The organism is Nocardia sp. NPDC056952 (assembly GCF_042674185.1).
Lineage (GTDB): Bacteria > Actinomycetota > Actinomycetes > Mycobacteriales > Mycobacteriaceae > Nocardia.
The window spans coordinates 59979-115944 of sequence record NZ_JBHURA010000014.1 but is presented as its reverse complement, the minus strand read 5'-3'; the positions used below and the strand labels follow the sequence as shown (position 1 = coordinate 115944).

The following is a 55966-nucleotide window of genomic DNA, read 5'->3' as shown; positions in this document are numbered from 1 at the left end:
GGGCGCCCGCTCTCACCACGACGTGGGGCCCGTTCGGTCGAAGAATCCGCCGGTCGGGCCGTCCCGGTCGGCCGTCGCCACGGCGACGACGGCGTCGGTGCCCTCGGTGACGGTCTGGAAACCACTGTGCCCGTTGAGGTCGGTGGCGGTGTAGCCGGGATCGATCGCGTTGACCTTCATCTCGCCGAGTTCGCTCGCGTACATGACGGTGAGCATGTTCAGCGCCGCCTTGGTGCTCGGGTAGCCGAAGGCGGGCGGCAGCAGGCCCTGCCACTTCGGGTCGGTGACCGTCGCGATCGAGCCGACACCGCTGGAGACCATCACGATGCGGGGATGGTCGGACAACCGCAGCAGCCCCACGAACGCGTTCGTCACCCGGACCGGTCCGAAGACGTTGGTCTCGAACACTGCTCGCAGATCGTCGGGCCCGGTCTCGGAGGGTGCGCTGCGCGGACCTCCGATGCCCGCGTTGTTGATGAGCACGTCGAGGCGGCCCGCGGTGGCCTTCACGATGTCGGCGGCCGCGGCGACGGACTCGTCGGAGGTCACATCGAGCGGGACGAATCGAACGTCGAAACCGGCCGCGGTGAAGTCGGCGGCGGCGGCCTCGCCGAGTGCGGTGTCGCGGGCGGCGAGGAACACCTGCCAGCCGGCTGCGGCCAGCCGGCGCACCGTTTCCCGGCCGAGTCCCTTGTTGGCCCCGGTGACCAGGGCGATCGTTGTCGTCATGGCTCCAGAGTCACGCCGATGCGGCCCGGTCTCCAGTGCTGCCTCGGCATAGGACCGGCGGTACCACCCCTGATCCGCTGTCCTGCGGCACCATGGGAGGGGTGGACAGAGCGGAATTGGCGACGGTATTGCGCACCGCGCGTTCCCGGCTGACCCCCGCCGACGCGGGCCTGCCGGGCGGGTCACGCAGGCAGGTCCCCGGATTGCGGCGCGAGGAAGTGGCGAGCCTGGCCGGGGTGAGCGTCGACTACATCGTGCGGTTGGAGCAGGGTCGCGGACCGAAACCGTCGGAACAGGTGCTCGGCGCGCTGACCAGGGCGCTGCGGCTCACCGATGTCGACCGCGATCTCGTCTTCCGGCTCGCCGGGTCGGAACCGCCGCAGGCCGGGCGGATTCCGATGGTGATCCGCCCCAGCGTGCTGCGGCTGCTGGATCGCCTGGCCGATCTGCCGGTGCTCGTGCTCTCGGCAAAATCCGATGTTCTTGCCTGGAATCCCTTGTCGGCGGCGCTGCTCGGTGATTTCTCCGCGATCCCGGTGGCCCAGCGCAACATCATGTGGCAGCGCTTCCTCGGCACCGGCATGGGCCGGGTCGTAATGACACCCGAGGAGGCCGACAGCAACGCGGCCGCCTGCGTGGGCTGCCTGCGCGCGGTCAAAGCGACCTACCCCGACGACCCCGGCCTGACCCGCCTGCTCACCGAACTACGCACCGGCAGCCCAGAATTCGAGTCACTCTGGCAGGCGGGCCGTTCCAGCGCCATGCACAGCCTCACCAAAACCATCGCCCACCCCCACCTCGGCGCCCTCACTCTCGACTGCGACGCCATGCACGTCCCCGACACCGACCAAACCATCATCATCTACTCCGCCACCCCCCACACCCACACCGCGACCGCCCTCGACCTCCTCCGCGTAACCGGCCTCGAATCCTTCGCGACACCGCTCACCGAATAACCGATGGCCACCACAGGGCTGCTCGGATACGGTGCGTTACTCGCGAAGGAGTAACGATGACCACCGCACCACGCACCATCATCCTCTGGCGGCCGACCGGCCCCGAGGAGCTGGCGCTTGTCGCCGATTCCGGTTGGCGCACCTGGCCACCACGCCTTCCCGACCAGCCGATCTTCTACCCGGTCCTCAACGAGGCCTACGCGGTGCTGATCGCCCGCGATTGGAATGTGCCAGCCTCCGGCGCGGGATACGTCACCCGCTTCGCAGTCCGAACCGACTACCTCGACAACTACGACGTGCAACAGGCCGGCGGCCGCGACATCCTCGAATACTGGATCCCCGCAGCGGATCTCGACGAATTCAACCGCAACATCGTCGGCAGGATCGAGGTCGTGCGCCGCTTCCCGGAAGACGCTCCCCTTCCCGAAACGGCGTGACCGGGGCATCGAGGGTCAGACGGCTCGGTCAGGGCCGTCACCCGTAGGTCGGACACCGCGGTGCTGTGGACATCCCGGCGGTTCACCTGCTCATTGCGTGGCTGACGGGGCAAATCGTCGCCCGGAGACCCCGAATCGGCAGCCGCAACCCCGGTTTTCCGGGCTACCGGTCGGTCGGTTCAGAGGGCAGCATCCATGTCGTCAACTGTGACAACACTTGTCGAAATGGGGAGTTAGCGTGTCGATCGGGAAATTCGTGATGGCGGGCGCGGCGATGGTGGCACTCGGTGCGGTGGTGCCCGCTACCGCGGCGGCCGCGCCGACGGTGCCGGTCGCCGAGGCGGGCACCGGCAGTGCCGACGCGACCAGCGGGAGTGCCACGTTGGTGATGCTCATCGAGGAGCTGTTCAAGCCGTGCCCGTTCAGCAGCACCGTGTGCCCGGCCACCGATAACTGAGCCGACAGCGAAGGACCCCGTCATCACCTCAGACGGGGTCCTTCGTGTCGTAGCGAGGATCGATCGGGCCTACACGGACGCAGATTCGACGCTATCCGGCTCGGTGTGCCGCCACCGCGGCCGCGGTTTCGGCCATCACGAGTTCCGCGTTGATCTGCGCACCGGCCATGGCCCCGGCTGCCGCGGCAGCGCCAACCTGGGCGGACGGATCGGTGGCATTGCCCGCGATCCAGACGCCGGGCACCGAGGTGCGGCCGACGGGATCGGCGGGGATGTGGTCGCCCATGCCGGAGGGGTGCGGTTCGGGAATCAGGCCGAGGTCGGTGAGGAACGTGGCGCGGGTGTTCATCCGAGGTGCCACGACCAGCGCATCACGTTCGATGACGGTGCCGTCGGCGAGCTGGACGCCTGTCAGCCGGTCGGCGCCGAGCACCTCGACCACCTTGCCGTCGACGATCCGGATACCGCGTGCCACCAGCTTTTCCGCATCGTCGGCGCTCACCGGGTCGGCCGTGTGCGACAGAAAGACGATGTCGTCGCTGAGCTGGCTGAACAGCAGCGCCTGGTGCACCGACATCGGGCTGCTCGCCAGGACCGCGATGCGCTGATCGCGCACTTCCCAACCATGGCAGTACGGGCAGTGCAGGACATCGTGGCCCCAGTGTTCGCGCAGCCCGGGAACATCGGGGAGCTCGTCGGCGAGTCCGGTGGCGACGAGAACGCGCCGGGCCGACACGGTGCGCTCGTCGGCGAGGGTCACCAGGAATTCCGAGCCGTCGACGTCTGCCGCACGCCGCACCGAGACAACCCGGCCCGACACGACGTGGCCGCCGTACCCGCGCACCTCGGCTCGCCCGAGCTCGAGCAGCTCCAGCGGCGACATCCCCTCACGCCCGAGCAGTCCGTGGACCCCCTGAGCAGGCGCGTTGCGCGGCGCCCCCGCGTCGATCACGGCCACCGAGCGCCGCGAACGCGCCAGCATCAGCGCCGCGTTCAGTCCGGCGGCTCCACCGCCGAGCACCACCACGTCGTACGAATCGTCCAGTTGTGTCATCTCGACCTCCTTCGAGCATCCACCGTGCATCCCAGCGACAAATACTGGCAACCTTATTTGCCGATATGGCAAAGTGGGGAGCATGGAGGACCTCGATCAAACCCTCGACTCGGTCGGCCCTCGGCTGCGCACCCTGCGCAAACAGCGCCAGACCACCCTCGCCGACCTGGCCCAGGAGACCGGCATCTCGGTGAGCACCCTGTCGCGTCTGGAATCCGGCGACCGCAAACCCACCCTGGAGCTGCTGCTCCCCCTGGCCAAGGCACACGGCGTCACCCTCGACGAGCTCGTCGACGCTCCACCCACCGGCGACCCGCGCATCCACCTGCGCCCGGTCACCCGCCACGGCATGACCATGCTCCCGCTCACCAAGCGCGCGGGCGGCATCCAGGCGTTCAAGATGATCATCGCCCCCGGCGCCCGCAATCGCCCCCAGACACCGCAGGTGCACGAGGGCTACGAGTGGCTGTATGTGCTCAACGGTCGCCTGCGCCTGATCCTCGGCGACAACGATCTGATTCTCACTCCCGGCGAAGCCGCGGAGTTCGACACCCATATCCCGCACTGGTTCGGCGCGGCCGACGAGCAATCCGTCGAATTCATCAGCCTGTTCGGCAAGCAGGGCGAGCGCGCGCATCTGCGCGCCCGCCCCAAATCCGACTAGGCAGGCACGACGGGGGGCGAGCACACTCACCTGTGCGCTCGCCCCGGCGGAAACAGCGAGAATCAGCCGAGCGTGAAGCTCGCGCGTCCCGCGATGTGCTCCAATTCCTGGTGCTGGGGCAGGGATTCGTCGGTGGTCACGATCCAGGCCTCCACCCGGCCCTTGCCGGGCGCGGTCCCGAACCCGACGATCACATTGCCCGGCGCGTGCAGGATCTGACCGTTCTCCACGGGGTGCGACTGGCCGTCGCTGTAGCCGGTATCGAGATTGCGGAAGCGCACGGCCACCTGATAGCGCTGACAGAAGTCTCCGGTCTGGGTGATCGCCACCCGTACACCGAAGGTGCCCGATTGCGGCTGCGGCACGGTCTGGGCGTTGATGATCGCCGCGCAGTTGGCGCCGGGAGTCCGGCTGAGCGTCGGCGTGAACACCGCGATCGGATCCGACGGCAGCGCGCCGGCGGGCGCACCGAGCCCGACGAGGACGGCGCCCGCGGAAACAACCACGGCCGAGAATTTGCGAATTGTGCTGTTCGTGAGAGTCATACCCACTTCGTCGTGCCGAACAGCCCCACCGTTAGCCAGTGCAATGGTCTCGATTCGGCAACCAAATGTGTTGTGCCACAACACATTCAGGGAAGCCCATACTGCGGGCACGCAGCGGCGAAGGGCAGTGCAAACCCATCAGTTGTTCGCGACATTCCCGTCGGGGCGTTAACAGCGACCCGGAGAAATTCAGCCCTGGAGCGCGGCGATCAACGCCGGACTCAGCGCCAGCGCGGGCAGCGACTCCACCAGCAGATCGACCAGCGACTCGCGACTGATCGGCTTGTCGATCATCCAGGTGAGGATGGTCTCCTCGACGAAGGCGATCCAGCCGCGAATGGCCAGGGTGAGCCGGGCCAGATCGGGATCCTCGGGCGGCAGCGGCAGTTCGCTCACGATGAGATCGGCGATGGCGCCGCGGGTTTCGTTGACGTAGTCGGCCATGTCGGGAGTGACGCTGGCGGGCCCGCGCAGCACCGAGCGATACGACGCGGAGTGCTCGGTGGCGTAGTCGACGAATCGTTCGATCGAGTCGCGCAGCATGTCGAACAGCGACAACTCGCGGTTGGGCATGATCGCGACGAAGAACTCGGTACTCACGTGCCGGGCGATCGCCTCGTGGAATTCCTGCTTCGAGGCGAAGTAGTGGAACAGCAAGCCCCGCGAGATACCCGCTTGCTTGGCGATGTCGTCGACCGAGATGTCCTCGAGCGACCGGTCGACCAGCATTTCGGCGCCGAGGGTGATCAGCTGCAGCCGACGCTCCTCGGGGCTGAGCCGCACACGCTTCGTCTCTCCCACACTCCTGGTACTCACACCAGCCATCCTAGCCACTACTGAACCCGGCTCAATAGCTGTTGACTCCGGCTCAATAAGACCGTATTCTGCAATACATGAGTCGTAAGGTTACAGACAACGTTGTCGAGCCCCGGGTCGCTGAAACCCGCCATGTGAAGACGATCATCGTCGGCAGCGGGTTCGCCGGCCTCGGCCTGGCCATCCGCCTGCGCCAGGAGGGTCGCGACGATTTCCTCGTGCTCGAGCGCGGCAGCGAAGTCGGCGGCACCTGGCGCGACAACACCTACCCGGGTGCTGCCTGCGACGTGCCTTCGCACCTGTACTCGTACTCGTTCGCCCCGAACCCGAACTGGACCCGCTCGTTCTCCAAGCAGGGCGAGATCCAGGCTTACATCAAGAGCGTCGCCGAGCGCTACAACGTGCTCGACCGCCATGTCTTCGACTGCGATGTGCAGAGCATCCGCTGGAACGAAGCGGCCGCGCAGTGGGAGATCAGCTCCACCCAGGGCGAGTTCACCGCCGACACCGTGGTCTCCGCGGTCGGCGCGCTGTGTGAGCCGTCGCTGCCGGACATCAAGGGCATCAACAGCTTCGAGGGCGAGATCTTCCACTCCGCCCGCTGGAACCACGACGCCGACCTCACCGGCAAGCGCGTCGCGGTGATCGGCACCGGCGCGTCCTCGATCCAGATCGTGCCCGCCATCGCGAGCGAGGTCGCCACGCTCGACGTCTACCAGCGCACCGCGCCGTGGCTGCTGCCGCGGATGGACCGCCCGTATCTGCTGCCCGAGCGGCTGGCGTTCAAGCACATCCCCGCCGTGCAGCGTCTCTCGCGCGCGGCCATCTACGCCGCGCGTGAGACCCAGGTCGTCGGCCTGACCCGCTTCCCCGTGCTGATGAAGGCCTTCGAGGCCCTCTCGCGCGCCAAGCTGCAGATCGAGATCCGCGATCCCGAACTGCGCAAGAAGGTCACCCCGAACTACCGGATCGGCTGCAAGCGCATGCTGATCTCCAACGACTACTACCCCGCGCTGGATCGCGACAATGTCGACGTGATCACCGACGGCATCGCCGAGGTGAAGCCGGGCTCGATCGTCACCAAGGACGGCACCGAGCGCGAGATCGATGCGCTCATCGTGGCCACCGGCTTCCACGTCACCGACTCCCCGACCTACAACTCGATGGTCGGACGCGACGGGCGCACGCTGGCCGAGGTGTTCGACGAGATCGGCCAGCAGGCCTACAAGGGCTCGGCCATCGCGAACTTCCCCAATATGTTCTTCCTGGTCGGCCCGAATGTCGGCCTCGGCCACACCTCGATGGTGTTCATGATCGAATCGCAGATCAACTACGTCAGCGACGCGCTGGCGACGATCGACTCCCAGGGTCTGCGCACGGTCGAGGTTCGCGAAGACGTGCAGCAGGCCTACAACGCCGACCTGCAGGAAAAGTTGGGCAAGACTGTCTGGAACACTGGCGGGTGCGCCAGCTGGTACCTGGACAAGCACGGCAACAACACCACGTTGTGGCCGGACTTCACGTTCGAATTCCGTAGGCTCACACGGCATTTCGATGCCGCCGCCTACACTACGACAATCGCAGACGCCGACAGGGAAGTGGTGGCAGCACAGTGAGCAAAGATGCTTACTTCACGAACAAGGTATGCGTGATCACCGGAGCGGGCTCCGGCATCGGTCGCGCGCTGGCCGAGAACCTGGCCGCGCGTGGCGCCAAACTCGCGCTGTCCGACATCGACGCCGAGGGCCTGGCCCAGACCGTCGCGTCCTGCGAGAAGCTGGGCGCGCAGGTGAAGTCCGACCGGCTCAACGTGGCCGAGCGCGAGGCGTTCCTGCTCTACGCCGATCAGGTGAAGGCGCACTTCGGCGTCGTGCACCAGATCTACAACAACGCGGGCATCGCCTACCACGGCGACGTGATCAAGACCGAGTTCAAAGACATCGAACGCATCATGGATGTGGACTTCTGGGGCGTCGTCAACGGCACCAAGGCGTTCCTGCCGATGCTGATCGAGTCCGGCGACGGCCACGTGATCAACGTGTCCAGCCTCTTCGGCCTGGTCGCCGTGCCCGGCCAGGCGGCCTACAACTCGGCCAAGTTCGCGGTGCGCGGCTTCACCGAGGCGCTGTTCCAGGAGATGAAGGTCGCCAAGGCGCCGGTCAAGGTCACCTGCGTGCATCCCGGTGGCATCAAGACCGCGGTCGCCCGCAACGCCACCTACGCCGAGGGCATGGACGGCGCCAACGCCGCCACTCTGTTCGACAAGTACCTGGCGATTCACAGCCCGGAGATGGCCGCGCAGACCATCACCGAGGGCGTGCGCAAGGGGCAGGCCCGCGTGCTGATCGGCTGGGAGGCCAAGGTGCTCGACGTGAGCGTGCGCTTCCTCGCCTCCGGCTACAGCCGGATCTCGGCCGTGGTCAACGGCCGCTTCATGCCACACTGACGCTCCGCTAGATCCGAGGAAACTCCATGCGCGAGTTCAAGATTCCGCTGCCGATCGCCCGTGCGTTGCTCGACCCGGTGTTCCGGGTGACCCTCAACGCGCGGCTACCGGTCGCGGTGCAGCGCGTTCTGCTCGACGCGGTCTCCCGGCTGCAGTTGGTGCCCGACGGTTCGGTCGTGCAGCACCTGCAGCTGGGTGGGCGCCCCGCCGAACGCGTGATCGCCGAAACCGCCATTCCGGGTTCGCGTACCCGGGCGGTACCGCCCGAACGTGCCGCGGGCGCGATCTTGTACCTGCACGGCGGCGGCTACGTGGTCGGTTCCATCGCCACACACCGTTCGCTGGTGGCCGGGCTCGCCCGCGAGACAGCGTGCGCGGTGTACTCGCTGGACTACCGACTGGCGCCGGAGCACCCGTTCCCGGCCGGACTCGACGACGCCGAGGCCGCGTTCCTCGACCTGGTCGGCAACGTCGGCTACCGACCCGAACAGATCTGTGTGGCCGGCGACTCGGCAGGCGGCGGCCTGGCGATGGCACTGGCCCAGCGGCTGATCGAAAAGCATCAGATGACCCCCGCCGCACTCGGCCTCATCGCGCCATGGGTGGACCCCACCGAGGTACCGAGCAAGGATCGCGACCTGGTGATCAACCGAACGTGGTCGCGAGCGTGCGCCGCCCACTATCTCGGCGACGCCGCCGCGACCGAAGCGGGATACGCCCCGCTGTCGGGCAACCTGATCGGCCTGCCGCCCACCTACGTGCAGGTCGATGTGAGCGAACTCCTGCACAACCAGTGTCGCAAGCTCGTCTCAGCCCTGCGTGGAGCGGGCGTGCACGTCCGCTTCACCGAAACCCGCGGCCTCTGGCACGTCGCGCAACTGCAAGCCGCGCTGGTCACCGAGGCAGCGCTGGCTCTCAGCGAACTCGCGGAATTCCTGCGAGAAGCAATTCAGCCGGTATCGATAGACGATTTACGATAAAGCCTGGTGACGGGCAATTCGGGCGGCGATATCGCGACCCGCCCCAACGTGTCGTAGATTACTGGCGAGTAGAACCCACTGGAAGGGCACAGATGCGAGAGTTCGAAGTTCCGGCTTCCTACACCATCCCGGACGATGCGAACAATTCCGACAACGTCTTCCGCTTCGCGCAGGAGACGCCGAACACGGTTTTGTTCAACGTCCCGAACGGCAGCGGCGGCTGGAATGACGTCACGGCGGCACAGTTCGAGAAGGCCGTCCTCGGCGTGGCCAAGGGCCTGATCGCCGCCGGCATCGAGCTGGGCGACCGCGTCGCGATCATGGCGGCCACCCGCTACGAGTGGACGCTGCTGGACTTCGCGATCTGGGCCGCCGGTGGCGTGACCGTCGCGATCTACGACAGCTCGGCCGCCGAGCAGGCCAAGTGGATCCTGCAGGATTCCGAGACCAAGCTGCTGGTCGTCGAGAACGACAAGCACCGCGCCACGATCGACGAGATCGAAGCCGGTTCGCTGCCCGCGCTGGCCGAGACCCTGCAGATCGACAAGGGCGCCATCGACACGCTCACCGAGCGCGGTGCCGAGCTGGACGACTCCGTCGTGCACGAGCGTCGCAAGCAGGTCGGCGCGGCCTCCCCCGCGACCCTGATCTACACCTCGGGCACCACCGGCCGCCCCAAGGGCGTCCAGCTGACCCACGCGAACCTGTGGGCGGAATCGCGTTCGGGCGGCATCGAGCTCAGCGCGTTCGTCTCCGAGGGCCAGAAGACCCTGCTGTTCCTGCCGCTGGCGCACGTGTTCGCCCGCGCCGTCGCGCTGATCGCCTTCGATTCCAAGGTGACCATCCGCCACAGCTCGGACTGGACCACCCTGGTCGAGCAGTTCGGCGACTTCAAGCCGGACTTCATCCTCTCGGTGCCGCGCGTGTTCGAGAAGGTCTTCAACTCCGCCAAGCAGAAGGCGCACGACGGCGGCAAGGGCAAGATCTTCGACGCCGCCGCGGAGACCGCCATCGCCTACAGCACGGCGCTCGAGACCAAGGGCGGCCCCGACCTGCTGCTCAAGCTCAAGCACTTCGTCTTCGACAAGCTGGTCTACAGCAAGCTGCGCGCGGCCCTCGGTGGCCAGTGCCTGGCCGCTGTCTCCGGTGGCGGCCCGCTGGGCGCGCGCCTCGGCCACTTCTTCCGCGGCGCCGGCGTGACGATCTACGAGGGCTACGGCCTGACCGAGACCACCGCCGCGTTCACCGTGAACACGCCCGCGTTCATCCGGGTCGGCTCGGTCGGTCGCCCGATCCAGGGCCACGCGGCCAAGATCGCCGAGGACGGCGAGCTGCTGCTCAAGGGCTCGGTCGTGTTCGACGGTTATTGGGGCAACGCCGAGGCCACCGAGGAGGCGTTCGAGGACGGCTGGTTCAAGACCGGCGACCTGGGCGCCATCGACGCCGACGGCTTCGTCACCATCACCGGCCGCAAGAAGGAAATCCTGGTCACCGCGGGCGGCAAGAACGTCTCCCCCGCGATCCTCGAGGACTCCCTGCGCGCGCACCCGCTGATCAGCCAGGTCATGGTCGTCGGTGACGGCCAGCCCTTCATCGGCGCGCTGATCACGCTCGACCCGGAGGCCCTGCCGGGCTGGAAGGATCGCAACGGCGTCGCCGCCGACACCGCGATCGAGACCCTGATCGAGAACCCGGCGCTGGTCGCCGAGGTGCAGGCCGCGATCGACGAGACCAACAAGAAGGTCTCCAAGGCCGAGGCGATCAAGAAGATCCGTATCCTCCCGGTCGACTGGACCCAGGAGGGTGGCGAGCTCACCCCGAAGATGTCGCTCAAGCGCGCCGTCGTCATGAAGCAGTACGCGGGCGAAGTAGACAAGATCTACTCCTGATCCCACGCGCACGAAAGGCCGGTTGCGTTCGCGCAACCGGCCTTTCGGCTGTTCAGAACCGTTGCGCCGCGAATTGTGCCGCGTGACGGTCATTCCGTTGATGCCGTAGAGGGTGTGCGAGACGTTGGGCTGGGCGAGCGGGGAACCGTCGCAGATGTTGTCCGAGGGGATACACAGCTCGATGGTCTTGTTCTTGTAGAGCGCGCCGACCGAGACCGCCGGTGCGTCCGCGTCGGCCATGAACCGATCCGACGGTTTGCCGAACAGCGCGACCGCCGCGACGTGCTCTGCCACCTCGGGCGCCATCGGCTCCGGCAGATACATCTCGTACTCCGGCAGCACCCCCTCCGGCACACCGACACCGGTCGCGAAACCGGCCAGCGCCGCGCCTTGGGAGTATCCGCCGAGGACGATGCGAGCGCCCGGGCAGTTCGCCGCGAGGTATTCGACCCGTCGCTGAGCATCACCGATGCCCTGCACGACGGTGCGCGCGAAGGCCAGCCGGTCGGCGAAGTCGCTGCTGGCCGGGTAGTCGACGCCGTAGGAGCCGACCGAGCGTCCGCCCGCGTTCGCGCGCAGCGCTTCGACGAAGGAAATACCGGTCAGGCCGAGTTCGCCACCCTGCTCGGCGGTCCCGCGAGCGAACACCACCTCGACATCGGAACAGGGCTCGGCGGTAGCGGAATGGGTGGGCGATACCAGGGGAATCGCGGCTGCCAAGAAGACTGCAGACACGAATCGCGAAAAGGAACGTGCTGTCATTCCGCGCAGACTACCGACCGCGACCGTTCACCATCGCCTCGACTCGGCCGGATTCGCCGCCGGGTGAGCGACGGCCCCGACGTTCAGGCCACACTCAACTCCCTGGACCGCAGCACCCGCAGACCCGCGATGCCGATCGCCAGATCGGCCGAAATCTCGAATAGTGCGGCGAACCAGGAGAATCCGGTGACGCCGGAGGCGGCAGGCGCGTTGATGAAGCTGTCACTGAGCGGACCGAACCAGTCCGGGAGCAGGTGCACGATCGTGAAACCGATCGCGCTCGCGAAGCCGATGAACACCGCGGCGCGTGGGGCTGCCGGGTGCCTGCGGAACACCAGGAACACCGTGAAGAGGGCGAAGAGGATCTGCAGGGTGCCGAGGGCGTTCACCAGCGATGAGGTGGCGTCCATGCCGCGGCGTAAGTGGTCGGCGCCGTGGACCAGGAGGGCGACGGCGAAGACCGCCGTCGTGGCGCGCAGTGTCGAGTCCGGTGCTGTCTCGGTCATCATGTCTCCTGCCGAGCGGGATCGTTTCTACTACACAGTGTAGTTTTGATGGCCGATCCGCGGGAGGTGTTCGGCCGTCACAAATCGGTCACCGGGGCGATCCGGCCGCGACGTACGCTCTGTGCATGGCGTTCTTGCGGGCGATAGCCGGGATCGTGGCCGCGGCACTGGTACTCGGTGTGGCGGAGTTGGTCGCGGTGTTCACCGGGTCCGGGAGCGCACCCGCGTACGCACTCGGCGCGACGGTGGTCGACCACACCCCCGACAGGGTCAGGGAATGGGCGATCTCGACGTTCGGAACCAGCGACAAGGCCGTGCTGTTCGCGTGCATGGGCGTTGTCGCGGTGGCGGTCGCGGCGATCGCCGGATATCTCGAGCGAGCGGCTCGACCGATCGGATCGGTAGTGTTCGCGATTTTCGGCGTGGTCGCCGCCGTCGTCGGCGCCGGGAGAGTCGGCGGGTTCGCCGGTGCGCTGCCCGCGCTGATCGGTACCGCCGCTGGAATTCTCGCGTTGCGAAAACTGACCCGGCGGATCGATGACGCATCCGATTCGCTGCGACCGGCGACGGAACCCGCTGCGCCACCACTCGGCGAGGCCACCGCGGCGCCGGACGTAGGCGGCGAGGAAAGCCTGATCCGCACCGGCGCGTCGATCGCAGGAGCCGGGCGGCGGCGCGTGCTCGGTGGCATCGCGGCGACCGGGGTGCTCGCTCTCGGAGCCGGCCTGGCGGGCCGGCTGCTCGGCGGCGCTCGCCACGATGTGACGGCCGAGCGCGAGACGGTCGAATTGCCCAGGGCGACAGCACCGTTGCCCGATCTTCCACCGGATGCCGATCTCCGGATGCCCGGACTCACCTCGTACATCACCCCGAACAGCGACTTCTACCGGATCGACACCGCGCTGATCGTTCCCCAGGTGTCCACAGACTCCTGGTCCCTGCGCATCCACGGGATGGTCGACCAGGAAATCACTCTCACCTGGGACGACCTCCTTCGCCGCACCCCGGTGGAGCGCCTGGTCACCCTGGCGTGCGTCTCCAACCCGATCAACGGCGACCTGATCGGCAACGCCCGCTGGCTCGGCTATCGCCTCGACGAACTCCTCGCCGAAGCACGACCGCACCCCGACGCCGACATGGTGCTGTCGCACAGCAAGGACGGCTGGACCGCGGGTTCACCCCTCTCGGTCCTCATGGACGGCCGCGACGCCCTCCTCGCCATCGGCATGAACGGCGAACCCCTCCCGGTCCAGCACGGCTACCCCGCTCGCCTCGTCGTCCCGGGCCTTTACGGGTACGTCTCCGCCACCAAGTGGGTCACCGAACTCGAGGTCACCCGCTTCGACCGGGCGACCGCCTACTGGACCCGGCGCGGCTGGTCGGCGCAGGGCCCGATCAAAACCGGCACCCGCATCGACACCCCACGCGGGCGCGGCCGAATCCCGCAGGGCCGCACCGTGATCGCCGGTGTCGCGTGGGCCCAGCATCGCGGTGTCACCGGCGTCGAGGTGCAGGTCGACAACGGTGACTGGCGCCCCGCCCGCCTGTCCACCGAGGTCACCGTCGACACCTGGCGTCAGTGGACCTACGACTGGGAAGCCACCCCCGGCCAGCACACCCTGCGCGCCCGCACTACCGACACCACAGGTCAGCCACAGACCGCCGTCGAACAAGACGTCGTCCCCGATGGCGCCACCGGCTACCCCGCCCTCACCATCCAGGTGCAGTAAAGCGGGAACGTGCAAGAAGATGCGGCGAGTTGCTGGCAAGATGGTGCGTATTCGTGCACAAATCAGCACAACCTAGGAGCGCACGTGTCCGCCATCTTCGACTGGGCGACCAGCGATAACTTGCAGCCGGAGCCGGTGACCCTGGAGATCTGGCGCAAGCTACCGGAGGACTACTGCCGCCAGGTCGAGGTGGTCAACGGTGACATCGTGCGTGCTGAATCACCGAACCGTGCGCACCAGAAGGCCGCGCGGCGGCTGGCCGATCTCGTGGAAGCGGCGGCGCTCGCCCACGTCAACCAGTACGGCGGCTGTTTGGACGTCGATACGGACTTCGACGTGGTGCTGTGGGAATTTCCGCGCGCCACTATCCGGCGCCCCGATGTCGCGCTGTTCGACTGCGCTCCGAACGAGCTGCGGCCCCTCCCCGCATCGCTGCTGAAGATTGCGATCGAAGTGATCTCGCCGGGCACCGAAATGGTCGACATCGCCGACAAGAAGACCGAGTACGCGCTGGCGGGAATTCCGTGGTATTGGCTGGTATGGGTCGCCGACAACAGTGTCAGCATGATCAAGATCTTCGTCCTCGATCACGTACTCGGTCAGTACATCCCGCATCTCGAGCTGCGACCGTCGGATGGCGAATCAACCGTCGAGGCGCCGCTCCGCTGCCAGATCGACTGGAAGCAGTTGAGCAACTTGGTGCTGTGAGCCCGCTGCCCGTCGCCTATGGCTCGCGACGAGCAGGCTCACTCCGCGATCAGGCCGCAGCGTCGGCTTTCTCCCGATCGGGCGCCTTTCCGGCGGACTTGCCGTGGCCCACGAACAGCGCCGAGGCGACGACGCCGATCAGCAGGATGGCGGCGGGCAGGATCATCGACTGGGCCAGCGCGGTGCTGAATTCGTCGATGATCTGCGGCGGGAGGGGGCCGGTGGCCGCGCCCTCGCCGACCGGGCCGCCACTGCCGAGGCCGTTGGCGGTCAGACGGGCGGCGATCAGGGCGCTGATCGCCGCGCTACCGAGCACCGAGCCGACCTGGCGAGTGGTGTTGTAGATGCCGGCGCCCGCACCCGCCTGGGTGACCGGCAGGTTGTGGGTGGCGGTCGTGGCGAGCGGAGCCCAGATGCAGGCGTTGGCCAAGCCAGCGACGGCCGCGGCGAGCAGGAACCAGACGAGCGACGAATCCGGGCTCATGAGCGCGCCGAACGACGCCACCGAACCGGCGAACAGCACGAATCCGATCGTCGGCAGCAGCCGGGGCGGCAGCTTGTCCGACACCTTGCCGATGAACGGCGCGGTGACACCGGTGATGATCGCCATCGGCGCGAAGACCAGCGCCGACATGGTCGGCGACATCTCGCGCACCGCCTGCAGGTAGAAGTACGAGGGCACCATCATCGAGGTGATCGCGGCGCCCATCGCGGCGATCGCCAGGTTCGACAGCGCGAAATTGCGGTCCCGGAACAGGCTCAGCGGCACCAGCGGTTCGCCCTTGTTGCGCGCCTGGTTGATCACGAACACCACCAGCATCACCACGCCGAAGCCGATCAGCAGCCAGATCCGCAGCGACCAGTCCTGCGAATTGCCCTCCTGGATACCGAAAACCAGGGCGAGCATGCCGACTCCGCTGAGAATCACACCGACGATGTCGAACTTGTGGTCGCTGGTCGGCAGCGCGGGCACCAGCCACACGGCCAGGCCGAACGCGATGATGCCGACCGGCACGTTGACGAAGAAGATCCATTCCCAGCCGAGGTTGTCGACCAGCACGCCACCGAGGATGGGGCCGATCAGCGTCGCCAGCCCCGCGACGCCACCCCACAGGCCCATCGCGGCGCCGCGCTTGTCCGGCGCGAAGGTGCGGGTGATCACGGCCATCGTCTGCGGCGTCATCAGCGCGGCACCGATGCCTTGGGCGGCGCGGGCGGCGATCAGCATGCCGATGCTGCCGGACAGGCCGCACCACAGCGAGGCGCCGGTGAAGATCGCGAGGCCGATCAGGTAGATGTTCTTCGGCCCGAACTTGTCACCGAGCCGACCGGTGACCAGCAGCGGCACCGCGTAGGTGAGCAGGTAGGCGCTGGTGACCCAGATGACGTTGGAGATGTCGGTGCTGAGGTCGGTCATGATTGCCGGATTGGCGACCGCGACGATCGTCATGTCCAGCAGGATCATGAAGAACCCGACCACCAGCGCGAAGAGCGCTAGCCACGGATTGCGTTGGGTGGTCATCGAATTCGTTCCAATCGAGGAGAGGGATTCAGCTTCGGGCGGCCCAGCGGGGCCGGGGCGCGGCGTCGGGGGAATCCCCACTCGGCCATTCGTGGATGTGATCGTCGGTGATCCGTTCGCCGGTGCCGGGGTCGTACTGCTCCCACGGCACGGCACCGCTGCCGAGTTCGGCGGCGAAATCTTCGATCCACACGAGCTCGGCGTGGATGGTGGCGCGAATGTATTCCAGGACAACGAAATAGCGGCGCGGGATGGCACGGCTGCGCGTCCAGTCGAGCAGCACGTCCATGTCGGCCCGCGACTGGGTCAGGTACTCCACGCGCTCGTCGAGCAAGGCGACGACCTGTTCTGGCGGAAGGGTGTGTGCTTCGGCCAACGCCACCCGGAAGATCGGGTATTCCTGCACCGGTGTCCGCAGCAGGTCAGCGATCCGCCCCCGCAGCGCGGTCCGCCCGGAATCGGTGATCCGATAGGTGGTCCGCTCGGGCCGGTTCCCGGCCCGGCCGATCCCCTCCGCCGCCACCATCTCGTCGTCGGCCAGCCGGGCCACCACGTGATACAGCGACCCGGGCCGCACCTTGACCAGCAGATCCTCCCGCCGAGCGATCAGCAGTTGATACATCTCGTACGGATGCATCGGCCGCTCGTCGAGCAACCCGAGCACCGCGATAGCCAACGGCGTCATCACATTCCGCCCGGGCTGCCCCACCCCGCCACCTCCACTCAGCACTATAGTCCACACCAAATATTCCAGTAGGAATATACGGAGCGGAACATAGCCTGGCAAGGGCGCGACAGAGCCGCCGACACTGCCTGCCGTGATGACAGAGTTCGGAAGGTTGTTGGGGGTGCCTGACGATAAGGCGCAGTGGCGCTAGAGGCTGTGGGCGTCGAGCCAGGAGCGGGCGGCGTCGGCGGGGCGGGTGCCGGTTTCGATGTCGTGGATCAGATCGACCAGCTCATCGGTGGTCAGTTCGCCTGCCACGTAGTTGAGCTTCTTCAGCTGTTGGCGGTCGAAGATGCCGCTGCGGTAGAGGGCGACGACGCTCTGGGTGCGGGCGGCGCCCTCGGGCGCTCCGCTCTGCGCGCGGGGACGCAGGTCGGTGCCGTCCGCGGCGTCGGAGACCGAAATACCCTGGGGCAGAGCCGAGTTGACTGCGGCGACCACCTCGTCGGGCGTGCGGGCGGGCGAGGCCGGGTTCCAGAGATCCACGAGGGCACCGTTGCGGGCGGGGAGGACGGCGATGCGGCCCGCGTCGAGATCGGCGAGGGGGGTGCTCGATCCGGTCATGACGGTGGAATCGGCGCCCGCGCGGTCCAGTGCTTGGGAATAGATCTCGGCGAGCAGAACCGATTCCGTCGTCGAATTCCCACCCACCACAACCACCGGGGCGGCGTCGTCGGAGGCGCAGGAAATCGTGGTGAAAGCGCAGGCTGCGGCCAGGATCGCGGCGGCGGTTCGACGCACAGCGACCGAGTACATCCGGCGACACCAACTTTCCGTATTTGCCGTCAACCCGCGCAATTCGGCCCGACGGCGGGCAGTATGAACTACCAGAATGTACCTGTGGCCCCCGGGTCGCACGCACAGCGCACTGCCCGCCTTTGCCGGAAGGACACCAGTGAAAACCGACTTCGCCTCCTCATCGCCAGGACAACGTCGACCGGCACGCCGCCTCGCGATGCGAGCGGGCCGGGTACTGGTTGCCGCGGTGGCGCTGGCCGCCGCCATGATCGCCTCCGCCTGCGGCAACAACGATCCCCTTGCCGCCAAGGGTGATTGCACCAGCGACGCGTTGATCATCGGGTCGGCCAACTTCCCCGAGTCCGAGACCGTCGCCAACATCTACACCGAGGTGCTGCGGATCAACGGCTTCAAGGTCGACACCAAGTTCGACATCGGCTCGCGCGAGGCCTACATCCCCGCGCTGCGCCAGTGCGCGATCTCGCTCATCCCCGAATACACCGGCAACCTGCTGCAATACCTCGACAAAGACGCCACGGCCACCGCCGCGCCCGAGGTGAACGCCGCGCTCACCACCGCACTCGGCGACGACCTCGCCATCGCGACACCGGCCCCCGGCGAGGACTCCGACGCGGTGGTCGTCACCCGCGCCACGGCCGACAAGTGGAACTTGAAGTCCATCGCCGACCTCGCGCCGCACTCGGCCGAGGTGAAGTTCGGCGGGATGGCCGAATTCGCCCAGCGCCCGGGCGGACTGCCGGGCTTGAAGAAGAACTACGGCCTCGACATCACCGACGCCAATTTCGTGCCGATCGCCGACGGCGGCGGCCCCGCGACGGTGCGCGCACTGGTCGACGGCCAGGTCACCGCGGCCGACATCTTCACCACGTCGCCGGCGATCGCGCAGAACGACCTGGTCGTGCTGGCCGATCCGAAGCACAATTTCGCCGCGCAGAACGTGGTCCCGCTGTTCAACGCCGCGAAGAAGTCCGACAAGGCCGTCGCCGTGCTCGACGCGGTCTCGGCCAAGCTCACCACCACCGAACTGATCTCGCTGAACACGGCCGTCTCCGGCGACAGCAAGATCGAACCGAAGGCCGCCGCGCTCGCCTGGATCACCGCCCAGGGGCTGAACTCCCCCATCGGCTAGGCGACCCCGCGCCTCGAGGAGAATCTCATTGTCCGACATCGAATTCCGCGGTATCGACAAGACCTATCCGAACGGCACACACGCGGTCCGCGATCTGAACCTGCACATCGACTCGGGATCGTTCACCGTGTTCGTCGGGCCGTCCGGCTGCGGCAAGACCACCTCGATGCGCATGATCAATCGCATGGTCGACCCCAGCGCGGGCACCATCACCGTCGACGGACGCGACATCGCGACAGTCGACCCGGTGAAACTGCGCCTCGGTATCGGCTATGTGATCCAGAGCGGCGGGCTGCTGCCCAACCGCAGGGTGATCGACAACGTGGCGACCGTGCCGATGCTGCTCGGGCAGTCACGCAAGGCCGCCCGCGCGGCCGCACTGGAGGTGATGGACCGGGTCGGGCTGGATCGCGATCTGGCCGAACGGTATCCGGCGCAACTGTCCGGCGGCCAGCAGCAGCGAGTCGGGGTGGCGCGAGCGCTGGCCGCCGACCCGCCGGTGCTGTTGATGGACGAGCCGTTCAGTGCGGTCGACCCGGTGGTGCGCGCGGAACTGCAATCGGAGATGCGGCGGCTGCAGTCCGAATTGCACAAAACGATCGTGTTCGTCACCCACGACATCGACGAGGCGATCACGCTCGGCGACAAGATCGCGGTGTTCGGGCTCGGCGGGGTGCTCCAGCAGTACGACACGCCGGAACGTGTCTTGGCCCAGCCCGCGACGGATTTCGTCGCCGGGTTCGTCGGCAGGGATCGCGGGTATCGCGGACTGTCGTTCCGCAGCGCCGAAGCTGTTGCGCTGGCGCCGATTCGGATGATCGAGCCGGACGGCATCGCCGGATTGCGGCTCACCCAGGGCGAATGGGCACTCGTCGTCGACGAGCTCGGCAAGCCGGGCGGCTGGATCGACGTCACCGGCGTAGAACGGGTACGGGCCGGAAAACCGTTGGACTCCAGTGTTTCCGCGGGCGGTTCCCTGTTCACCCCGACCGGCGACCTCCGGCAAGCCCTGGACGCGGCGATCTCCTCGCCTTCGGGAATCGGCGTCGCCGTCGACGAGTCGGGCACCGTGCGCGGCGGGCTGCTCGCCACCGATGTGCTGACCCAACTCGCCGAACAGCGGGTAGCCGAAGACTCCGAACGTAATCAGGAGTTCTTCACCCAGGGCACCTCGTGAGATACCTGATCGACAACTTCGCCGACATCATGGCGATCACCCGCACCCACCTGGTGCTGGCACTTGTCCCCCTGCTGCTCGGTCTGGTGATCGCGGTCCCGGTCGGCGCGCTGGTGCACGGAAGCCGCTGGGCCCGGCGGATCACCACCACGACGTCGAGCCTGGCCTACACCATCCCGTCGCTCGCGCTGTTCGTGATCATTCCGCCACTGGTCGGCATCTCGATGATCGACCCGCTCAACGTGATCATCGCGCTCACCGTGTATTCGACCGCGCTGCTGCTGATCGCGGTGCCGATGGCACTGGATACGGTGCCCGACAGCGTGATCGATGCCGCCGACGCGATCGGGTTCGGCCGGCTGCGGCGCACCGTCACCGTCGACATGCCGTTGGCACTACCGGTTTTCACCGCTTCTCTGCGCGTCGTCGTGGTCACCAATATCGCGATGGTGTCGGTCGGCGCGCTGATCGGAGTCGGCGGGCTCGGGAAGCTGTTCACCCAGGGCTACCAGCGCGATTACCCCGACCAGATCGTCGCGGGCATCATCGTGACCCTGGTGCTCGCGCTGATCTTCGATCGGCTGGTGTTCCTGCTCGGCACCCTCGCAACCCCGTGGACCAGGGCGGACGCGCGCGTGACAGGGGCACGCTCGTGAACCTCTTCGTCGAAGCCTGGAACTATCTGAGCGACAGCGCCAACTGGGGCGGACCCACCGGCATCGAACATCGCCTGCTGCAACACCTGTGGTACAGCTTCCTCGCGGTGGCGCTGTCGGCGGTGATCGCGGTGCCGCTCGGGTCGATCATCGGGCACACGCGCCGCGGCAGTGCCGTGATGGTCGGCTTCGCCAATGCCATGCGGGCGCTGCCGACACTGGGACTGCTCACCTTTCTGGTGCTCGGACTCGGGCTCGGGCTGATCCCGCCGCTGCTGGCGCTGATCACCGTCGGCATCCCACCGCTGCTGGCGGGGGCCTACGCGGGAATCGCGAATGTGCCCGCCGACGTGGTCGACGCCTCGCGGGCGATGGGGATGACCGAGCGCCAGATCCTGTTCCGGGTCGAGGTGCCCAACGCGATGCCGGTGCTGCTCGGCGGGTTGCGCGGCGCCACTCTGCAAGTCGTCGCCACCGCGACCATCGCGGCCTATGTCAACCTGGGCGGGCTCGGCCGCTACATCTTCGACGGCATCGGGCTCTACCGATACGACCTCGTACTGGTGGGCGCGCTGCTGGTCGCGGTGCTGGCACTGGTGCTCGACGGACTGCTCGCGGTGGCGGTGTGGGCGAGCACCCCGGGCACCGGCAGGCTCACCCGCGCGGGGGCCGACCCCCGGATCTCAGTCGTCGCCGAGTAGCGCCCGCAGGTGCGGGTCGTCGGCCAGTACCTGCTGCATCCTGGCACGTTCCCGGGCGCGCTGAGCGTTGGCGTGAATCCACTCCTGCGCTGCCTGCACCATCGCCACATTCACCGAGACGCCCGCGGCCGCCGCGGCCTCCGCGAGCTGTTCGGCGACCTCGTCGGGAAGCTGCACGGTGATGGTGGTCATCGTTCGATGATCCCAGACAACGCGACAGCGCCCCCGTTCCGGTGGGAACGGGGGCGCTGTCCGGGAGAAACTAGGCGACGCCCTCGGCGCGCGCTGCTTCGGCGACGGCCTCGGCCACTGCCGGAGCCACGCGCGGATCGAGCGGGCTCGGGATGATCTTGTCGACGGCGAGCTCGTCGGCGACGACGCCGAAGATAGCGTTCGCGGCGGCGACCTTCATGCCCTCGGTGATCCGGCGGGCACCGGCGTCGAGCGCACCCTTGAACACCCCGGGGAAGGCGAGCACATTGTTGATCTGGTTCGGGAAGTCGCTGCGGCCCGTCGCCACGATCGCCACGTACTTGGCGGCCACGTCGGGGTGGATCTCCGGGTCCGGGTTGGACATGGCGAACACGATCGCCTCCGGCGCCATCGAGGCGATGAGCTCTTCGGGGATGGTGCCCGCGGACAGGCCGAGGAACACATCGGCGCCGGCGAGCGCGTCGGCCGGGCCGCCGGTCAGGCCGCGCGGGTTGGAGCGGGCGGCCAGGTCGGCCTTCACACCGTTGAGGCCGTCGCGACCGGTGCTGACGATGCCCTTCGAGTCGAGCACGACCACATCGGGGACGCCGGCGGCGATCAGGATGTTCGCGCATGCCACACCGGCCGCACCGGCGCCGGAGACGACAACCTTCAGCCCGGACATGTCACGGCCCTGCACCGCGGCCGCACCCTTGAGGGCGGCCAGCACCACGATGGCGGTGCCGTGCTGGTCGTCGTGCATGACCGGGCAGTCCAGCGCCTCGATGACGCGACGCTCGATCTCGAAGCAGCGCGGAGCGGAGATGTCTTCCAGGTTCACCGCGCCGAAGCTCGGACGCAGGTGGATCAGCGTCTGGACGATCTCGTCGGGATCGGTGGTGTCGAGCACCAGCGGGATCGAGTTCAGGCCGGCGAACTTCTTGAACAGCGCGGCCTTGCCCTCCATCACGGGCAGCGAGGCGCGCGGGCCGATGTCGCCGAGGCCGAGCACGGCGGTGCCGTCGCTGACCACGACCACGAGCCGGTCGGTCCAGGTGTAGGTCTTGGTGAGCGCGGGGTCCTCGGCGATAGCGCGGCTGACCTGGGCGACACCGGGGGTGTAGGCGATGGACAGGTCGCGCTGGGTCTCGAGGGGGGCGCTGAGCTCGACAGACAGCTTTCCACCGAGGTGACCCGCGAAGATCTCCTCCTGGGTGATCGCAGCGAGGCTCGCTGCGTCATCGGCCTTGGGCGCCGCGGTGGCATTCGGTGCGTCAGTCACAGGTGACACGATTTCACTCCTGCTCGAGTCGGGCTCAACCGGGGGACGGTTACCGCCGGGTATATCGGAACTACTAATTTCTGGGACGCCGGATCGCTACGACGCTGGATCGCTTACACGCTCATCGGGTGCGCGTCCGCACGCGTTTCGCGGTGGCAACCGGTACACGTGGCGCGGCACTGATCCGCCGAGCGGAACCGGACGGGTGTGTCCGGGCGAGCAAAACGGGTCGACCAACGCTGCGACGGTGCGTCGCACGGCGGAAGGTCACCATGTTTCCCCGAACCCGGCGGTGGCAAGGGAAGGGAATCCGCAACATTCTGCCAGCACGATGCGTTGATTGCCAAACCGCGTCATGTGTCGAGCGTAGCCGTGTCGAATTGCCGTGGCGTAAGCGAAAACTCGCAGCGCAGCGGGAACATCCGGTGAACTTTCACACCGTGGCGGGGGTGGCCGCGGTGAGCTCGCCACCGAGCGGCTCCGGCCATTCCTCCCGGCGCACCCACACGTCGTCGAGCCCACCGCAGCGCAGCCGGACCAGCCAGTCCGAGTGCGCGGCGGGGTGGTCGATGCGACGGTGGATACCACGACTCTCGGTACGCACGAGCGCGCTGTAGCCCGCCCACCGGGCGACGGCGAGCAGCGCGGCCGCCTGGCGTGCCCGCAGCTGCCCCACCCCGAGGCCGCCCAATTCGAACTGGGCGCCGGGCCACATCGCGTCCAGTTCGGCGATGCTGTCGCCGAGGCTGCCCGCGCTGCGCCGGTAGCTGCGGCGCAGCGGCAGCGTGTGCTCCTGCACCAGGCCGATCACCGACCGTGGGTCGATGTGGGCGTGCGGCCCGAGGCCGGCGCCCGGCACCGGACGCGCACTGCTCGCCCTTTCGTTGGCGACCGCGAACGCGGCGGCGCCCTGCCCCGCCCAGGTGCCCGAGGCCAGCGCCCAGGCGCCGTTGAGGCCGCCGCGGGCGCTCGCCGCCCCGGTGACGATCTGCCGGCCGGTCACATCGCCGGCACCGAACAGGCCACGGATCGTCGTCGAGCAATCGGTATCGGCGAGGGCCAGCCCGCCCGCGCCACGGATGGTTCCCGCCAGTACCGCTCGCACGGGTACCCGGCCCGCGCCGTCGACCGCGCCGTGCCTGCTCAGCCAGTGCCGGACGGTGTCGGGCACCTCGCTCAGCGCCGCGAACACCCGCCGGCCGTCCGCGATGGCGGTGAGCGCCGCCGGGTACTGATCGGGCAGTTCGACGCCCGCTTCGTCGTAGAGGGCCGCGAAATGCACCGACAGCCCGGGCGCGACCGCCGGATGCGGATGTACTCGCGACAGCACCGGCGCCAGTCCGTAGGCACTGGAGAACTCCATCCCGCACAGTTCGGCGCCTGCCTCTGCCGCCATCAGCAGGCCCTCGCCGGTACTCACCTCGGTGCCCGCACCGCCGGACAGGAACGCGCAACCACCGGTGGCGACCACGACCGCACCTGCCCGGATGGCCCACGGCCGAAACTTGTTGTGACGCTGGACCCCCGCCGCACCGACCACGGTGCCCGCCGGATCGACCAGCAATTGCAGCGCCGGATGATGATCGAGGATGCGCACGCCCGCCTCGAGCGCGCCGCGCCGCAGCCGGCGCAAGTAGCTCGCGCCGTCGAAGTGCACGTGGGCCGGGTCGCCGTTCGGATCGGGCACGCGATGGCGGGTCCCCGACCAGGTCTGCAATCGCCGGTGGGTCTCGTCGACCACGCGGTGCAGCCAGGCCCGATCACCGAGCCCGCCGCCGGAAACGAACATCTTCTCGACCGCCTCGGCGCGGCCAGGACCGGGCGGGATATCCCAGAGCACGGTCGTGCCGTACACGGTGGGACCGCTGGAACCGCAGCGGCTCTTGTCGACCAGCACCACCCGCGCGCCCGTCGCCGCGGCCGAGACGGCAGCCCAGAGCCCCGCGGGTCCACCGCCGAGGATCAAGACATCCGTTTCGATGCTGGTCACAAAGAGAAATATTCGGGCACAGTTCACCCGTCCGCAACCATTACGCGGCCGTCAACCCCACCATTGTGTCCAAAGCAATACACCGGCCGTGACCAAGACCGCCGCGGACCCGAACAGGGTGGACATGCCGCGGCGCCGGTCGGCGAAGACCTGCGCGACGACCACCACGACCGCGGCCACGAAATGCCACGCCAGCGATTCCGCGCCCGGCCCGGGAAAGTCGCGGCGCGAGCCGATCACCGCCGCGCCGACGACCACGCACAAGAGCACGACAACCCCACCCGCGACAACGCCGCTGACCGCACGAAGCAGCGTCACGGGGCGATCACCGGCGTCCCGCTCGCCTTGTCGATGAGTGCTTCGTACTGATCGGGATCGGTGCCACACGCGCCGATCTCGATGGTCTTGTTGCTGCCGTGATAGTCCGACGAGCCGGTGCGCACCAGACCCAGTTCTCGCGAAAGCCCGGTCAGCACAAGGCGATCGGCTTCGCTGTGATCCGGGTGGTCGATCTCGAGCCCGCCGAGGCCGAGCCCGGCCAGCTCCCTGATGTCGTCGAGCGCCAGCAGCCTGCCCCGCTTCCGTGCGCGAGCATGGGCGATCACGCTGACCCCGCCCGCGGCCGCGATCAGCCGCACGGCCCTCGGCAGCGGGGTGTCGGCCTTCTCGGCGTAGTAGGGCCCGTGCGGAGCGAGTAGATCGACGAACGCGGCATTCACGCTCTCGACCACGCCCGCCGCGACCAGTGCCTGCGCCAGATGCGGCCTGCCCACCGCCGGACCCGCGGTCGCCATCACATCGACGGGATCGATCGGCAGTCCGTCGGCCGCCATCTTCTCGGCCATCGCCCGCACTCTGGCCACCCGCTCACCGCGCAACCGCTCGCGCTCCTCGGCGAAACCGCGGTCGGTGGGGTCGAACAGATACGCCAGCAGGTGCACCGGCACCGGGTAGCCGTCCTCCCCCATGCCCGTGCACGACATCTCCATGCCACGCACCAGGGTGAGTCCCGAGGGGCGGGCAGCCTCGGCCTCCGCCCAGCCACCGGTGGTGTCGTGGTCGGTGATCGCGACGACGTCGAGGCCGGCCGCCGCGGCATGCCGCACCAGTTCGGCGGGGGTGTCGGTGCCGTCGGAGGCGGTGGAATGGGTATGCAGGTCGATGCGCACACCTCAGTCTTACAGTGCGGTGTCGGGTCCCGCGCGTTCCCGGGTACGCGAGAACCGTGCCCGTAGGATCCACTCGGTGCCCTCATTTCCGCCGATGCCGTCGTTCCACGGGCCGAATCGCGCGACGAAAACACCGCGACCTCAGGTCCCCGTCCCGACGGCGCGAGCGATCGTCGACTGCGGGGTCTACGTCGACGGCGAGCGGCAGCCGGGACATTTCACACCGCAACAGGCGCTGACAGCGGCGGAGCGGACCGATGCGGGATTCGTCTGGATCGGCCTGCACGACCCGGACGAGCGGCAGATGAACGACATCGCCTCGATCTTCGACCTGCACCCGCTGGCGGTGGAGGACGCGGTGCAGGGCAGGCAACGCCCCAAGCTCGAGCGCTACGCCGACACCCTGTTCCTGGTGATGAGCACGGTCTGCTACGTCGAACACGACATCGACTCCACCAGCGAGATCGTGGAGACCGGCGACATCATGGTCTTCACCGGGCCGCGCTTCGCCGTCACAGTGCGCCACGGCGAACACACCCACCTGTCCACGGTGCGCCACGAGCTCGAAAAGCAGCCCGAGCAGCTGAAATACGGGCCGACCGCGGTGTTGCACGCCGTCGCCGACCACATCGTGGACACCTACGTCGATGTCACCGAGTCCGTCGGCGTCGACATCGACGAAATGGAGGAGGCGGTGTTCACGCCCGCCTCGAAGATCGGCATCGGCTCGATCTACCAGCTCAAACGCGAAGTGGTGGAATTGCGAAGGGCGGTCGCGCCGCTGGCGGTTCCGCTGGAGCGGCTGGTGAACAACACCGACTTACCGGTGCCGACCGAGATCCGTCGCTATCTGCGCGACGTGGCCGATCACCAGGCCAGCGTCTCCGATCACATCAGTTATTTCGACGAAGCGCTCAGCGGGTTGGTCAATGCCGCGCTGGCCAAGATCAGCGTTCAGCAGAACACCGACATGCGCAAGATCTCGGCCTATGCCGCGATGGCGGCGGTGCCGACGATGATCGCCGGCGTGTACGGCATGAACTTCGACCACATGTGGGAGCTGCACCAGGTGTGGGGCTACCCCGTGGTGCTGATCGTGATGGCAGTGCTGTGCGCGGTGCTGTTCCGCAGCTTCCGCCGAAACGGCTGGCTCTAGAGATTCACCGCGCCGCGCTCGGGATCACGCACGTCGATCCCGGCTTCGGCCCACGCGTCGCGCAACGCTTGGGCGCCGCGCACACGCACCCAGGCGGCCTCGGTCGCGGTCACCGGGGTGACGCTGAGGTAGCGCACCGGGTCGGCAGGGTCCGGCAGCGGGATCGCGGGAATATCGCTCTCACCGAGCACGACCGCGGTGAACTTCGCGTTGCGCCACAGCGGTTCTCCGAGATCGAGTAGCGCGTCGGCCTGCAGCACAACGCCTTCCACGGCGGGCGAGGCGACCAGCACACCGAGGGATTTGGCCACCCCGACCTGCGGGTCGGCGCTCATCAACAGCGTCAGGACCAGTTCCGCGCGCGGTCCGCGCACCGGGTCGGCGAGCAGATCGGTCGGATCGCCCATCGGATGACGGGAACCGCCCAGCGTCGCGTAGTGGACCGCGCCGTCGCCCGGAATACGCAGGATCTCGACGGGTTCCAGCCCGAGGAAGGTCAGCGACGCCGAATCGACCTGGGCGCGTTCGACATCGAAGTGGTCCAGCACCGCGGCACGGACCGTGTTCTCCACATCCATCGCGCTACAGGGCCAATCTGGCAAGCATGTCGCGGGCCTGTTCGGCGGACTTCGGATCGCACAGCACGTCGTAACGGCCCGCGACCAGCTGCATGGTCGAGGCGAAGTCGCGCTGGCCCTTGGTGGCCGCGTACGGGATCGACGTGGTGATGACGCCGAAGACGATGCCGCCGAGCAGGCCGACGACGAGCGGACCGAGCGCACCGCCGGTGGTCGTGAACAGGCTCAGCAGCAGACCGAGGAACAGGCCGAGCCAGGCACCCGACACCACGCCGCCGCCGATGACCTTGCCCCACGTGAGCCGGTAGAGCACCCGCTCCACCTGCATCAGATCGACACCGACGATGGTCACGTCCTGCACCGGGAACTGCCCGTCGGCCAGGTAGTCGACCGCGCGCTGCGCCTCGGCGTAGGTCGGATACGAGCCGACCGGCCAGCCCGACGGCGGCGTCGGCAACGCCTGCCGCCCGCGATTCGAGTTGCCCAAGGGATTCGTCATAGTCCTATTCTGCTATTCGTCGACCGACTGTGCCGCAGTGAAACGCGCCATTCACCCCCGCGGGGATCAAGCGCCGGTTCTCGTCATCCCCGCGGCGCGCCCCTTGTCGGCGACAACCTGAGCCATCTTGGCGCTCGCTTCGTCGATCATCTCATCCCCCAACATGACAGCGCCACGCGCGCCACCGGCCTCGGAGGTGTGGAAGGCGTAGGTCTCCAAGATCAACTCGGCGCGGTCGTAGTCGGCCTGACGTGGACTGAAGATCTCGTTGGCCGCGTCCACCTGGCCGGGATGCAGCACCCACTTGCCGTCGAAACCCAGCGCGGCCGTGCGGGCAGCGGCCCGGCGGAAACCGTCGACATCGCGAATTTGCAGGTAGGGACCGTCGATCGCCTGCAACCCGTGCGCGCGAGCGGCGAGCAGGATGGTCATCAGGATGTGGTGGTAGGCGTCGCCGACGTCGTAGCCTTCCGGCTGCTCGCCCACCACCAGCGTGCGCATATTGATACTGGCCATGAAATCGGCGGGCCCGAACACCAGCGTCTGCACGCGCGGGCTCGCGGTGGCGATGGCGTCGATATTGCGCAGGCCCAGCGCGTTCTCGATCTGCGGTTCGATGCCGATCCGGCCGACCTCGAGACCGCTGGCCTTCTCCACCTGGGTGAGCAGCAGATCGAGCGCCCGCACCTGACCCGCGTCGGTGACCTTGGGCAACAGGATCGCGTCGAGCCAGCTGCCCGCGCCCTCGACCACGCTGATCACATCGGCGAAGGTCCATTCGGTCGACCAGTCGTTCACCCGCACCACGCGCAACTGCGAACCCCAGCCCGGTTCGTTCAGGGCGGCGACGATATTCGCCCGCGCGGCCGCCTTGGCGCCGGGGGCGACCGCGTCCTCCAGATCGAGGAACACCTCGTCGACCGGCAGAGTTTTCGCCTTCGCGATCATCTTCGGGTTGCTACCCGGCACCGCGAGCACCGAACGACGTGGCTTCATGAGGAGCGCCTCCTGGTTCGAGCGGCCGTACTCGACCGATAGCCTGATGGTCATGGCAACCACCAGGGTGTATGTCGCCCGGCTCGCCGGCCTGACGGTGCTGGGTCCGGACGGGGAGTCTATCGGCCGGGTCCGCGACGTGGTCGTCGCCGTCCGCAACGCACGCCAGCCGCCGCGGGTACACGGGCTCGTCGTCGAATTGCTCACCCGGCGGCGAATTTTCGTACCGATACTGCGGGTGACCGCGATCGAACCCGGCATGGTGACGCTCAATACCGGGACCGTGAGCCTGCGCCGTTTCGCACCGCGAGCCGGCGAGCTCCTGGCCATGGCGCAGATCGTGGACTCGCAGGTGCGGGTGAACGACCCGGACCTGCCGGATCTGGCCGACGTCGACGTGCTGGTCGCCGATCTGGGTATCGAACAGACCAGGACCAGAGATTGGATCGTCAGCCGGGTCGCGGTGCGCGGACATCGGCGGATCGGGCGCAGGCGCGCGGTGCATGTCGTGGAGTGGTCACAGGTCGACGGGCTCACCCCCGCCGAAGTGGACCGGCCCGGCCAGGACGTGACCACCCTGCTCACCCAGTTCGAGGGACTGCGCGCGGCCGATGTCGCGCATCGATTGCGTGAGCTGCCGGAGAAGCGGCGCATCGAGGTGGCGATCGCCCTCAACGACGAACGCCTCGCCGACGTGGTCCAGGAACTGCCCGATGACGACCAGGTCGACTTGCTCAGCCACCTCGAGGTGCGCCGCGCCGCCGACGTGCTCGAGGCGATGGACCCCGACGACGCCGCCGACCTGCTCGGCGAACTGCCCGAGAGCGAAGCCGAATCACTGTTGGCCCTGATGGATCCCGAGGAATCCGAGCCGGTGCGCCGACTGCTCGCGCACTCCCCCGACACGGCGGGCGGTCTGATGACGCCGAAACCGATCGTCCTCGGGCCCGCGACGACCGTCGCCGAAGCGCTGGCCCGGGTCCGCGACCCCGACCTCACGCCCGCGCTGGCCTCGATGGCCTTCGTCGTGCGACCACCCACGGCCACACCGACCGGCCGCTACCTGGGCTGTGTACACATTCAGCAGCTGCTGCGGGAACCGCCCGCGCACCTGGTGGGCGGGATCGTCGACAGTGACCTGGCGCCGCTGTCCCCCGACCTGCCGCTCTCGGCGGTGACCCGCTATTTCGCCACCTACAACCTGGTGTGCGGGCCGGTGGTCGACGCGGAGAACCATCTGCTCGGCGCGGTGACCGTCGACGACGTCCTCGATCATCTGCTGCCCGAGGATTGGCGAGAAGAAGAGCCCCCGGCGCTGCAGCAGGTCGAGGCGAGCGGGAGTACGGCATGAGTGAGAAGAATCCGGCGCGGCAACGCTTGGAGACGCCGGTCGGGTCGCGCTTCCGCTTCGACTGGGATTCGGACGCCTTCGCACAGGCCAGTGAGCGCGTCGCCCGGTTCCTCGGCACCGGGCGCTATCTCGCGATCCAGACGGTGATCGTGATCGTGTGGATCCTGATCAATGTGTTCGCGGTGGCGCTGCGCTGGGATCCGTACCCGTTCATCTTGCTCAACCTGGCCTTCTCCACCCAGGCCGCCTACGCGGCGCCGCTGATCCTGCTGGCGCAGAACCGTCAGGACAACAGGGACAAGGTCTCGCTCGAAGAGGACCGGACCCGGGCCGCGCAGACCAAGGCCGATACCGAGTTCCTCGCCCGCGAACTCGCCTCACTGCGTCTGGCGGTGGGCGAGGTCGCCACCCGCGACTACCTGCGGCGTGAACTGGAGGAGATCAAGGACGTGCTCGACCGCATCGATGCGGTCACCACGCCCGACGGCGCGCCGAAGCCGGACAAAAAGCGAAAAGCAGTCCGCAAGAAAACCTCCGGTCAAACGGCCTCTTCCGCCCCGATTTCGCCTGGTGCTCCAGATGCATGACCGGAAATGCTCAACAACTTCCTGACCGGTAGGTAACCTGGATCACGTTGTTCCGGGTGGGCCGGAGGGGGACTCTGCGGCCTGCCGCTTTTCGACGAAAAGGGTGTGGCCGTGCGAATTTCTGCTCCGATAACGATGTCGGCCCTTGTAGTCGCAGGTCTTGTCGCCTCCGGGTCCGGGGTGCACACCAGCGACCCGAGCACCGCGCCGACCGCACCGGAGGCCCTGCTGGCGGCCACGGCGAGCACCGCCGAGGACACCCCCGAAACCGATCCGTCCGAGATCGTCGGCCTGCTGCCGGTCGCGCAGGAGGCGCCGCGCCGGTTGCGCGCGCTCAACGCCAACACCGCCGCACCCTTCGCGGGAACAGTTCCGCTGCAAAGCATTTCGCTGCCCACGGGCAGCGGCGCGCTCGGCATCCCGGAGATCGTGCTCGCCGCCTACCGGAACGCCGAGCTGGCCATGGAATCCGCGCAGCCGGGCTGCGGGCTCACCTGGAACCTGCTCGCGGGCATCGGCCGGATCGAATCCGGGCACGCCAGCAGTGGCCGCACCGACCCCGCCGGTACGACGACGACGCCGATCTTCGGCCCCGCCCTCGACGGCACCCTGCCCGGCAACGAGGTGATCAAGGAAGCCGACGGCGGTTTCGTGCGAGCCCTCGGCCCCATGCAGTTCCTGCCGAGCACCTGGGCGCACTACGCCGCCGACGGCAACGGCGACGGCGCCTCGGACCCGCACAATGTCTTCGACGCGGCGCTGGCCGCGGGCAAGTACCTCTGCTCGGGTGGCATGAACCTGCGCGAGGCGGCCCAGGAGCTGCGGGCGGTCCTGCGCTACAACAACTCGATGTCCTATGCGGCCAACGTGCTGAGCTGGTCGGCGGCGTACCGGACCGGCGGCGCGCCGAGTCAGGTGGCCATCTCGCCGGAGATCATCCCGCCGGGTAGCGGTCCGCTGGTGGCGCCCAATGTGCTGGCGGCCTCGACCAACACCCCCACGTCCACCACCACGCCCACCCCGGCGACGCCGAAGGTCACCACGCCGACGCAGGTGATGATCACGCTGCCCGGCCTGCCGCCGATCCCCTGCGGGATCTTCTGCCCGGCGCCGGTCGCCCCGCCCGAGACGTGTGTGAGCGAGCCGCTGCCCGCGCAGATGCCGAACCCGCTCGCACCCGAGCAGCAGCCCGCCGACAAGCCCGCCGAGCAGACCTACGGCGCTGCGGCGCCGAAGGATCCGGCCGCACCCGAGCAGCCGGTGGTCGAGCCCGCCGCGTGCACCCCGGCGGCGGTCGCCCCCACGGAGACCCCCGCACCCACCACACCGGAGAAGACACCGGAACCGGGTGTCGCCCCGGCCGAGGAGCCCGCACCCGCCGAGCCCGCGCCGGTGGCGCCCACCCAGCAGCCCGGCATCACGCTGCCGTTCGGCATCGTCATCCCGCTGCCGCCCGCCCCTGCACCGGCCCCGTAGAAATCAAACCGAAATACAGATCACGGAGGGGTAACAAAAAGGTCTCGGGTGCGGTAATCTCTTCTCATCCAACACGGTTGAGGAGGGCACCACACAGTGGGTCGTCATCGGAAACAGCCTGCTACGACAGTTCGCCGTAGCTCGCTCATCGCACTGACCGGATTGGTCCCCGCTGGATTGGTAGCCGTGACCGCGGCCGCCACCGAGGCGACCCCGGCAACCAACGCAGCTGTCGAGCACGACCTGCTGCCCGGCGCCGAGCCGGAGGCTACGGCCGATCTGGTCTCGTCGCCTCAGGCCGACATCGCCGAGGTCGTCCACGCGGAAGCGCGCCAGTCGCCCTCGGCCGCGCCGGTCGTGAAAACCGTTGCACTGCCGGATGATCGTGCGTCCGCCGATATGCCCGCGGGTCCGCTCGGCATTCCGGGCATCGCCGTCGCCGCCTACCAGACCGCCGAACAGCAACTGGCCGTGGAGAATCCGCACTGCGGGATGTCCTGGTCGCTGCTGGCGGGCATCGGCCGCGTCGAGTCCACCCACGCCTACGGCAAGGCCGACGCGCAGGGTAACCCGATCAAGGCGGTCTACGGGCCCGTCCTCGACGGCAGCCTCTCCGGCAACAATGTCATCCACGACACCGACGGCGGCGAGCTCGACGGCCTCGGCGGCTACGACCGCGCCATCGGCCCGATGCAGTTCCTGCCCGAGACCTGGCACCGCTACGCCGCCGACGGCAACGCCGACGGCATCGCCGACCCCCAGAACCTCTTCGACGCGGCCCTCACCGCGGGCCGCTACCTGTGCGACGGTGGCCTGAACATGCGCGACCTCTCCCAGCAGTCGAAGGCGATCCTGCGCTACAACAACTCGATGGCCTACGTCGCCAACGTGATGGCCTGGTCGGGTTCCTACTCCAGCGGCCTCGCCCCCAAGCCCCAGGACCTCCCCCGAATCCACTAGGAAGCGGCCTACCGGCCGGCGACTGTCGTCCCCGGATCGTCGACCGATCCGGGGGCGCATAACATCGGGGGTATGTCAGTGATTACGGAAGCGGATGTGCGGGCGGCGCTCGCGAAGGTCGACGACCCGGAGATCCGCAAACCGATCACCGAGTTGGGGATGGTCAAGTCCATCGCCATCGCCGACAGCGGTGATGTGCACATCGAGATCTACCTGACCACCTCCGGGTGCCCGTTGCGGACCGAGATCATCCAGCGGGTCACCAAGGCCGTCGCGGACGTCAACGGCGCGGGGGCGGTGACCGTCGATCTCGATGTGATGAGCGATGAGCAGCGCACCGAGCTGCGCAAGTCGCTGCGCGGCGATTCGGCCGAGCCCGTCATTCCGTTCGCCCAGCCCGGTTCGCTGACCCGCGTCTACGCGGTGGCTTCCGGTAAGGGTGGCGTCGGCAAGTCCAGCGTCACCGCCAACCTCGCCGTCGCGCTGGCCCAGCGTGGACTGTCGGTCGGTGTGCTCGACGCCGATATCTACGGCCACTCCATCCCGCGCATGCTCGGCTCCGACGCCAAGCCCACCCAGGTCGAGCGGATGATCATGCCGCCGGTGGCGCACGACGTGAAGATGATCTCGATCGCGCAGTTCACCCAGGGCAACACCCCCGTGGTGTGGCGCGGTCCGATGCTGCACCGCGCGCTGCAGCAGTTCCTCGCCGACGTGTTCTGGGGCGACCTGGACGTGCTGCTGCTCGACCTGCCGCCCGGCACCGGCGACGTCGCGATCTCCCTCGCCCAGCTCATCCCGAGCGCCGAGATCCTGGTCGTCACCACCCCGCAGATCGCCGCCGCCGAGGTGGCCGAGCGTGCGGGTGCGATCGCCCTGCAGACCCGCCAGCGCATCGCCGGGGTCGTGGAGAACATGTCCTGGCTCGACCTGCCGGATGGTTCACGCATGGAGCTCTACGGCTCCGGCGGCGGCCAGGTCGTCGCCGACCGCCTCACCCGCGCCGTCGGCTCGAATGTGCCGCTGCTCGGCCAGGTCCCGATCGAGCAGGCCCTTCGCGAAGGCGGCGACGACGGCAACCCGATCGTGCTCGCCGACCCGGCGAACCCCGCCGCCGTCGCCCTGCTCGGTATCGCCGACAAACTCGCTGTCCGCAAGCGTGGCCTCGCGGGCATGTCCCTCGGCATCGATACCACTCGACACCTGTAGAACATGGGTAACTCACCGGGTACGTGCAAACCTGACGACCTCGAGAACCGTCGGTCGCCAACGGCGCGCAAGTCCGCACACGAGTCCGGCTCGAATACGCGGAGAGGCGGAGGAGCTTCATGCTGACGCTGCTTCTTTACGTGCTCATCGTCGGGTTGGTCGCGGCGATGCTGTTCCTCGTCGCCAGTGCGGTATTCGGGCGGTCCGAGGAGCTCGGGCCCTTACCCGAGGGGACCACCGCTACCGTGCTGCCCGCCGACGGCGTCACGGGGGCCGATGTGCGGGCGTTGCGATTCCAGCAGGTGGTGCGCGGGTACAAGGCCGGCGAGGTCGACTGGGCGCTGGGCAGGCTGGCCGAGCGGATCGACGAACTCGAGTTCGAGCTGGCGCAGGCTCGGCAGTGGCAGGCGCAGGTAGCGGCGGGCCAGGATCGCGGGTGAGCGAGCTCGCCGACGACGGCCTCGTGCGCTGCGACTGGTCGACCGGCTCGCAGCTGTACCGCGATTACCACGACACCGAATGGGGTCAGCCCCTGCACGGTGACGACGCCATGTTCGAACGGCTCTGCCTCGAGGCCTTCCAGTCCGGCCTGGCCTGGATCACCGTCCTGCGTAAACGGCCCGCCTTCCGCAGTGCGTTCGCCGGTTTCGAGATCGCGAAGGTCGCCGAGTTCGACGATCACGACCGCGCGCGGCTGCTGGCCGACGCGGGCATCGTGCGCAACCGCGCCAAGATCGACGCGGTGATCAACAACGCCCGGGTTGCTCGCGACCTGCCGGTGAGCCTGGACGAGCTGCTGTGGTCGTTCGCACCCGCGCCACGCCCACGGCCGACCTCGATCGAGAATGTGCCCGCCACCACACCCGAATCCATTGCTCTGGCAAAGGAATTGAAGCGCCGAGGGTTCGCTTTCGTCGGCCCGACGACGGCGTATGCCCTCATGCAGGCAACCGGCATGGTGGACGATCACCTGGATGTTTGCTGGGTGGCAGCGGTACCGAACGGAACCGACTCCGCAGTCACATTTCGCACTCAGGTGTCCGCCCGCGACGGCAATAGGGAAGAATAGGACCGGTGTGGCCCGCCGAACACCCGGCGAGCCCGCTGGTTGGCGACAACCGGCAGACGAGAAAACAGTGCGCAGAACCACCGCGCAGATCTGGAGGGAGCAGAGGATGGCGGCCATGAAGCCCCGTACCGGGGACGGTCCCCTCGAAGCAACCAAGGAAGGTCGTGGAATCGTCATGCGGGTTCCACTCGAGGGTGGCGGGCGTCTGGTCGTCGAACTCACACCGGACGAGGCTGCGGCGCTCGGTGACGAACTGAAGAGCGTCACCAGCTGAATGCGCTGACCGAGGTCGCCGCACTTCTGGCCTGCCCGGAGTGCGGCGACGAGCTGCAACCGCACGATCGTGCGCTGCGATGCGGCACCGGTCACAGCTTCGACATCGCCCGCCAGGGCTATGTCGGACTGCTGACCGGCGCATCGACGAAAATGACCGGCGACACCGCCGACATGCTCGACGCCCGCGCCGCTTTCCAGGGTGCGGGTCATTTCGCCCCGATCGCCGCGGCGATCACTCGTGCCTTCGACACCGTCGCGACGGTGCTCGAAATCGGGGCGGGCACGGGCTACTACCTCGCCGACGTGCTCGACGCGCACTCCGATGCGCTCGGCATCGCCTTGGATGTGGCCAAGCCCGCCGCCCGTCGAGCCGCCCGCGCGCACCTTCGCGCGGCCTCCGTACTCGCTGACGCCTGGCGCGGCCTGCCACTGCGCGACGATGCCGTCACCGGCGTGCTCTCAGTGTTCGCCCCGCGCAACCCCGCCGAGGTCGCCCGCGTCCTCGCGCCCGGCGGACGCTTCGTCGTCGTCGCTCCCACGACGCGTCATCTGGGCGAGCTGATCGGCCCCCTCGGCATGGTGGGCGTCGACCCGGACAAGGACCGGCGCCTGGCCGACTCGCTCGCGGGCGCGTTCGCCCGTGCCGAGCACACCCTCGTCGAGTTCCCGATGAAGCTGTCTCGCACCGATGTCACCCATGTCGTCGCGATGGGCCCGTCGGCCTTCCACCGCACATCCGCCGACGATCCACGCATCGCGGCACTGCCGGACGTCACCGAGGTGACGGCGTCGGTCACCGTGTCGACCTATCTGCCGAACCGCTGACCTAGCGCAACACACTCCGGTACACGTCGAGCGTGTGCTCGGCGATCCGCGCCCAGTCGAACTCCGCGATCGCCCTCGCCCGCCCGGCCTCGCCGTAGCGCACGGCCAAGGCCGGATCCCCCGCGACCTCGTTCACCGCGGCGGCGAGCCCGCGCTCGTATTCCCCGGTCGCCTCGGGGTCGTAGTGCACCAGACGCCCGGTGACCCCGTCGTCGACCACCTCCGGAATCCCGCCGACGTCCGAGGCCACGACGGCGGTCGCGCACGCCATCGCCTCCAGATTCACGATGCCCAGCGGTTCGTACACCGACGGGCACACGAAGACCGACGAAGCGGACAGGATCTGGCGGACCTGCTCGGCGGGGAGCATCTCCTTCACCCAGAAGACGTTGCCGCGCTGCCGCTGCAATCCGTCGACGGCGGCGGCGACCTCCACCTCGAGTTCCTTGGTATCGGCCGCACCCGCGCACAGCACCACCTGGATGTCCGGGGCGAACGAGGCGGCCGCGGCGAGCAGGTGCCCGACGCCCTTCTGCCGGGTGATCCGCCCGACGAAAGACACGATCGGCAGGTCGGCGCGCACGCCGAGCCGCTCGAGCACCGGCGCCTCGTCGGCGGCGGGCGGGCCCGGGTGCCACACGCTCGCGTCGATACCGTTGTGCACCACATGGACTCGATCGGGGTCGATCGCGGGATAGGCGTCGAGCACATCGTGGCGCATGCCTTCGCTGACCGCGATCACCGCGTCGGCGTTCTCCATCGCGTTGCGTTCCGACCACGACGACAGCCGGTACCCGCCACCGAGCTGCTCGGCCTTCCACGGCCTGCGCGGTTCCAGCGAATGCGCGGTGAGCACATGGGGGATCCCGTACAGCATGGCGGCGAGATGACCGGCCAGGCCCGCGTACCAGGTGTGCGAATGCACCACGTCCACGCCGCCCGCCGCGTCGGCCATCCGCAGCTGCGCCGACATCATCTGCAACGCGGCGTTGGCGGCGTACAGCTCGGGGTCGGGGCGATGCACCACCGCACCGGCGCGCGGCGCGCCCATGCAGTGCACGGTGACGTCACAGAGCTCACGCAATCGGGAAGTGAGTTCGGTGACATGTACTCCCGCACCGCCGTACACCTCGGGGGGATACTCCCGGGTCAGCATCGCCACCCGCAGCGGTTGCGCTGGAGTCTGCTCGCTGTCGGTGCCATCACTCACCGGTCCAAATTAGACCCTCGGGTCGACATGGGCCACCGTAACCTCGCTGGCCCTGTACTTTGAGCAGGGTGAGGAGCCAGCCGCACGTACTCGGGATCGTGCTCGCCGGTGGCGAGGGCAAACGACTGTTTCCACTCACGGCCGACCGCGCCAAGCCGGCGGTTCCGTTCGGTGGCGCCTACCGGCTCATCGACTTCGTGTTGAGCAACCTCGTGAACGCGGGATACCTGCGTCTGTGCGTGCTCACCCAGTACAAGTCGCACTCGCTCGATCGCCACATCTCCCAGACCTGGCGGCTGTCCGGCTTCACCGGTGAGTACATCACCCCGGTGCCCGCCCAGCAGCGTCTCGGGCCGCGCTGGTACACCGGCAGCGCCGACGCGATCATGCAGTCGCTCAACCTGATCTACGACGAGGATCCCGACTACATCGTGGTGTTCGGCGCCGACCACGTGTACCGGATGGATCCGGAACAGATGGTGGCCAGCCATATCGCCTCGGGCGCCGGTGTCACCGTCGCGGGGATCCGGGTGCCGAGGGCCGAGGCCAGTGCGTTCGGCTGCATCGACTCCGACGAGTCCGGCAAGATCACCCAGTTCCTGGAGAAGCCCGCGCACCCGCCGGGTACCCCCGACGACCCGAACGTGACGTTCGCCTCGATGGGCAACTACGTGTTCACCACCCGCGTGCTGGTCGACGCCATCCGCGCCGACGCCGCGAACTCCGATTCCGACCACGATATGGGCGGCGACATCATCCCGAAGCTGGTCGCCGACGGCAAGGCAGCCGTCTACGACTTCGCCGACAACGACGTCCCCGGCGCCACCGAACGCGACCGCGGCTACTGGCGCGACGTCGGCACCATCGACGCCTTCTACGAGGCGCACATGGACCTGGTCTCGGTGCACCCCGTCTTCAACCTCTACAACAAGCACTGGCCGATTCGCGGCGCGGCGGAGAACCTGCCGCCGGCGAAGTTCGCGCAGGGCGGGCTCGCCCAGGAATCGATCGTCGGGGCAGGCTCGATCCTGTCGGCGGCCACGGTCCGCAATTCGGTGCTGAGCTCGAACGTGGTGATCGAGGACGGCGCGACGGTCGAGGGCAGTGTGTTGATGCCCGGTGTGCGGATCGGGCGTGGCGCGGTGGTGCGCCACGCGATCCTGGACAAGAACGTGGTGGTCGGCGAGGGCGAGATCATCGGCCTCGATCTCGACCGCGACCGCGAGCGTTTCGCCGTCAGCAACGGCGGTGTGGTCACCGTCGGCAAGGGGATCTGGGTCGGTTAGCCCCGCGAGGCGCAGAGCAGACCGTCACCGATCGGGATCAGCACGCTGGTGAGCTCGGGGTTCTCGGCGATCGCCCTGGTGGCCGCGCGCACGGCCTGCGTCGCCGGGTCACGCTGTTCCTGATCGGGCACCCGCCCGCCGAGTAGCGCGTTGTTGAGGATGAACGCGCCACCCGCACGCAGCAGCCGCACGCCCTGTTCGACGTAGTGGGGGTGTTCCATCGGCGCCGCGTCGATGAAGACCAGGTCGTAGGAGCCGTCGGCCAGCCGGGGCAGCACGTCCAGCGCGCGCCCGTTGATCAGGCGCGTGCGCGACGGGGTGATCTCGGCGGTCCGGAACGCCTCCTTGGCCGCGCGCTGATGCTCGGGCTCGGAGTCGATCGTCGTCAGGGTCCCGTCCTCCCGCATCCCGTCGAGCAGCCACAGCCCGCTGACGCCCGCCCCGGTACCGACCTCTACCACCGAGCGCGCACCCAGCATCTGCGCGTACATGCTCAGCAGCGCGCCGACCGCCGCGGGCACCGGCGCGGCACCCAATTCGGTGGCCCGCTCACGCGCTTCGAGAAGGACCTCGTCCTCGACGACGGACTCCTCCACATAGGCCAGGTTCCGCTCCACGTTCGATGCCACAGCTATGAGGCTAAGCCACCGGAGGGGTATGTGTATTCAGCAAAGGGACGGATCCGGCACTGTGTCGCACCGAACCCGAACAATTGCCGGAGGTTTGCGGATCGGTCACAACAGTCCCCGAACTGCTGGTTCTCCGTTGCCGGCGGGACTAGGCTCGAGTCCGACCAGAATTCTCAGGTCACACTCAGGATCTCCACACCTGACCCATATCAGGGCAGGAAATAGTTGCCCTACGCAAGGCCAGCCGATCGCGGCGGGCACGAGGCTCGGGAACAACCGCACACAGTTGCTGGTTGATTGTCGGTAAGCAAGGTTCGCTGACCCGGACCAGCGAGGTTTCGTGCCAGCGGTCCCGAGTAGGAGGTGTCCCATCCCGATGGTAGACACGGCGCGTCAAGACGCCACCGACCAGACTCTGCCCGCTGATCTCATCGCGGCAGAAGCCGAAGAACTCGACGCCGAACTCACCGGCACCGCCGCTTTCGACGCGACCGGCGATCGCGCCGCCATGCCGTCCTGGGACGAACTCGTCCGCGAACACGCCGACCGGGTCTACCGCCTGGCCTACCGCCTCTCCGGCGATGCCCAGGACGCCGAGGACCTCACGCAGGACACCTTCATCCGGGTGTTCCGCTCGCTGCAGAACTACCAGCCCGGCACCTTCGAGGGCTGGCTGCACCGCATCACCACCAACCTGTTCCTCGACATGGTCCGCCGCCGCAACCGCATCCGGATGGAAGCGCTGCCCGAGGACTACGACCGGGTGCCCGCCGAAGGGCCGACCCCCGAGGACGCCTACCACGACTCCCGTCTCGACCCGGACCTGCAGAAAGCACTCGATTCGCTGGCGCCGGAGTTCCGTGCCGCCGTGGTCCTGTGTGACATCGAGGGTCTGTCCTACGAGGAGATCGGCGCCACGCTCGGGGTGAAGCTCGGAACCGTGCGCAGCCGGATCCATCGCGGGCGTCAGGCACTGCGCGAGTACCTTGCGCATAATGGAAGTGAGCAGCGGTACTCCGCTGAAGCCCCATCGGTGTGACGGGTGTTCCGACGTCACCCGGTGGCTCAGGTGATGTCGGTCGGAAGGAAGAAATCCGCATGAGTGTGGACCCCAGTGCCGCAGGTCGCCCACCGCGCTTTCAGCCCACCGAGCACTTGGCCAGTGAGGCTGTCGCGGCCTTCGTCGACGGCGAACTACGGATGAACGCGTATCTGCGTGCCGCCCAGCATCTTTCGGTCTGCACCGAATGCGCGGCCGAGGTCGATGCCCAGCAGCAGGCGCGGATCGCGCTGCGCCGCGCCGCCGAGGTGGCGATTCCGCGCAGCCTGCACGACAGCCTCTCGCGCATCCCGCTGGCCGACCTCCCCGGCAACGCACCCGAACCGCAACGCCGTAACGAGGCATTTCTCGGATTCATCACAGATTCCTTCACCGCGACCCGGTGGACAACGTGGCGGCGCAAGTAGAGTCTGCGACGTGACAGGCGAATCGACGAATTCCGGATCGGCCGACCACTCGGATTCGGGGGCTGAATCACCCAGGACGGACGCACGTAAGGACGCGCGGGGCACTCTGCGCCCTTCCGACGCGCCGAGCCTCGGCCCGCGCCCGGTCTACCGGCCGCACATCGACAGCCACACCGCGCGCGCGTTCCGCCGCCCGAACGGCCAAGCCGGTTCGTTCGCACCGCACGACCCCCAGCGCGCGGCCGGCAAGGGTGCCGACGACGGACTCGTCCAGCGCCCGCCGGACGGCGTGCTCGCCGAGGCGTTCGCCCGGCCCGAGGGCTCCTCGGAGCTGCTGCAGCGCGAGCCCGGCGCCGACGAGCCGAAGACCGTCATCGCGGGTCCGGTGGATCCGTGGCGTGACCCCGACGCGGCGGCCAGGCTCGGTTCGCCCGCCGTCGACACTCCCCCGCCCGCCCGGCTGCCTGTCGCGGACAAGCTGAGCGCGCGCGAGGTGCTGTTCGGTTCGCGGGTGGCGCCCAAGGCGTTGGCGATCTTGGCCGCGCTGGCGCTCGGCATCGCCGTGATCGGCGGGCTCGTCGGCCGGGTCACCGCGGAGACCGCGTCCACGCTCACCTCACGCAAGGTGACCCTCGATCAGAGCGCGGGTGTCGAGACTCCGCACAGTCAGATCGCCGCCGTCGCCAATGCCGTTCTGCCCTCGGTGGTGTCGATCCGGGTCACCGTCGGCGACAACGGCGCGACCGGCTCCGGCGTGGTGATCGACGGCGGCGGGTATGTCGTCACGAACAATCACGTGATCTCGATGGCCGCGACCGACAAGTCCAACCGGGCCGCCATCCAGGTGCAGTTCTCCGACGGCACCCGGGTGCCTGCGCAGATCGTCGGCCGCGACCCGAAGACCGACCTCGCCGTGCTCAAGGTCGAGGCCAAGAACCTGACCGTGGCCAATCTAGGCAAGTCCGCCGACGTGCAGGTCGGCGACGACGTGCTGGCGGTCGGTTCGCCGCTCGGCCTGAGCAAGACCGTCACTTCCGGAATCGTCAGCGCCCTCCACCGTCCTGTGAAGCTCGCGGGCGAAGGCAGCGACACCAACGCGGTGATCGACGCCGTCCAGACCGACGCCGCCATCAACCCGGGTAACTCCGGTGGCGCGCTGGTCGACATGCAGGGCCGCGTGGTGGGCATCAACACCGCCATCCGCAGCGAGACCGGCGGTTCGGTGGGCCTCGGCTTCGCCATCCCCGTCGATGTGATGACCACCGTCACCCAGACCCTGATCCGCGACGGTCAGATGCACCACCCGGTGATCGGTCTGAGCGCGCGCACCAAGACCGTCGCCAACGAGGTGATGAGCGGTGCCGCCGTCGCCGATGTGACGCCGGGCAGCCCCGCCGACAAGGCGGGCATCGTCGAGGGCGACGTGGTCGTGCGGATCGGCGACCGCGAGGTCACCGGGCCCGACGAACTGGTGGTCGCCGTGCAGCAGCACAAGATCGGCGACAGGGTGAACGTGCAGTTGATCCGTGATGGCAGACAGGTGGACGTGCCGGTCACCCTCGAATCCGACTGAGCTTCGACGCCGCGCGACGGGTAGCCTGGATCCGTGTTCAGCAACATCGGGTGGAGCGAGATGATGATTCTGCTCGTCGCCGCCCTCGTGATCCTCGGCCCGGAGCGACTGCCCGGTGCCGTCCGCTGGACCACGGGCGCGCTGCGCCAGGCGCGCGACTACGCCAGCGGCGCCACTTCTCAGTTGAAGCAGGAACTCGGGCCGGAGTTCGACGACCTGCGCAAGCCGCTGGCGGAGCTGAACGAGTTGCGCGGGATGAGTCCGCGGGCCGTGGTCACCAAGCACCTGCTGGGCGGTGACGACTCGGTGCTGCGCGATCTGGAGAGCGCGGTGCCCGACAAGCAGCAACTGTTCGGCACCAGCAGCGGCATGCCCGGCACCCCGGCGAAGCCCGAGCCGCCGAAGTCGCTGGAGCGCAACGAGCGCCCCCCGGTCGACTACGACGCGACCTAGCACGCTCCGGACCAGCAAACACACCGCACGGTCGGCATTTGCTACGAGGTCGCGCCGTCCGAACACTGCGGCGGCGACCTCGCCCGTCTGTGATTTGCCGACAATCCGCGCCCGAGACCGTTGTCTCGCAAGACAGTTCGATGTCAACCGTTATAGACACACAACGCTGTCGAGCTGTCTAGACTTCGCACATGTCGGCCGATGACGTGGCACGAGTTTTCGCGATCGAAGACAAGGTCGAGAGACTCAAAGCAGCCACCGACGGGGTGGCGGCTGCCCAGCAGACCATCAACGAACTAACGAGGATCCGGCGAGCCGTGATCCGGGAACTCCATGCCGACGGCTGGACGTTCGCGCGGATCGGTGCCGCCGCCGGATTGTCGCGTGCGCGCATCCACCAGGTGAGCACCCAGGGCCCCGTGCCCGAGGGACTGTTCTTCGGGCACGGCACGCTGACCGTGCTCGCCCCCGAGGTCCGCTCCGGCAGGCTACTCGGCGCACCCGACCCACAAGCCGCCCAACGCCTGGCCGAGCTCTTGCGGCAGCTCGGCTTCGCCGCGAACGTCGAGACGTTCATGCCGGGCAGGCCGATCGACCTCAATCGCGACGGGCTGGTGATTCTCGGCGGGCCCGAGCTCTCGCCGAGCCTGCGTCAGCTGGTGGTGGCCGATCCACGCCTGCGCCGCACCGTCACCCGCGCGGGCGATACCCGGCGTGGCATCGAGGACAGGGCCGCACGCCGCGTGTACCGGCCGGGCGGCACCGAACCCCACGACATCGCCTACCTCGCCCGGCTGCCCCGGCCCGACCGCCGCGGCAGCATCATGCTGATCGACGGGCTGCATCCGCCCGGCTCGCTGGGTGCGATCCGATTGCTGGCAACCCGGTTGGCGACCCTGCACGAGCGCGCGAGCAGCCATCTGTTCTCGGTTCTCATCGCAGTCCGGTACGACCGCGCGACCGGCGAACCGGTTGATGCAGATCTCCTCACCCCGGTATACCGCCATGAAACAGACCCAAAGTTGGCTACGACCCGGGTTCGTCCGTAGGCTGATCTAAACTCGCCGTGCTTGGTGATCTGCATCACTGTACTGTTATGGATCACAAGTCGCCCGCGATGGTTAGATTGCTAGCGAGTAACCGAGTGTGAGTAGGTGAGCATCAGATGTTCTCGTCTCCTGAGGCCAGCGCATGCCGGGTTCTGCCCGTGCACGCGAGTGGTCACCCAAGGCCCGTTCCGCCCTTCGACGCGGGGCCGGCCAGCGGCGACGTCATCGTCACCACCCATCGCGTCACCTACAGCGACCGCCTGAAGGTCTTCATCGGCCCGCACGAGGACGTGGACAGCTTTTTGCGCCCCCTGCGCCGGATGGACGGCCATCAGCGTTACGCGCTCGATCTGACCGTGCTGCCCGAACCGGTGCCCGCCACCGAGGTCACCACCTCGGTGAGTTCGGCGCGCGGCGATCTCGCGCTCGGCTGCGCCGGCTCGGCGGACGCGATGACGCTGCAGCTGCGCAGCACGGTCGATCACGTCACCCGGCGCTTCACCCTCGGCCTACCCGGCGGACGGCTCGGCCTGCCGACCGTTTACCTCCCGCACGGCGACGAGGACACCTACGTCTACCCGGAAGAGGTGTTCACCGCCGACAACGCGGTGGCGATCTTCCGCGACTTCTTCCACACCGGTGCCGTGCCGGCCGGGCTCCAGCAGCGCGAGATCCTCGACTGACGACTCCCGGCCGCTCGCCGCGCGAGCATGCCCGGAGATAGCTAGGCTGGTCAGCACGGTCACAACGCCCGGACGGTGATCGTGGAGAGGCCGGTGCGCGATGCGTGATCTGCTCGGGCAGGTGCTCGAATTGCTCCCCGATCAGGCCCTCGCGCTGGCCAGGATCGTCGACCGGACCGGTGCCGGGCCGCGCGAAACCGGGGCCGCGATGGTGGTCACCGCGGACGGACGGGTCCTCGGCTCGCTGTCCGGCGGCTGCGTCGAATCGGCGGTACTCACCGCTGCCCACCAGGTTCTCCTCGACGGCCACGCCACTCTCGAGCGTTTCGCCGCCGCCGACGAACTCACCGTCGGCCTGCCGTGCGGTGGCGAGATCGAAGTCTTCGTCGAACGCCTCGATCGCACCGATCTGCCCACCCTGCGCGCGCTCCACGCCGCGCTCGACGCGCACCGCCCGGTCGCGTACGCCACGCCCCTCGAGTCGGCCCCCGATCGAAAACTCCTGTACCCCGGCGATTCCCCGCCATGGCGCGGCCTCGATCACGACGCCGCCGCCCTGCTCACCGCGGGCCACAACGGCCTCGTCGGCGCCCAGGACTGCACCCCGGCCCAAGCCGACCGCCCCCGCACCTTCGTGCAGGTCTTCCGCTCGCCCGCCCGGATGATCCTGGCCGGCGCCAACGACTACACCCGAGCACTGACCGTCGCCGCGACGAACCTCGGTTACCACGTCACGGTCGTCGATGCCCGCGAGACCTTCACCACCCCAACCCGTTTCCCGGCAGCCGACGAGGTGATCGTCGACTGGCCGCATCGCTACCTCGAAGCGGAACAGGAGGCGGGCCGCATCGACGACCGCACGGTCGTCTGCGTTCTCACCCACGACCCGAAATTCGACGTTCCCCTGCTGGCTTCGGCCCTGCGCCTGCCGGACGTCGGATTCATCGGCGCACTCGGCTCCCGCCGGGCGCACGCCGAACGCACTGTCCGCCTGCGCGATACCGGCCTCACCGCCGCCGAAACCGCCCGCATCCGCAGCCCGCTCGGCCTCGACCTGGCCGCCGACACGCCCGAAGAAACCGCCGTCTCCATCCTCGCCCAAGTCCTCGCAGACCGGGGAAACACCACGGCCCAACCCCTGGCGAACCTCGACGGCCCCATCCACCGCCGGCCGGACTAGAGGCGCCTCGACGATACGAACAACCCGGCACCTGTTCATCCGCGGACAATTTCGATACAGTTTGTTTCGAAGTTCTGAAACAGATTGTCCGAGAAGGAGTGCGGTGCGACCACCCGATCCACGAACGGTGCGCAGTCGTGATGCCGCGCTCGCCTCGGCTCGCGAACTGTTGATCGAGCAGGGATTGGCCGGGCTCACGCACGGCGCCGTCGCGGCGCGCAGCGGGATCAGCCGGGCCACCCTGTACCGGCTCTGGCCGGAGCCGACCGATCTGGTTCGCGACACCCTCACCCGGCACATCACCCTCGCGCAGCCGGAGCCGACCGGGGATCTGCGCGTTGATCTGCTGACCGAACTGACGGCCACTCACGCGATGCTGCACGAACCGGCCACCGAGCAGGGCATTCGGGTGATGATCGAAAGGGCCGCTGTCGAACCGAGATTCGCGGAGGTCAAGGAGGCGCTGTACCGGTCGGGAACCCGGGCGGCGCGCACGACCTTGACCGAGGCCGTCGCCCGCGGGGACCTGCCTGCCGAACTCGATGTCGACCTCGCGCTCGATCAGCTGCACGGTCCGCTGTTCTTCCGTCGCCTGGTCGCCAACCGGACTTTCGACCTCGACTATGTGCGCGATGTCCTCGACGACTTCCTGCGCACCCACTCCTCGAAACACCCACGTCAGCAAGGAAGCTCGTGACATGACGACCGTCGTCTCCAGAAACCTCTCCGCCCCGCGTGTTCTCGTCGTGCTCGTCGCGGTCATCACCGTATTCGGTGCTCTGCTGGCGGATTTCATCATTCCGGCGGGAGCCGCACAGCACCTGCGCAACGACGCGTGGCCGCCGCACGCGAAATTCCACGATGCCCAGTACATCGCCATGTCGATCCTGCTCGGCGGGCTCGCGTTGACCCTGCTGCTCCGGCGCGACGGTGCCACCCGGACGCGCTTGTGGACGGCCTGCGCGATCCTGGCCACGCCGTGGCTCGGCCTACTGGCGGCAATGCTGTTTCCCGGCACCGCCGTTCACGATCCGGAGTTCGCCGCCACCACGATCGTCGGCCTGCACCCGCAGGTGTTGCTGGCGGTGATCCTGCTGGCACTGCTGGCCGTCGCCGTCACACTCAGCGCGCGTCATCGGGACTGACACACCTCGGGCGCCGCACCCGGTCCACCGACCGAGGCGACGCCCGAGGTGAACGACTACGCCGCGACTTGTTCGGGGCGAAGGGTTTTCATCGGGGGGCGGTCTTCGAGGGAGACCGTGGTGGTGTGGGCGATGAATTCACCCTCGATCAACGGGAACTGGGTGAGGGGGGCGCCGGAGTCGGGGACGCCGCTGCGGCGCAGGGCGGTGCCGAGGATCTGGCGGCTCATGACGCCCAGGTCGGCGAGGGGGCGGTTGCGGTGGGTGCGGACGCCGAGGTTCACCTGGGTGATGGCGTCGAGACCCATCGCGTCGTAGGTGTCGAGGAGCAGACCGATCTCGACGCCGTAGCCGGGGGCGAAGGGCACCGAGGTGAGGAGTTCCCGGGTGCCCGCGTATTCGCCGCCCAGCGGCTGGAGGACCTGCGCCAGTTCGGGGCGAAGGGCGGCCAGCAGGGGTCGGGCGACGAGTTCGGTGACGCGGCCGCCGCCGTTGGCGTCCACCGACTCGCCCTGGCGTAACGGGCGGCGGTAGTAGGCCTTGGACAGGTGGGTGCCCTGCATCATCAGCAGCGGGCCGAGGAGCTTGGGCACGAAGGCTGGGTCGGGATCGATCAGGTCGGAGTCGACGAAGGCGATCAGGTCGCCGGTGGTGGCCGCCAGCGACCGCCACAGCACCTCCCCCTTGCCGGGGACCGGGTCGAGTTCGGGAACGGCCTCCTCGCGCGAGATCACCTCGGCGCCCGCCGCGCGTGCGCGTTCGGCGGTGGCGTCGGTGGACCCGGAGTCCAGCACGATCAGTTCGTCGACCAGCGTGCCGAGCAGCGGCCGGATGCTGGCCACGACATCGGCGACGGTGTCCTGTTCGTTCAGCGCGGGCAGCACCACCGAAACGGTGCGGCCCTCCTTGGCGGCGACGAGTTCGCCGACCGTCCAATCAGGGGTGTCCCATGTGTGGGTAGTGGCCCAGGCGGGCTCGCGGTGTTGGATTTTCATGCCAGACCTCGCAGAGTTCGTGCGGGGGGCCGGATGCCCTGGATCGCGGCGATCATGTCCACGACCCGCCGGGTTTCGGCGACTTCGTGAACCCGGAAGATCCGAGCGCCCGCGGCGGCCGACCACGCGGTTGCCGCCAGTGTGCCCTCGACCCTTTCGGTAAGACCTACTCCTAGAGTCTCCCCGATAAAATCCTTGTTGCTCAGTGCCATCAGGACTGGCCATCCGGTTTTTACAAGACCGTCGATTCCGCGCAACAACTCGAGCCCGTGATAGGTGTTTTTCCCGAAATCATGGGTGGGATCGATCACGATGCCATCGGCTCGCACCCCCGCGGCCGCGGCGTTCTCGGCCGCGGCCACCACGGTCGCGGTCACCTCGGCCACCACATCGGCGTACCGGACACGGTGCGGCCGGGTGCGCGGCACGGCGCCACCGGTGTGACTGCAGACGATGCCCGCGCCGGTGTCGGCGGCGACGTGCACGAGATCGGGGTCGGCGCCGGCCCAGGTGTCGTTGATCAGGTCGGCACCCACAGCGACGGCCGCCCGCGCGACGTCACCACGCCAGGTATCCACACTGATCAACAGGTCCGGGTACTTCGCCCGGATCGCCGCGACGAACGGCACCACCCGCTGCGTTTCCTCGGCCGCGTCGACGGTGACGCCCGGCCCGGCCTTCACCCCGCCGATATCGACCAGATCGGCGCCCTCGTCGACCGCGCGCGAGACCCGTTCCATCGCGGCCTCGTCACTGAACGTGGCCCCGCGGTCGTAGAAGGAGTCCGGCGTGCGATTCACGATCGCCATCACCAACGCGCGATCCGTCGCCACCTCGCGCCCGCACAGAGTGCGCCCGTTCCGGCTCCCCGAGACTTCTGGCGACAACTCGGGACCGCGACTGCTGGTGCTCCGGGCAGGCGGTTCGTTCTCTGGTCGGGGTCCGGGCGTACCCGACGAGTTACCGATGTTCATGCGAAATCAGACGTTACCTTGCTACCTCGGGGCTTTGCCGACGGCAACGTCAGCCGCGTATTCGTCGTAAGCGGGGATGTAGCCATCGGTCGGGCCGGACAGCACGTACAGCTGACTGTCCGGATCGGGTGCGTAGCCCTGCTTGCGCAGTTCCACCTTCCGGCTCTTGAACGTCGAGGTCTGTTCCAGCTCCTCGACCACTCGCACGTACAGCGGGACCGCGTACAGCGGCAGGCGCCCGTAGGCGGTGGCGGCCAGTGCCTTCCCGTCGAACGAGGCATCGGCGGCGAGGGTGATCGCGGCCATGCCCGCTTTGCCGTCGGTGCCGGGGATGTCGACCCCGTAGACGACGGCCTGTTCGATGCTCTCGTTGTGCCCGAGCGCGCCCTCGACCTCCGTGGTCGCCACGTTCTCGCCCTTCCACCGGAAGGTGTCGCCGAGCCGGTCGACGAACGCGATGTGCCAGAAGTGCTGATCGCGGACGAGGTCGCCGGTGTCGAACCAGCAGTCGCCCTTCTTGAAGCCGTCGCGCACCAGCTTGGACTCCGATGCCTTCTTGTCGGTGTACCCGTCGAACGGCTGACGATTGTTCACCTTCGCCAGCAACAGCCCCACCCCGCCGGACCGCACCCGGCGCAGCTTCCCGTCCCGGCCGCGCCGGGCACGGCCGGTCTCGTCGTCGTACTCCACCACCGCGTACGGCAGCGGGCACAGCCCGGCGGTCCGGTCGACGCCGAACGCGTTGACGAACGCCAGCGGCGCCTCGCTGGACCCGTAGAACTCGACCACCCGGCTGATCCCGAACCGGCGACGGAACTCGTCCCAGAGTTCGGGCCGCAGCCCGTTGCCGACGGCCAGCCGGACCCGGTTGCCCTTCTCGGCGGGCCGCACCGGCTGGTTGATCAGGTACCGGCACAGCTCACCGATGTAGATGAACGCGGTGGCCCGTTCGCGCGCGATCTCGTCCCAGAACCCCGACGCCGAGAACTTGCGGCTGAGCACATAGGTCGATTCGCCCGCGAGCACCGCCGACAGCGCGACCGTGAGCGCGTTGTTGTGATAGAGCGGCAGGCAGCAGTACAGGGCGTCGTCGGCGCGCAACCGGACGCCGAGCCCGCCGAGCCCGGACATGCTCTTGGTCCAGCGCTGGTGGGTCATCACGCTGGCCTTGGGCAGGCCGGTGGTGCCGGAGGTGAAGATCAGGAACGCCCGCTCCCCCGCCCGCACCCGCTCGCACACGGCAGGATCCGAATCGGCCGCGGTGCGGGCGGATTCGGCCAGTTCCTCGGCGGAGAGCACGTTCGCCGCGGGCTCGGGCAGCGATTCCAGCGCCTCGGCGCACTCCTCGCCCACGACGTTGAGCACGCTGCCGAGCAGCCCGATGCTGTGGGCGAGGACCTGATCACGCTGGTTGTAGTTGAGCAGACCGACCGTGGCGCCGAGTTTGAGCACGGCCAGGACCGTGAACAAGGTCTCGGGCCGGTTGGTCATCAGCACACCGACCACATCGCCGCGGGAAACCCCGCGCGCGGACAGCACCGCGGCGTAACGGTTCACCTCACCGTTGGCGGCGCGGTAGGTGTAGGAGCGGCCCTCGAAACGCAGGAACACGCGATCGGGTCTGCGGTGCGCGACCCGCTGGAAGTACAGGCCGATGGAGGCTTTGTCCTTGGGCCCCACCAGCATTCCGCGCGCGTTGCGCAGCATGCCGGGGGCGTCGAGTGCCATGGCGGGCAGGGCTTTGGCCAGGTCGAACACGCTTACCGTGTCGCGGGCGTCTGTGCTCACGTCGATCTCTCCTACTGGGCGGCCGGTTCGAGCGCGGCGAACGCGGTGGGCAGGTCGGTGGCCACGACGAGGCGCTCACGCGCCTGCCTGGGCACAATTGTGCGTTCGGACAGTTCGTCGATCCAGCGGAACAGGCCGTCGTAGAAGCCGTTCGCGTTCAGCAGGACCACAGGTTTGGCGTGTTCGCCGAGGTAGCCGCCGGTCCAGGTCTCGAACAGCTCCTCGAGTGTCCCGATGCCGCCCGGCAGGGTGAGGAACGCGTCGGCGCGCGCTTCCATCAGCTGTTTGCGCTGGCGCATGGTGTCGGTGACGAGCAGTTCGTCGGCGTCGACATCGGCGACTTCCTTGTGCACCAGGTGTTTCGGGATCACGCCGATGGTGTGCGCACCACCGGCCCTCGCCGCGGTCGCGACCGCGCCCATCATCGACACGTGACCACCGCCGGAGACCAATTGCCACCCGCGCCGGGCGATTTCGGTGCCGACTCGCGCGGCGAGGCTGATCAGGTCGGGATCGGTGGTGCTGGCGGAGCAGTAGACACAGACGGAATAGCTCACCATTGATCCTCGGTGCCGAGACGTTCGATGTTCGCGTGGTCGCCGGTCTCGCCCTGGATGATCCGCACGACCTCGTCGACGCTGTCGGTGAGCTGGATCAGATCGAGATCCTCGGGCGAGATCTTGCCCGAGCCCGCCAGCGAGCTGCGCAACCAGTCGACCAGGCCCGACCAGTAGTCGACCCCGAACAGAATGATCGGGAACCGGGTGATCTTGCGGGTCTGCACCAGGGTGAGCGCCTCGAACAATTCGTCGAGGGTGCCGAACCCACCGGGCAGGCAGACGAAGGCCTGGGAGTACTTCACGAACATCGTCTTGCGGACGAAGAAGTACCGGAAGTTGATCCCCAGATCCACCCAGTTGTTGAGCCCCTGCTCGAACGGCAGCTCGATGCCGAGCCCGATCGAGTAGCCGCCCGCCTCCGAGCAGCCACGGTTGGCCGCTTCCATCGCGCCGGGCCCGCCACCGGTGATCACCGCGAAACCGGCTTGGCTGAGCGCGGTGCCGATCGCCTTGCCCGCCACGTACTCGGGATGATCGGGACCCGTGCGCGCCGAGCCGAACACCGTCACCGCGCGCGGAATCTCCGCGAGCGCACCGAAACCCTCGACGAACTCGGCCTGGATCCGCAGCACCCGCCACGGATCGGTGTGCACCCACTCGCTGTCCTGCCGCGTATCGAGCAGGTTCCGGTCGGCGGTCCGCACGCCGGGCTTGCGCTCCCGGCGGAACATCACCGGCCCACGGAACTTCGGCTTGGCCTTCCCAACCTGTTCATCAGCGGAATCGGTAGACATGAACCCAACCTACTGTGTTGGATTCCGGGCACGGGCGCGTACTTGGCGGATCGGCCGGGCCACGGCCACCCCGCGCACTCGATCGAGCCGAAGGATTGTCTGTGTCGCTTGCAGTTCCGGCGCGTTCCAATCGCGTTCTCGCGGTGCTGGTCGCCCTGGCCGGTGCGTTGATCGCCGCGTTCGTCGTCGCGCCGCGCCTGCTGGCGAACGGTTCGGGCGCCGGCTTCCGTGACGAGAGCGATCTGCGGCGAGCGTTCCGCACGGCCTTCGCCGAGTACTGGCGGACCGGGACCCGGGACTTGCCCGCCGAGCTGGCGACGGTGGTCGACTACTGGTTCCGCTATCACCTCGCCAAAGCGGTGCTCGCGGCGATGCTGCTGGCCGTGCTCGTCGCGCTGGCGGTGCTGCTCTGGCGGGCGTTCCTGGCGGCGGGTGCGGCCGGACGCGGTCGGCGGGTGACGCTGGCGGTGTCGGGTGGCGCCGCCGCGGTGCTGGCGCTGTGCTCGCTGGTGCTGGTGCTCGCGAACGTGCAGGGCGCGGTGACGCCCTTCACCTCACTGTTGCCCCTGCTGACGGGCGACGATCCCACCACGGTCGCGGCCCAGGTCGGCCGGCGCCTGGCCGACGGCACCCGGACACCCCCGCTGGATGTGATGATCGACGAGTTCGCTCGCTATCACGTCGCGATGGCCGTGCTCGCCGCCGTCACCGCCGTTTCCCTCGTCGGGGCGTGTGCCGTCCTGTGGCGTGCCGCCGTCTGGTCCGCCGACCGGCGTTCCCGCCGCGTCCTCGCCGTGTTCGGCACCGTCTCGGCAGTCCTCGCGCTGATCATGGTCGTCGTCGCCGTCGCGAACACCACCAACGCGTCCGACCCGGTCCCCGGCCTGGCGGCCCTGTTCGCCGGCGGTTGGTGAGCGGCTAGGGCTTCGACAGGTAGGTCCGCAGCATCGCGGTGACGGCGGTGATCTGACTGAGCGGGACGTGCTCGTCGCGCTTGTGGGCCAGGTTGGGATCACCGGGGCCGAAGTTGACGGCGGGAATGCCGCGGGCGGCGAAACGGGAGACGTCGGTCCAGCCGTACTTGGCGCGTACGCCCCCACCGCCGTGGGCGTTGACGGAGTCGATGAGGGTGCGAGCGGCCGGGGAGGTCAGGCCGGGGAGGGCGCCGGGCGAGGAATCGGTGACCTCGAAGGCGACATCGAGTCCGTCGAAGACCTCGCGGACGTGCGCGACGGCCTGCTCGACGCTGCGATCGGGGGCGAAACGGAAGTTCACATCCACCTCGGCGACATCGGGCACCACATTGCCCGCGACCCCACCCGAGACCCGCACGGCCGACAGCCCCTCGCGGTAAACGCAGCCATCGATATCGACTTCGCGCGCCTCGTAGGCCGACAACCGCGCCAGCACGGGAGCCAGACCATGAATCGCATTCTCCCCCAGCCACGCTCGCGCCGAATGCGCGCGCACACCCGCGGTGGTCAAGCGCACCCGCAACGTGCCCTGGCAGCCTGCCTCGATCCAACCCGCCGAAGGCTCACCGAGAATCGCCACATCGCCTTCGAGCCATTCCGGCAATTCCCGCTCGATGTGCCCGAGGCCGTTGAACTCCGCGGCGATCTCCTCGCCGTCGTAGAAGATCAGCGTCAGATCATGGGCTGGATCGGCGATCGTGGCGGCCAGGTGCAGGAATACCGCATCGCCGGACTTCATATCGACTGTGCCACAACCGAACAGCACCGCTTCGCCGTCGACTTCGTCCGGTCGGCTCGGCACATTGTCCGCGATCGGCACGGTATCCAGATGGCCCGCCAGGATCACCCGCGTCGGCAGCCCGCGCCGCGTGCGCGCCAGCACCACGTTTCCGTGCCGCAGAATCTCGAACCCGGTGGTCTGCTCCCGTAACGCCTGCTCGACCAGATCCGCGATCTTGGCCTCGTCACGCGACACACTCGGCACGTCGACGAGGGCGGCGGTCAACTTGATGGGGTCGGCACGCAAATCGAGAGTCACATCTTCGACAGTAGTACGGGTGCGCTCCGATCCCGGAGATCCGGGCGAAGCAGACCGCGTGGTCGAACGCACAGGGCCCGCGGCACACCGCAACGGCCGCAACGGGCAAAATGGCGTCCGTGAGTATTCAGGGAGCAACTGCAGTCGGTATCGCCAATGTGACCTCGGACGGGACCGTCCTCGATACCTGGTACCCCAGCCCCGCGCTGGGCGAATTCACCGAGACCGGCTCCCAGCGCCTCGACGCCGCCGACGTGCCCGAGTTCGCCGAACTCCTCGGCGTGGACGCGGCACGTGGGGTCGAGGTGATCGCGGTGCGCACCACGATCGCGGACCTGTCGGCCGCCCCGGTCGACGCGCACGACGTCTACCTGCGCCTGCACCTGCTCTCGCACCGCCTCGTGCGACCGCACGGCCTGAACCTCGACGGCCAGTTCGGCCTGCTCAGCAATGTCGTGTGGACCAACCACGGCCCGTGCGCGGTCGACGGCTTCGAGCAGACCCGCCTGAAGCTGCGCGCTCGCGGCCCGGTGACGGTGCTCAGCGTCGACAAGTTCCCCCGCCTGGTCGACTACGTGGTCCCCTCCGGTGTACGCATCGGCGACGCCGACCGGGTTCGGCTCGGCGCGCACCTCGCCGCGGGTACCACCGTCATGCACGAGGGCTTCGTCAACTTCAACGCGGGCACCCTCGGCAACTCGATGGTCGAGGGCCGTATCTCGGCGGGCGTCGTGGTCGGCGACGGCTCCGATGTGGGTGGCGGCGCCTCCATCATGGGCACCCTGTCCGGCGGCGGCACCCAGGTCATCTCGGTCGGCGAGCGTTCGCTGCTCGGCGCCAACGCGGGCGTCGGCATCTCCCTCGGCAACGATTGCGTGATCGAGGCGGGCCTCTACGTCACCGCCGGCACCAAGGTCACCGGACCCGACGGCACCGTCGTCAAGGCCGCGAGCCTGTCGGGTCAGGACAATCTGCTGTTCCGTCGCAATTCCACCACCGGCGCCGTCGAGGTCGTGCCGCGTAAGGGCACCGGCGTCGAACTGAACGCCGCATTGCACGCCAACGATTGATCTCCTCGAATTGCCGGGCCGCGCGGCCCGGCAATTACCCGCACCACAAACAAATAAGCAAATATTGCGGTTTAATGAAGAAGTACCCCAAAGTGGGACAATCAAATTAGCACCCAAAACATAGTTTAGCTG

The 55966-nt window shown here is 68.2% G+C and carries 61 protein-coding genes and 1 pseudogene (1 of these 62 running past the window's edge); 36 read left to right on the top strand and 26 right to left on the bottom strand.

The genetic code is table 11. The features are described 5' to 3' along the window. Both ACFTS5_RS31745 and ACFTS5_RS31740 read right to left on the bottom strand, forming a co-directional pair. A protein-coding gene (locus tag ACFTS5_RS31745) for a hypothetical protein (protein WP_378638348.1) crosses the window boundary here: on the bottom strand, positions 1-19 show its 5' portion. It extends 455 nt beyond the left edge of the window; 19 of the gene's 474 nt are visible here — the first part of the coding sequence; the start codon lies at positions 17-19; its stop codon lies off the left edge, out of view. After that, the gene (locus ACFTS5_RS31740; protein ID WP_378638345.1) at positions 13-729 is read right to left on the bottom strand and encodes an SDR family NAD(P)-dependent oxidoreductase; all 717 of its coding nucleotides are present in this window, start codon (positions 727-729) and stop codon (positions 13-15) included. The genes ACFTS5_RS31745 and ACFTS5_RS31740 overlap by 7 nt, the downstream gene beginning before the upstream one ends. 101 nt (positions 730-830) lie before the next feature. On the opposite strand from ACFTS5_RS31740, the gene ACFTS5_RS31735 reads away from it, so the two are divergent. From ACFTS5_RS31735 to ACFTS5_RS31725, 3 genes are all read left to right on the top strand, one after another. Further along, the gene (locus ACFTS5_RS31735; protein WP_378638343.1) at positions 831-1685 is read left to right on the top strand and encodes a helix-turn-helix transcriptional regulator; all 855 of its coding nucleotides are present in this window, start codon (positions 831-833) and stop codon (positions 1683-1685) included. 56 nt (positions 1686-1741) lie between these two features. Further along, positions 1742-2122 carry an ADP-ribosylation/crystallin J1 gene (locus ACFTS5_RS31730; protein ID WP_378638340.1) on the top strand — a complete coding sequence of 127 codons (381 nt, stop codon included), beginning with the start codon at positions 1742-1744 and terminating at the stop codon, positions 2120-2122. A gap of 238 nt (positions 2123-2360) precedes the next feature. Then, the gene (locus tag ACFTS5_RS31725) at positions 2361-2579 is read left to right on the top strand and encodes a hypothetical protein (protein ID WP_378638337.1); all 219 of its coding nucleotides are present in this window, start codon (positions 2361-2363) and stop codon (positions 2577-2579) included. A gap of 91 nt (positions 2580-2670) precedes the next feature. On the opposite strand, the gene ACFTS5_RS31720 is transcribed toward ACFTS5_RS31725, so the two are convergent. Then, positions 2671-3633 carry an NAD(P)/FAD-dependent oxidoreductase gene (locus ACFTS5_RS31720; protein WP_378638335.1) on the bottom strand — a complete coding sequence of 321 codons (963 nt, stop codon included), beginning with the start codon at positions 3631-3633 and terminating at the stop codon, positions 2671-2673. An 82-nt stretch (positions 3634-3715) separates the two neighbouring features. Between ACFTS5_RS31720 and ACFTS5_RS31715 the strand changes: the two genes are divergently transcribed. After that, positions 3716-4297 carry a helix-turn-helix domain-containing protein gene (locus tag ACFTS5_RS31715; RefSeq protein ID WP_378638332.1) on the top strand — a complete coding sequence of 194 codons (582 nt, stop codon included), beginning with the start codon at positions 3716-3718 and terminating at the stop codon, positions 4295-4297. Between the two features lie 62 nt (positions 4298-4359). On the opposite strand, the gene ACFTS5_RS31710 is transcribed toward ACFTS5_RS31715, so the two are convergent. Then, complete coding sequence (locus ACFTS5_RS31710; protein WP_378638330.1) at positions 4360-4803, bottom strand: hypothetical protein; 444 nt, start codon at positions 4801-4803, stop codon at positions 4360-4362. A gap of 228 nt (positions 4804-5031) precedes the next feature. Beyond that, entirely contained in the window at positions 5032-5667 is a 636-nt protein-coding gene (locus ACFTS5_RS31705) for a TetR/AcrR family transcriptional regulator (RefSeq protein ID WP_378638327.1), read from the bottom strand. A gap of 68 nt (positions 5668-5735) precedes the next feature. On the opposite strand from ACFTS5_RS31705, the gene ACFTS5_RS31700 reads away from it, so the two are divergent. The 4 genes from ACFTS5_RS31700 to ACFTS5_RS31685 all read left to right on the top strand — a co-directional run bounded on the left by ACFTS5_RS31700 (position 5736) and on the right by ACFTS5_RS31685 (position 10973). Then, positions 5736-7274, top strand: a complete 1539-nt coding sequence (locus tag ACFTS5_RS31700; protein ID WP_378638325.1) for a flavin-containing monooxygenase — start codon at positions 5736-5738, stop codon at positions 7272-7274. After that, entirely contained in the window at positions 7271-8104 is an 834-nt protein-coding gene (locus ACFTS5_RS31695) for an SDR family NAD(P)-dependent oxidoreductase (RefSeq protein WP_378638322.1), read from the top strand. The genes ACFTS5_RS31700 and ACFTS5_RS31695 overlap by 4 nt, the downstream gene beginning before the upstream one ends. Before the next feature lie 26 nt (positions 8105-8130). Beyond that, the gene (locus tag ACFTS5_RS31690) at positions 8131-9084 is read left to right on the top strand and encodes an alpha/beta hydrolase (protein WP_378638320.1); all 954 of its coding nucleotides are present in this window, start codon (positions 8131-8133) and stop codon (positions 9082-9084) included. 92 nt (positions 9085-9176) lie between these two features. Further along, a complete protein-coding gene (locus tag ACFTS5_RS31685; RefSeq protein ID WP_378638317.1) occupies positions 9177-10973 on the top strand; it encodes an AMP-dependent synthetase/ligase in 1797 nt (598 codons plus the stop codon). A 156-nt stretch (positions 10974-11129) separates the two neighbouring features. Here the strand turns inward: ACFTS5_RS31685 and ACFTS5_RS31680 are convergent. Beyond that, positions 11130-11735: pseudogene (locus tag ACFTS5_RS31680) on the bottom strand (cutinase family protein); the annotation flags it as partial. An 83-nt stretch (positions 11736-11818) separates the two neighbouring features. Further along, complete coding sequence (locus ACFTS5_RS31675; protein ID WP_378638315.1) at positions 11819-12241, bottom strand: hypothetical protein; 423 nt, start codon at positions 12239-12241, stop codon at positions 11819-11821. A gap of 125 nt (positions 12242-12366) precedes the next feature. Between ACFTS5_RS31675 and ACFTS5_RS31670 the strand changes: the two genes are divergently transcribed. Together ACFTS5_RS31670 and ACFTS5_RS31665 are read left to right on the top strand one after the other, a co-directional pair. After that, positions 12367-13971 carry a molybdopterin-dependent oxidoreductase gene (locus ACFTS5_RS31670; RefSeq protein WP_378638312.1) on the top strand — a complete coding sequence of 535 codons (1605 nt, stop codon included), beginning with the start codon at positions 12367-12369 and terminating at the stop codon, positions 13969-13971. An 84-nt stretch (positions 13972-14055) separates the two neighbouring features. Further along, positions 14056-14679 carry a Uma2 family endonuclease gene (locus ACFTS5_RS31665; protein WP_378638309.1) on the top strand — a complete coding sequence of 208 codons (624 nt, stop codon included), beginning with the start codon at positions 14056-14058 and terminating at the stop codon, positions 14677-14679. A 49-nt stretch (positions 14680-14728) separates the two neighbouring features. On the opposite strand, the gene ACFTS5_RS31660 is transcribed toward ACFTS5_RS31665, so the two are convergent. The 3 genes from ACFTS5_RS31660 to ACFTS5_RS31650 all read right to left on the bottom strand — a co-directional run bounded on the left by ACFTS5_RS31660 (position 14729) and on the right by ACFTS5_RS31650 (position 17684). After that, on the bottom strand, positions 14729-16201 hold the full coding sequence (locus ACFTS5_RS31660) for a DHA2 family efflux MFS transporter permease subunit (protein WP_378638306.1): 1473 nt from the start codon (positions 16199-16201) through the stop codon (positions 14729-14731). Positions 16202-16229: 28 nt separating this feature from the next. Continuing rightward, positions 16230-16886, bottom strand: a complete 657-nt coding sequence (locus tag ACFTS5_RS31655) for a PadR family transcriptional regulator (RefSeq protein WP_378638305.1) — start codon at positions 16884-16886, stop codon at positions 16230-16232. A gap of 189 nt (positions 16887-17075) precedes the next feature. Further along, a complete protein-coding gene (locus tag ACFTS5_RS31650) occupies positions 17076-17684 on the bottom strand; it encodes a hypothetical protein (RefSeq protein WP_378638302.1) in 609 nt (202 codons plus the stop codon). A gap of 199 nt (positions 17685-17883) precedes the next feature. On the opposite strand from ACFTS5_RS31650, the gene ACFTS5_RS31645 reads away from it, so the two are divergent. Genes ACFTS5_RS31645 through ACFTS5_RS31630 form a run of 4 tightly spaced genes read left to right on the top strand, consistent with a single transcriptional unit; the run spans position 17884 to position 21350 of the window. Beyond that, complete coding sequence (locus ACFTS5_RS31645; RefSeq protein ID WP_378638448.1) at positions 17884-18816, top strand: ABC transporter substrate-binding protein; 933 nt, start codon at positions 17884-17886, stop codon at positions 18814-18816. 28 nt (positions 18817-18844) lie between these two features. After that, a complete protein-coding gene (locus tag ACFTS5_RS31640) occupies positions 18845-19993 on the top strand; it encodes an ABC transporter ATP-binding protein (protein ID WP_378638300.1) in 1149 nt (382 codons plus the stop codon). After that, positions 19990-20649 carry an ABC transporter permease gene (locus ACFTS5_RS31635; RefSeq protein WP_378638297.1) on the top strand — a complete coding sequence of 220 codons (660 nt, stop codon included), beginning with the start codon at positions 19990-19992 and terminating at the stop codon, positions 20647-20649. The genes ACFTS5_RS31640 and ACFTS5_RS31635 overlap by 4 nt, the downstream gene beginning before the upstream one ends. After that, positions 20646-21350, top strand: coding sequence for an ABC transporter permease (locus ACFTS5_RS31630; protein WP_378638295.1), 705 nt, complete (start codon positions 20646-20648; stop codon positions 21348-21350). Before ACFTS5_RS31635 ends, ACFTS5_RS31630 begins: the two co-directional genes overlap by 4 nt. Here ACFTS5_RS31630 and ACFTS5_RS31625 read toward each other — a convergent pair. The 5 genes from ACFTS5_RS31625 to ACFTS5_RS31605 form a co-directional block, all read right to left on the bottom strand. Then, the gene (locus tag ACFTS5_RS31625) at positions 21333-21542 is read right to left on the bottom strand and encodes a ribbon-helix-helix protein, CopG family (RefSeq protein WP_378638292.1); all 210 of its coding nucleotides are present in this window, start codon (positions 21540-21542) and stop codon (positions 21333-21335) included. The genes ACFTS5_RS31630 and ACFTS5_RS31625 overlap by 18 nt on opposite strands. 70 nt (positions 21543-21612) lie before the next feature. Further along, positions 21613-22833 carry an NADP-dependent malic enzyme gene (locus ACFTS5_RS31620; protein WP_378638290.1) on the bottom strand — a complete coding sequence of 407 codons (1221 nt, stop codon included), beginning with the start codon at positions 22831-22833 and terminating at the stop codon, positions 21613-21615. A 424-nt stretch (positions 22834-23257) separates the two neighbouring features. Continuing rightward, positions 23258-24814, bottom strand: coding sequence for an FAD-binding protein (locus ACFTS5_RS31615; protein ID WP_378638288.1), 1557 nt, complete (start codon positions 24812-24814; stop codon positions 23258-23260). A gap of 51 nt (positions 24815-24865) precedes the next feature. Further along, on the bottom strand, positions 24866-25132 hold the full coding sequence (locus tag ACFTS5_RS31610; RefSeq protein ID WP_378638286.1) for a hypothetical protein: 267 nt from the start codon (positions 25130-25132) through the stop codon (positions 24866-24868). Beyond that, positions 25129-25983 (bottom strand): PHP domain-containing protein, encoded by an 855-nt coding sequence (locus tag ACFTS5_RS31605; RefSeq protein ID WP_378638284.1) that lies wholly within the window; start codon positions 25981-25983, stop codon positions 25129-25131. Before ACFTS5_RS31605 ends, ACFTS5_RS31610 begins: the two co-directional genes overlap by 4 nt. Before the next feature lie 67 nt (positions 25984-26050). On the opposite strand from ACFTS5_RS31605, the gene ACFTS5_RS31600 reads away from it, so the two are divergent. After that, entirely contained in the window at positions 26051-27139 is a 1089-nt protein-coding gene (locus ACFTS5_RS31600) for a magnesium and cobalt transport protein CorA (protein ID WP_378638445.1), read from the top strand. On the opposite strand, the gene ACFTS5_RS31595 is transcribed toward ACFTS5_RS31600, so the two are convergent. The 3 genes from ACFTS5_RS31595 to ACFTS5_RS31585 all read right to left on the bottom strand — a co-directional run bounded on the left by ACFTS5_RS31595 (position 27136) and on the right by ACFTS5_RS31585 (position 29212). Then, positions 27136-27717: a suppressor of fused domain protein gene (locus ACFTS5_RS31595; RefSeq protein ID WP_378638282.1), complete on the bottom strand. Its 582-nt coding sequence runs from the start codon at positions 27715-27717 to the stop codon at positions 27136-27138. The genes ACFTS5_RS31600 and ACFTS5_RS31595 overlap by 4 nt on opposite strands. A gap of 4 nt (positions 27718-27721) precedes the next feature. After that, positions 27722-28216, bottom strand: a complete 495-nt coding sequence (locus ACFTS5_RS31590; protein WP_056813349.1) for a general stress protein — start codon at positions 28214-28216, stop codon at positions 27722-27724. 66 nt (positions 28217-28282) lie between these two features. Further along, positions 28283-29212 (bottom strand): HpcH/HpaI aldolase/citrate lyase family protein, encoded by a 930-nt coding sequence (locus tag ACFTS5_RS31585; protein WP_378638443.1) that lies wholly within the window; start codon positions 29210-29212, stop codon positions 28283-28285. A 52-nt stretch (positions 29213-29264) separates the two neighbouring features. Between ACFTS5_RS31585 and ACFTS5_RS31580 the strand changes: the two genes are divergently transcribed. The 9 genes from ACFTS5_RS31580 to ACFTS5_RS31540 all read left to right on the top strand — a co-directional run bounded on the left by ACFTS5_RS31580 (position 29265) and on the right by ACFTS5_RS31540 (position 36965). Beyond that, positions 29265-30563, top strand: coding sequence for a magnesium transporter MgtE N-terminal domain-containing protein (locus ACFTS5_RS31580; RefSeq protein WP_378638280.1), 1299 nt, complete (start codon positions 29265-29267; stop codon positions 30561-30563). Next, on the top strand, positions 30560-31150 hold the full coding sequence (locus ACFTS5_RS31575; RefSeq protein WP_378638278.1) for a DUF1003 domain-containing protein: 591 nt from the start codon (positions 30560-30562) through the stop codon (positions 31148-31150). Before ACFTS5_RS31580 ends, ACFTS5_RS31575 begins: the two co-directional genes overlap by 4 nt. Before the next feature lie 111 nt (positions 31151-31261). Further along, on the top strand, positions 31262-32626 hold the full coding sequence (locus ACFTS5_RS31570) for a lytic transglycosylase domain-containing protein (RefSeq protein WP_378638276.1): 1365 nt from the start codon (positions 31262-31264) through the stop codon (positions 32624-32626). Between the two features lie 96 nt (positions 32627-32722). Next, positions 32723-33586, top strand: coding sequence for a lytic transglycosylase domain-containing protein (locus ACFTS5_RS31565; protein WP_378638274.1), 864 nt, complete (start codon positions 32723-32725; stop codon positions 33584-33586). Positions 33587-33658: 72 nt separating this feature from the next. Next, positions 33659-34795 (top strand): Mrp/NBP35 family ATP-binding protein, encoded by a 1137-nt coding sequence (locus ACFTS5_RS31560; protein ID WP_378638272.1) that lies wholly within the window; start codon positions 33659-33661, stop codon positions 34793-34795. 119 nt (positions 34796-34914) lie between these two features. Next, a complete protein-coding gene (locus tag ACFTS5_RS31555) occupies positions 34915-35235 on the top strand; it encodes a DivIVA domain-containing protein (protein WP_378638270.1) in 321 nt (106 codons plus the stop codon). Next, positions 35232-35864: a DNA-3-methyladenine glycosylase I gene (locus ACFTS5_RS31550; protein WP_378638268.1), complete on the top strand. Its 633-nt coding sequence runs from the start codon at positions 35232-35234 to the stop codon at positions 35862-35864. Before ACFTS5_RS31555 ends, ACFTS5_RS31550 begins: the two co-directional genes overlap by 4 nt. Before the next feature lie 106 nt (positions 35865-35970). Then, entirely contained in the window at positions 35971-36138 is a 168-nt protein-coding gene (locus ACFTS5_RS31545; protein ID WP_011211259.1) for a DUF3117 domain-containing protein, read from the top strand. Next, positions 36135-36965: a putative RNA methyltransferase gene (locus ACFTS5_RS31540; protein WP_378638441.1), complete on the top strand. Its 831-nt coding sequence runs from the start codon at positions 36135-36137 to the stop codon at positions 36963-36965. The genes ACFTS5_RS31545 and ACFTS5_RS31540 overlap by 4 nt, the downstream gene beginning before the upstream one ends. 1 nt (position 36966) lies before the next feature. On the opposite strand, the gene glgA is transcribed toward ACFTS5_RS31540, so the two are convergent. Continuing rightward, positions 36967-38133 carry a glycogen synthase gene (gene glgA, locus ACFTS5_RS31535; RefSeq protein ID WP_378638438.1) on the bottom strand — a complete coding sequence of 389 codons (1167 nt, stop codon included), beginning with the start codon at positions 38131-38133 and terminating at the stop codon, positions 36967-36969. Positions 38134-38243: 110 nt separating this feature from the next. On the opposite strand from glgA, the gene glgC reads away from it, so the two are divergent. After that, on the top strand, positions 38244-39461 hold the full coding sequence (gene glgC, locus ACFTS5_RS31530; RefSeq protein WP_378638266.1) for a glucose-1-phosphate adenylyltransferase: 1218 nt from the start codon (positions 38244-38246) through the stop codon (positions 39459-39461). Here glgC and ACFTS5_RS31525 read toward each other — a convergent pair. Next, on the bottom strand, positions 39458-40090 hold the full coding sequence (locus ACFTS5_RS31525; protein WP_378638264.1) for an O-methyltransferase: 633 nt from the start codon (positions 40088-40090) through the stop codon (positions 39458-39460). The two genes, glgC and ACFTS5_RS31525, sit on opposite strands and share 4 nt — an antisense overlap. 376 nt (positions 40091-40466) lie before the next feature. Here ACFTS5_RS31525 and sigE point away from each other — a divergent pair, with 376 nt between their 5' ends. The 9 genes from sigE to ACFTS5_RS31480 all read left to right on the top strand — a co-directional run bounded on the left by sigE (position 40467) and on the right by ACFTS5_RS31480 (position 47640). After that, positions 40467-41129 carry an RNA polymerase sigma factor SigE gene (sigE, locus tag ACFTS5_RS31520; protein WP_378638262.1) on the top strand — a complete coding sequence of 221 codons (663 nt, stop codon included), beginning with the start codon at positions 40467-40469 and terminating at the stop codon, positions 41127-41129. 59 nt (positions 41130-41188) lie between these two features. Beyond that, positions 41189-41557: a hypothetical protein gene (locus ACFTS5_RS31515; RefSeq protein WP_378638261.1), complete on the top strand. Its 369-nt coding sequence runs from the start codon at positions 41189-41191 to the stop codon at positions 41555-41557. A gap of 10 nt (positions 41558-41567) precedes the next feature. Continuing rightward, positions 41568-43130 carry a trypsin-like peptidase domain-containing protein gene (locus ACFTS5_RS31510; protein ID WP_378638259.1) on the top strand — a complete coding sequence of 521 codons (1563 nt, stop codon included), beginning with the start codon at positions 41568-41570 and terminating at the stop codon, positions 43128-43130. Between the two features lie 33 nt (positions 43131-43163). After that, the gene (gene tatB / locus ACFTS5_RS31505) at positions 43164-43583 is read left to right on the top strand and encodes a Sec-independent protein translocase protein TatB (protein ID WP_378638257.1); all 420 of its coding nucleotides are present in this window, start codon (positions 43164-43166) and stop codon (positions 43581-43583) included. A gap of 191 nt (positions 43584-43774) precedes the next feature. Then, complete coding sequence (locus tag ACFTS5_RS31500; protein ID WP_056813397.1) at positions 43775-44632, top strand: hypothetical protein; 858 nt, start codon at positions 43775-43777, stop codon at positions 44630-44632. A 116-nt stretch (positions 44633-44748) separates the two neighbouring features. After that, complete coding sequence (locus ACFTS5_RS31495; protein ID WP_378638256.1) at positions 44749-45315, top strand: hypothetical protein; 567 nt, start codon at positions 44749-44751, stop codon at positions 45313-45315. 100 nt (positions 45316-45415) lie between these two features. Continuing rightward, on the top strand, positions 45416-46495 hold the full coding sequence (locus ACFTS5_RS31490; protein ID WP_378638254.1) for an XdhC family protein: 1080 nt from the start codon (positions 45416-45418) through the stop codon (positions 46493-46495). Positions 46496-46598: 103 nt separating this feature from the next. Continuing rightward, positions 46599-47192: a TetR/AcrR family transcriptional regulator gene (locus ACFTS5_RS31485; RefSeq protein WP_378638252.1), complete on the top strand. Its 594-nt coding sequence runs from the start codon at positions 46599-46601 to the stop codon at positions 47190-47192. Position 47193: 1 nt separating this feature from the next. Further along, positions 47194-47640, top strand: coding sequence for a DUF6640 family protein (locus tag ACFTS5_RS31480; RefSeq protein ID WP_378638249.1), 447 nt, complete (start codon positions 47194-47196; stop codon positions 47638-47640). Between the two features lie 56 nt (positions 47641-47696). On the opposite strand, the gene ACFTS5_RS31475 is transcribed toward ACFTS5_RS31480, so the two are convergent. From ACFTS5_RS31475 to ACFTS5_RS31455, 5 genes are read right to left on the bottom strand one after another with little or no spacing between them, the layout of a single operon-like run. Further along, complete coding sequence (locus tag ACFTS5_RS31475) at positions 47697-48635, bottom strand: glucosyl-3-phosphoglycerate synthase (protein WP_378638247.1); 939 nt, start codon at positions 48633-48635, stop codon at positions 47697-47699. Then, positions 48632-49609 carry a dihydropteroate synthase gene (gene folP, locus ACFTS5_RS31470; protein ID WP_378638245.1) on the bottom strand — a complete coding sequence of 326 codons (978 nt, stop codon included), beginning with the start codon at positions 49607-49609 and terminating at the stop codon, positions 48632-48634. The genes ACFTS5_RS31475 and folP overlap by 4 nt, the downstream gene beginning before the upstream one ends. Before the next feature lie 21 nt (positions 49610-49630). Beyond that, positions 49631-51397, bottom strand: coding sequence for a long-chain-acyl-CoA synthetase (locus ACFTS5_RS31465; protein ID WP_378638243.1), 1767 nt, complete (start codon positions 51395-51397; stop codon positions 49631-49633). Positions 51398-51408: 11 nt separating this feature from the next. After that, positions 51409-51957: a TIGR00730 family Rossman fold protein gene (locus tag ACFTS5_RS31460; protein WP_378638240.1), complete on the bottom strand. Its 549-nt coding sequence runs from the start codon at positions 51955-51957 to the stop codon at positions 51409-51411. Beyond that, a complete protein-coding gene (locus ACFTS5_RS31455; RefSeq protein WP_378638238.1) occupies positions 51951-52751 on the bottom strand; it encodes a TIGR00730 family Rossman fold protein in 801 nt (266 codons plus the stop codon). The genes ACFTS5_RS31460 and ACFTS5_RS31455 overlap by 7 nt, the downstream gene beginning before the upstream one ends. A gap of 101 nt (positions 52752-52852) precedes the next feature. On the opposite strand from ACFTS5_RS31455, the gene ACFTS5_RS31450 reads away from it, so the two are divergent. Then, entirely contained in the window at positions 52853-53665 is an 813-nt protein-coding gene (locus ACFTS5_RS31450) for a hypothetical protein (protein ID WP_378638235.1), read from the top strand. Between the two features lie 4 nt (positions 53666-53669). Here ACFTS5_RS31450 and dapE read toward each other — a convergent pair whose 3' ends face one another. Beyond that, positions 53670-54764, bottom strand: coding sequence for a succinyl-diaminopimelate desuccinylase (gene dapE / locus ACFTS5_RS31445; protein ID WP_378638233.1), 1095 nt, complete (start codon positions 54762-54764; stop codon positions 53670-53672). Positions 54765-54883: 119 nt separating this feature from the next. Between dapE and dapD the strand changes: the two genes are divergently transcribed. After that, positions 54884-55834: a 2,3,4,5-tetrahydropyridine-2,6-dicarboxylate N-succinyltransferase gene (dapD, locus tag ACFTS5_RS31440; protein WP_358107875.1), complete on the top strand. Its 951-nt coding sequence runs from the start codon at positions 54884-54886 to the stop codon at positions 55832-55834. Positions 55835-55966: the final 132 nt, after the last annotated feature.

Coding starts and splice junctions, on each gene's coding strand:
- ACFTS5_RS31740 (WP_378638345.1), bottom strand. CDS start 729: ATGACGACAACGATCGCCCTGGTCACCGGGGCCAACAAGGGACTCGGC.
- ACFTS5_RS31730 (WP_378638340.1), top strand. CDS start 1,742: ATGACCACCGCACCACGCACCATCATCCTCTGGCGGCCGACCGGCCCC.
- ACFTS5_RS31720 (WP_378638335.1), bottom strand. CDS start 3,633: ATGACACAACTGGACGATTCGTACGACGTGGTGGTGCTCGGCGGTGGA.
- ACFTS5_RS31715 (WP_378638332.1), top strand. CDS start 3,716: ATGGAGGACCTCGATCAAACCCTCGACTCGGTCGGCCCTCGGCTGCGC.
- ACFTS5_RS31705 (WP_378638327.1), bottom strand. CDS start 5,667: ATGGCTGGTGTGAGTACCAGGAGTGTGGGAGAGACGAAGCGTGTGCGG.
- ACFTS5_RS31700 (WP_378638325.1), top strand. CDS start 5,736: ATGAGTCGTAAGGTTACAGACAACGTTGTCGAGCCCCGGGTCGCTGAA.
- ACFTS5_RS31690 (WP_378638320.1), top strand. CDS start 8,131: ATGCGCGAGTTCAAGATTCCGCTGCCGATCGCCCGTGCGTTGCTCGAC.
- ACFTS5_RS31685 (WP_378638317.1), top strand. CDS start 9,177: ATGCGAGAGTTCGAAGTTCCGGCTTCCTACACCATCCCGGACGATGCG.
- ACFTS5_RS31675 (WP_378638315.1), bottom strand. CDS start 12,241: ATGACCGAGACAGCACCGGACTCGACACTGCGCGCCACGACGGCGGTC.
- ACFTS5_RS31670 (WP_378638312.1), top strand. CDS start 12,367: ATGGCGTTCTTGCGGGCGATAGCCGGGATCGTGGCCGCGGCACTGGTA.
- ACFTS5_RS31660 (WP_378638306.1), bottom strand. CDS start 16,201: ATGACCACCCAACGCAATCCGTGGCTAGCGCTCTTCGCGCTGGTGGTC.
- ACFTS5_RS31655 (WP_378638305.1), bottom strand. CDS start 16,886: ATGACGCCGTTGGCTATCGCGGTGCTCGGGTTGCTCGACGAGCGGCCG.
- ACFTS5_RS31650 (WP_378638302.1), bottom strand. CDS start 17,684: ATGTACTCGGTCGCTGTGCGTCGAACCGCCGCCGCGATCCTGGCCGCA.
- ACFTS5_RS31645 (WP_378638448.1), top strand. CDS start 17,884: ATGCGAGCGGGCCGGGTACTGGTTGCCGCGGTGGCGCTGGCCGCCGCC.
- ACFTS5_RS31625 (WP_378638292.1), bottom strand. CDS start 21,542: ATGACCACCATCACCGTGCAGCTTCCCGACGAGGTCGCCGAACAGCTC.
- ACFTS5_RS31595 (WP_378638282.1), bottom strand. CDS start 27,717: ATGGATGTGGAGAACACGGTCCGTGCCGCGGTGCTGGACCACTTCGAT.
- ACFTS5_RS31590 (WP_056813349.1), bottom strand. CDS start 28,216: ATGACGAATCCCTTGGGCAACTCGAATCGCGGGCGGCAGGCGTTGCCG.
- ACFTS5_RS31585 (WP_378638443.1), bottom strand. CDS start 29,212: ATGAAGCCACGTCGTTCGGTGCTCGCGGTGCCGGGTAGCAACCCGAAG.
- ACFTS5_RS31580 (WP_378638280.1), top strand. CDS start 29,265: ATGGCAACCACCAGGGTGTATGTCGCCCGGCTCGCCGGCCTGACGGTG.
- ACFTS5_RS31575 (WP_378638278.1), top strand. CDS start 30,560: ATGAGTGAGAAGAATCCGGCGCGGCAACGCTTGGAGACGCCGGTCGGG.
- ACFTS5_RS31560 (WP_378638272.1), top strand. CDS start 33,659: ATGTCAGTGATTACGGAAGCGGATGTGCGGGCGGCGCTCGCGAAGGTC.
- ACFTS5_RS31555 (WP_378638270.1), top strand. CDS start 34,915: ATGCTGACGCTGCTTCTTTACGTGCTCATCGTCGGGTTGGTCGCGGCG.
- ACFTS5_RS31545 (WP_011211259.1), top strand. CDS start 35,971: ATGGCGGCCATGAAGCCCCGTACCGGGGACGGTCCCCTCGAAGCAACC.
- sigE (WP_378638262.1), top strand. CDS start 40,467: ATGGTAGACACGGCGCGTCAAGACGCCACCGACCAGACTCTGCCCGCT.
- ACFTS5_RS31515 (WP_378638261.1), top strand. CDS start 41,189: ATGAGTGTGGACCCCAGTGCCGCAGGTCGCCCACCGCGCTTTCAGCCC.
- ACFTS5_RS31500 (WP_056813397.1), top strand. CDS start 43,775: ATGTCGGCCGATGACGTGGCACGAGTTTTCGCGATCGAAGACAAGGTC.
- ACFTS5_RS31495 (WP_378638256.1), top strand. CDS start 44,749: ATGTTCTCGTCTCCTGAGGCCAGCGCATGCCGGGTTCTGCCCGTGCAC.
- ACFTS5_RS31490 (WP_378638254.1), top strand. CDS start 45,416: ATGCGTGATCTGCTCGGGCAGGTGCTCGAATTGCTCCCCGATCAGGCC.
- ACFTS5_RS31480 (WP_378638249.1), top strand. CDS start 47,194: ATGACGACCGTCGTCTCCAGAAACCTCTCCGCCCCGCGTGTTCTCGTC.
- ACFTS5_RS31475 (WP_378638247.1), bottom strand. CDS start 48,635: ATGAAAATCCAACACCGCGAGCCCGCCTGGGCCACTACCCACACATGG.
- folP (WP_378638245.1), bottom strand. CDS start 49,609: ATGAACATCGGTAACTCGTCGGGTACGCCCGGACCCCGACCAGAGAAC.
- ACFTS5_RS31460 (WP_378638240.1), bottom strand. CDS start 51,957: ATGGTGAGCTATTCCGTCTGTGTCTACTGCTCCGCCAGCACCACCGAT.
- ACFTS5_RS31455 (WP_378638238.1), bottom strand. CDS start 52,751: ATGTCTACCGATTCCGCTGATGAACAGGTTGGGAAGGCCAAGCCGAAG.